The sequence below is a fragment of the Gaoshiqia sp. US2 genome (genome assembly GCF_059705485.1).
The window spans coordinates 519,044-576,714 of the sequence record NZ_AP048550.1; the positions used below are offsets into that span (position 1 = coordinate 519,044).

Here is a 57,671-nt window from a genome sequence, read left to right on the forward strand (position 1 = left end):
CATCACACCCGAAAGCCATTGGCCGTCACTTGAAAACCCGCCGTGATTTTCAACTAAAATATTAATCTTCGCCTGTTCTCCGTACTCACACAACAGGTGCAAGCCATCAGCCGCCAGTTTTTGCTGTTCTTCGTAGCTGCCCTGGCTGCCCGCATTTACCCGAACGGAATGGCAGCCCAGGAAAGCTGCCGCATCAATCCATTTCTTGTGGTTCTCCAGGGTTTGCAAACGTTCCTCGCGGGTAGGAGCGCCAACCATACCCTCCGAATCGCACATAATCAGCAAGGATTTCACCCCCTCATCCTCACAGGCTTTTTTCAGATCACTCAGGTAAGCCTGATTTTTTGCCTTATCAAAGAAGCAGGTATTTACATACTCCACCGCATCGATGCCCAGGCTTCGGGCATAAGCCGGAAATTCTATATTTTTCATTGCGGCCCCTTTTTCAATGCTGCTAAAATCGTTATTCAGCATGTGAATAAATTTTTCCCAGCCCAACTCGCGGGCCTTCCCAAAAATAAGTTCATTCACCGACCACTCCGCCAGAGATATTTTGAATAATTCCTTTTTGGAAGAACTGAAAGCCAGATTTGGAACCGTCAATATCGCGCCTGCGGCAAGAGCCGATTCCCGAATAAATGAACGCCTGTTTAAATTCGTATTCATGTCTGTTTCAATAAATAAATGGTTAAAAAACGGTATCATTTTAAATTGACCGGAACTAAAATTTGCATTTAATTGAAATAATTCATTCTTTTACACCACAATTTAGTGAAAATATAAATACAATATGGCTTCCGTGGTGGGGTCTTCTTCTTACAAGAAGGTAATAGCCATATTGGTATTTTTAAGAATATAACGATGAACACATTCATGTCGAAAAATTGGTGGTGGCACAGAAACTTTTCACAATACCGTGGAGAGAAGTAGCTGTCATGCCTGTCATGAATGAAGAAGCGGCTTATCGGAACACGGTAAGCCGCTTTTTTTATGCAAAAAAATTAAAAAATGACATATGAATCCGATTCAAGCAAAAGTTACTGTAAAAAAAATTCTCGCCGATACGCTCACCCCGGTAAGCGTTTACCTGAAGTTTCGCGAATTGTTTCCGCAATCGATCCTGCTGGAAAGTTCGGACTACCACGGCAACGAAAATGCCTACTCGTTTATCTGCATTAAACCGTTAAGCTGCTTCACGGCCGATGAAGGAGAAATCAGCATCGAAACGAAAGGACACCAAAGCCGCAGAATAGCCATTGCAGACCAGCATACCGTTGCCCGCGAATTAAATGCTTTCTTCCAGTCGTTCCGTTTATCGGGCGATACGGCTGATGCGCCGGCCAACGGGCTCTTTGGTTATCTGAGCTACGATTCGGTCAGGTACTTCGAAAAAATCGACATCACTGCCGAAAAGAAAAAGAGCTATTCCATTCCCGAGGTCAAATATTGTTTTTACAAGTATATCCTGGCCATCGATCATTCCAAAGATATGATCTCGCTGATCGAAAACCTGCCCGAAGGTGAAACGCCGGAAATGGGACAGATTGAATCCTTGCTCAAAAATCTTTCGTTCCCGACCACCAAATTCGATACTGAAGGCGATGAAACTTCGAATATCACCGACGACGAATACCGCCAAATGGTGACCAAAGGGAAAGAACATTGTTACCGGGGCGACGTTTTCCAAATCGTGTTGTCGCGGCAGTTTTCACAAACATATAAAGGCGATGACTTTAACTTATACAGGGCGTTGAGAACCGTTAATCCATCGCCTTATTTATTCTTTTTTGATTACGGCGACTTTCGGATCTTCGGGTCCAGCCCCGAAGCCGAATTGCGGATCAAAAAAGGACGCGCTATCATCAACCCGATTGCCGGTACTTTTCGTAGAACAGGAAACGATGAACAGGACCGTGTGCTGGCCGAAAAGTTATGCGCCGACCCGAAAGAAAATGCCGAACATGTGATGTTGGTTGATTTGGCCCGAAATGACCTGAGCCGGAATGCAGACGATGTAAATGTGGATAGTTTCCGCGAAGTACAGTACTTCTCGCACGTCATCCACCTGGTGTCCGAGGTATCCGGCCGCCTGTCCGGGAATGCCAATATGGTTGCCGTTTTGGGTGATTCGTTTCCTGCCGGTACCCTCTCGGGTGCGCCAAAACACATGGCCATGCAACTGATTGACCGCTACGAAAACCAACGACGCAGCTACTACGGCGGAACCATTGGTTTTATCGGTTTCGACAATAGCCTGAACCACGCCATCATGATCCGTTCGTTCCTGAGTAAGGACCATACGCTCTACTATCAGGCCGGAGCAGGGATTGTAGCCGGTTCGGTAGAAGAAAACGAATTGCAGGAAGTAAACAACAAGCTGGCTGCACTGAAAAAAGCCATTGAAATTGCCAAAGAAATATAATCTCTTACAACATGAAAATAGTCATCATCGATAATTACGATTCATTCACCTACAACCTGGTGCATGCCATCAAAAAAATATCCGGTCTTCCGGTCGACGTGATCCGAAACGACGAACTGGAACTGAGCGACCTGGAAAAGTACGATAAGATTGTGCTTTCTCCCGGTCCCGGCCTTCCCGAAGAAGCCGGTTTACTCATGGATATCATTCGCGAATTTGCAGGCCGGAAAAGCATATTTGGCGTTTGCCTCGGCCACCAGGCGATTGGCGAAGTTTTTGGCGCCAAACTGACCAATATGAACCAGGTGTTACACGGCATTGCAACGCCGGTGTTGCAGGTCAGCGCCGATCCTGTTTTGTTTGAAGGGCTTCCTGATCAATTTGATGCCGGCCGCTATCACTCCTGGATAGTTGACCGGGACGGACTGCCCGACTGCCTTGAAGTGACCGCCCTGGATGGAAACGGACAGATCATGTCGATGAAACACAAACAACTTGATGTACGCGGCGTACAATTTCATCCGGAATCGGTCCTCACCCCGCTGGGCGAAAAGATCATTGAAAACTGGTTAAAACATTCAGGTTCTCCTGAAAAGGAACGATTAATGTAAAAAACTGTACTTGGAACTATATGAAAGATACTTTAAACTACCTGTTCGACGGACACAGCCTGACCCGGGATGAAGCCCGAAACATCCTGACCCGAATTGCTGAAGGTCAGTTTTCAGAAGCGGAGATTGCTTCGTTTCTGACCGTTTTCCGGATGCGCCGGATCAGGCCGGAAGAACTGTCAGGCTTTCGCCAGGCCCTGCTCGACCTGTGCGTAGCCGTCGATTTTTCAGCATACAATACCATCGATATAGTTGGCACCGGCGGAGACGGAAAGAATACCTTCAACATTTCAACAGCCAGTTGTTTTGTGCTGGCGGGAGCCGGCTATAAGGTCGCCAAACACGGGAACTACGGCTTATCGTCGGTAAGCGGAGCATCAAACATGTTCGAATATTACGGTTATCAATTCAGCAACAATCCCGCCAAGTTGCGTCGCGAACTCGAAGAAACCGGCATTTGCTTCCTCCATGCCCCCCTGTTTCATCCGGCTATGAAAAATGTGGGGCCTGTGCGCAAAGCGCTGAAAGTACGCACCTTGTTCAATATGATGGGACCCATCATCAACCCGTCGTTTCCTCAAAATCAGTTAGTCGGTGTTTCCGGTCTCGACATCATGGACCTCTACCACCAGGTTTTCCGGGATAGCAAACAAAACTTTCTGATTGTGCACAGCCTGGATGGTTACGATGAAATTTCGCTGACCGGCGACGCCCGCTATGTTTCAAAAGACACCGAAGATAACCTGTCGCCGGCCGATTTTGGATTCGAAACACTGAGACAAGAAGAACTATCAGGAGGCAAGTCGGTTGAAGATGCGGCTAAAATCTTTAAACGTATTTTAGAAGGAACAGGCACCGCTGCCCAGAAAAACGTGGTGATTGCCAATGCCGCCCTCGGTATCAGATGTATGTTTCCCGACCGGACATTGGCTGATTGTGTGGCGGAAGCCGGCGAATCGCTCAACAGTAAAAAGGCCTTCAATGTTTTCAAAAAACTGATGGCAGCGAAATAGTGTTCAGCCTCAGCAGGCAGAAAAATAATTACGTATTACCTGAAACATGCAGCGAAATAGCGGCTGTTCCTGAAATTTGAAACCTGAAATATTGCTCATGACCATATTAGACGAAATAAATGCCAACAAACGCCGCGAACTGGAAGCGGCAAAATCCAGAATCAGCGTCGGCGAATTAAAGCTGTCTCCTTTTTTTCAACGAAAAACCAACTCGTTGAAAGCCGCGTTGCAAGCTCCCGGCGCCAGCGGGATTATTGCCGAATTCAAAACCAAGTCGCCCTCAAAAGGGGTGATCAACGCCCAGGCCGAAGTAACTGAAGTCACTTCGGGATACGTTCGGGCAGGCGTATCCGGCTTGTCGGTACTCACCGACCAAAATTACTTTGGCGGCTCCCTCGAAAATCTGGCCAAAGCCCGTCTGGCCAACCAACAGACACCCATTTTACGCAAAGACTTTATGCTTGACCCTTACCAGGTATACGAAGCCAAAGCACATGGCGCCGACCTGATTTTGCTGATTGCGGCCAGCCTGAGCAGGGAGGACATGTTGAAGCTGACTGAAATTGCCAAAGAACTTGAGCTGGAAGTACTGGTTGAAGTGCACACCGAAGCAGAAATTGAAAAACTAAACCCGATGGTGGATTTGGTTGGCGTCAATAACCGTAATCTGAAAACCTTTGAGGTGGATGTGGAAACTTCGGTCAGACTGAGCAAATTACTCCCTGAGTCCATGCCGCGAATTTCTGAGAGCGGCCTTTCGTCGGCCGAAGATATTCGCTACTTGCGCAAAGCCGGTTTTGAAGGATTTTTAATGGGTGAAAACTTCATGAAAACCGAAAACCCGGCCAAAGCCTGCGCGGAGTTTATAAAGAATTTGTAACGCCGGTTAACTTAAATTCATCCGGAGAATAAAGCCTGATAAAAATGAAAAACCTGAAAATAAAAGTTTGCGGAATGCGAAACCCGGAGAATATCGACGCTGTTTGTACAGCCATGCCTGACTTCATGGGTTTTATTTTCTACCCGAAATCAAAACGCTTTGTGGGAGAAAATCCGGACGAAACTATTTTTAAACGGGTTCCTTCAAGCATTAAAAAAGCGGGAGTTTTTGTTGACGAAGAAAAGGAACAGCTTCTTTCGATTTGCAAAAAGTACCGGCTGGAAGTTGCCCAACTCCACGGGGCCGAATCGCCGGAATACGGTCGCGAAATCCGCGAACTCGGGTTGATGGTTGTTAAAGCCTTTTCGTTGGATGATGATTTTGATTTCGGCCAATTGGACGAATACCTTTCAACTGTCGACTATTTTCTTTTCGACACCAAAGGAAAGTTGCCCGGAGGTACCGGTGAAAAATTTAACTGGAAAATACTGAATCGTTACCGGGGTCCGGTCCCTTTTTTCCTGAGCGGAGGGATTGGACCGGATGATGCCGGGATCATCCGTGAAATTGATCATCCGCAACTGTTTGCCCTGGATATAAACAGCAGCTTTGAACTGGAACCCGGCCTGAAAGATGCTGTGAGAACAGCCTCCTTTATCCAAAAAATAAGAAACTATTAAACATACTGAATATGAACTATCAAGTCAATCGAAAAGGTTATTACGGAGAATTCGGAGGGGCCTTCATCCCGGAGATGATGCATCCGAATATTGAAGAACTGCAGGAAAAGTATATGGAGATTATCAATTCTTACAACTTTCGGCAAGACTTTATCAACCTGTTAAAACACTATGTCGGGCGCCCGTCGCCGCTGTATTACGCCAAACGCATGTCCGAGCGTTATCAAAGCCACGTTTACCTGAAGCGTGAGGACCTGAACCACACCGGTTCGCATAAAATAAACAATACGATCGGTCAGATTTTACTGGCAAAGGCCTTAAACAAAAAACGCATCATTGCCGAAACCGGGGCCGGGCAACACGGCGTCGCCACAGCGACTGTTTGCGCCCTGATGGGTTTGGAGTGCATTGTTTACATGGGTGCGCTGGATGTACAACGTCAGGCTCCGAACGTGAAAAAAATGCACATGTTGGGCGCTCAGGTCATCCCGGCCGAGTCGGGGAACAAAACCCTGAAAGACGCTACCAACGAAGCCATGCGCGACTGGATCAACAATCCGGTGGATACGCACTACATCATTGGATCGGTGGTGGGTCCGCATCCCTACCCGGATATGGTGGCCCGTTTTCAATCGGTGATCAGCGAAGAAATAAAATGGCAGCTCGACGAGCAAATCGGGCGCGAACTGCCCACCCGCGTGCTGGCCTGCGTGGGAGGAGGAAGCAATGCCGCCGGCGCCTTTTACCATTTTCTGGAAAATGAAAGCGTGGAGCTCATTGGCGTTGAAGCAGCCGGGAAAGGCATCGACACCAACGAGAGCGCCGCTACGCTTACCCTGGGCCGGCCCGGCGTGCTGCATAGTTCGCGCTCGTACGTGATGCAAACCGACGACGGGCAGATTATTGAACCCTACTCCATTTCTGCAGGACTGGATTACCCGGGCATCGGACCCATGCACGCCAATTTGTTTGCCACCAAACGGGCCAAATACCTGTGGGCAACCGACGATGAAGTGCTGGATGCCGCACTGGAACTCACCCAACTGGAAGGAATCATTCCGGCCCTGGAATCGGCCCATGCACTGGCCGCGCTGAAAAAAATCGATCTGAAACCGGAAGACGTGAACGTCATCAACCTCTCAGGTCGGGGAGATAAGGACATGGAAGCGTATTTAAGTTATTTTGGGTATTAATCCCTCATCAACGAGGGCTTTAACTGATTATCATGAAAAACAGAATCAACCAACTATTTCAAAATAAAAAAGAAAATATCCTGTCGGTTTACTTTACGGCAGGTTATCCGAAACTGGACGACACGGTTTCAATCATCGAAGAATTGGTCAGAAACGGCGTCGACCTGATTGAGATTGGCATGCCTTTTTCCGATCCGGTAGCCGACGGGCCAATCATTCAGCACAGCAGCCTGGTTTCGCTGAACAACGGGATGACCATCAAAAAACTGTTTGAACAGTTACAGAACATTCGTGAGAAAGTAACCATTCCCCTCATTTTGATGGGCTACCTGAACCCGGTCATCCAGTTTGGGGTTGATGCCTTCTGTAAAAAATGCGCCGAGGTTGGTATCGACGGGCTCATTCTCCCGGATCTGCCGCCGGATGTTTATCAGGAAGAATATCAGCCGGTTTTTGAGCGCTACGGGCTGCACCATATTTTGCTGATCACACCGCAAACATCTGAAAAACGTCTCCGGGAAATCGATGAAGCGTCAACCGGATTCATCTATATGGTTTCCAATTCGTCGACCACCGGGGTTAAAAGTCGCGTTTCCGACTTTCACCTCGATTATTTCGAGCGCATCCAAAACACAAAACTGAAGAATCCGCGGCTCATCGGCTTCGGAATTTCGAACCACGAAACTTTTGCAAACGCCTGCAAATATGCACAGGGAGCCATTATCGGCAGCGCCTTCGTCAAAGCGCTGGATGAAAATTCATCGTTGAGTGAGAAAGTTTCAAATTTTATTAATCATATTCTAAACGCATCTTAATCATTAAGCCGTTCTTTTGGGCAAGGGTTTCGCTAAACCGAATGTTTTATAACAATTGAAACCAGACGCTTACTGATCATCCTGAGAAGTAGGTTATTAGGGCAAAACAGATGGAAACACGGCTGTTAAACTTTGTTAACTTATATTTTTCAGCACACTAAATGTATGCCCTGTTTGTTAAATTTAGAGAAGTAACAATTAAAAGTTCAGAATCATGATTGAGTACGCAAAAGTAATCTTGCCCAAGGTCAGCTATAGTCGCGATTTATTCCGAAAAGAGCTGATGAAGTGTGTAAACTGGATGGAACCAAACGAACTCGATGAATTGATCAAGTGGTGTAACGAAAACTTCAAAGAGATGTACCCCAAGGTACTTGATGAAGTTTTTTCGCATAATGCTGCATAACAAAGAAGCCCCGGATCCGGGGCTTTTGTATTTTTAAAATATCGGGTTATTTCCCTCCTTTAAACAATTCCTTCTCGTCAACCACTTTTACCAGCATGCTGTCCTTCAATGTCCGGTTAATCATGTTGAATGGCCCGGTGATGATCTCGTCGCCGGCCTGCAATCCGCTGACGATTTCAATATTCATGTTATCCTGAATGCCGGTTTCAACCGGATGTTTCCACGACCGGCCGTCTCTGACGACAAATACAATTTCCTCCTTTTCTTCGGCTTTCGCCGAAGGCGCAGATTCAGGCTGTTCTTTTTCGTTTTTCATCCGGGTGGTAACCGATTGAATCGGGACAGAGATCACATTGTTCCGGGTTTCGGTTTGAATGTCCACCGTAGCCGACATGCCCGGACGAAACGGATAACGGTTCACCCCCGCGCTGTCGGTCAGGTCGCGATAAGACGATTCGAGTAAAAGGACTTTCACATTAAAGGTGGTTACCTGGTCGGAACTTGTACCCAGCGTATTGGCCGAATTGGCAATCTCGGTAACCATTCCTTTGAATTTTCGCTTCAGGTAAGCATCCACTTCAACCAGGGCGGTATCGTTTTTCGATACCTTCACAATATCGTTTTCATTTACTTCGACCTTAACCTCCATTTGGTTCAGGTTGGCCACAACCATCATCTCGGTGCCGGCATACATGTTGGTTCCCACAACCCGCTCTCCTTTCTCCACATTTAAGCGCGAAACAGTTCCCTTCATGGGAGCATATATTTTGGTTTTAACCAACTGTTCTTCGGCTTCGGCCACGGAGGCTTCGGCCGATTTCACCGAAAATTCGGCGCCCCGAACCTCAGCTTCGGCAATTTTGAAAGCCACTTCGGCGCTTTCAAAGTCAGTCTGGGCAATGGCTTGTTGATCGAACAGGCTTTGTGCCCGCTTAAAGGCCAGCTCACTTTCAATGAATCGGGCCCGCGTCTGGGCCAGGTATGCTTTCGACGAGTTCAGGCTGGCCTGCGCCCGGTTCAGCGCCTGAATGTACATATCGGGTTTGATGATGACCAGCAGTTTTCCCTGCTCCACTTCGTCGCCTTCTTCAACATACAACTCAATAATTTCACCCGACACATCCGGACTGATTTTCACCTCGGTTTTAGGTTGTACCTTCCCGTTAGCGGTAATCAGCTCGGTAATTGTCCGGCTTTCAACAACCTGGGTCATTACCTTTACCTCGAAGTCTTTCCCGAACCAACCTTTCTTTTTACCGATAACCAGCATAATCATCAGGACAATCAGTGTCCCGATCAGGAAAGGCAACAATTTGTTTTTCTTTTTCCGGCGTTGTTGCATGGCGGCGTATTTTTATTGTCCAAGTACTTTTTGCTCCACTTTCCGTTTCATCAGGATATTAACCGGTCGTTGTATTTTCAGGTACCAGCCAATCAGCCCGTAAAAAACCAAGGCGAGACTTAATACGAAAAATCCAAGAACTCCCCACCAGATGTATCCTTCGCGCACTTCCTGTTCATCCAGAATATTATTTTCCAACCTGATCTGGCGCGTCCTCAGATCAATTTCATCGCGGTACTGGCTGATCAGTTCTACGGGAAAAGCCGCCCTTGCTTCTTCCACTTCCAGGCTATCAGCCGAACTGATGCTCAACTCATAACTTTTAATCTTCCCCACCACCGCCTCCCGCTCCTGCGACAGGTATTCGAGCTTTCGCCGGCTTTCGTTGAGGTCGCGCCTGTTCAATTCAAGGTATGAAACCGGCAGAAATACGCAAAACAAAAAAATCAACAGTCCTAAAACAGAAAAGAATTTGTACAAATTACTGGCAGGAAGTGTCATAACGATTCATTTTATGAATAGACAATACATGAATGTGTCTGAAAAATTTAATGCAATTTAAGCAAAACGATTGAATCAGAACATAACAAACCGCCAGTAATTCGGTCGCACACCCTTTGTTCTATTTCAAAACCAAGCGGGCTGTCCGGCGGCTTTTTTGTTCCATAAAGATTTGCCGGCTGTTTTTCATTTTTAGCAAGGCCTCGTCGGTATAAAAACGGATGGTTGCCAACAGCAAACCGGTGTTGTACCTGACGTCAAATTTTTTGCCCAGCTCAACTACCAGCGATTCCAGTCCGACTTCCGGTTCGTCAATACACAAAGACAGATCGATCGCCGATTGCTGAATGAGGTTTACCTTAATCCGCCGGTTCTTAAACAGCGCGAAAACCTCCGAAAGCACATCAATCCCAATAAAAGAGAAATCGTCGGGCGACAGGGTAATCAGGGCCTGTTTCTTTTTCAGAATGTACACCGGAACCAGGTCAAGCTGGTGGCCAACCTCATGAATAACCGTACCGGCCTGCTCAGGATAGTCGAACGGACGGACAAACAAAGGAATATTCTTGTTGCGTAACGGTTTTATCGTTTTCGGGTGAATTACTTTTGCTCCGGAATAAGCCAACTCGATGGCTTCTTTATAGGAAAGCTCTTCCAGCTTCTCCGTATCGGGAAAATCAACCGGGTCGGCATTTAAAACACCCGGCACATTCTTCCAGATCGTTACACTTTCGGCATTCAGCAGGTTCCCCAGGATGGCTGCCGTAAAGTCGGAACCTTCGCGTCCCAGCGTGGTGGTCTGGTTGGTGGTGGTCGATCCGATAAAACCCTGGGTGACATACAATTCGCACTCATTAAACCGGAAGAGGTTATTGATCAGCATTTCCGACCATTTCCAGTCGATCATTGCCTCCCGGTAGGTTTCATCGGTACGTAAACTCTCCCGGATATCCACCCACTTATTTTTTTGTCCGTTTTGGTTCAGAAATGCAGAAACAATCGCTGTCGAAATTAGTTCGCCAAAACAAACCACCTGGTCGTATTCGTAATCAAACTGAAGCGAGGGGGTTCGCTCCAGGCGCCCTTTCAGCGCGTCAAACAGCTCGTGTACCTTTCCCAGACTGTTTTCCTCCAGGCCAAGTTCGCGTATAATCTGATCGTGATATTCTTTTATCCGGTTCAGGATCGCTGATGCTTTATGATCTTTTTTGAAATAGCTCCTGACCAGTTCTTCCAACTCGTTGGTGGTATTTCCCATAGCAGAAACGACAATCACTTTTTTGCCCGGGTACATATCGATGATCGCCGCAACATTATTAATCGCCGGCGCCGAACTGACAGACGCGCCTCCAAATTTGAATATTTTCATCCTCTAAACAATTAAAATTCAACCGAAAATAAGTAATTCTCACGGTTCGCCGTGTTTTATTTCAATGCAAATGTAGTTAAATCGTTAGATTTTAATGCTCCTTCGACACCGCCGTCAGACCAACAAATGCCGTCAAAAGTCCTGCAATTTACCGTTAATCACCAGTCCGTCGATTCCCATTTTACGGGCAGAGCTCCAGGCATCGGCAGCCGTATGGACGATTGGTTCGCCGTTGCTGTTAAATGACGTGTTGATCAATGCTTTGATGTTATATTTCTCATCGAGCAGGCTAAGCAAATCCCATAAATAAGGGTTTTGTTCGCGACTGAAAAGGGTTTGAATACGCGAAGTACCGTCGGCATGAACAGCTCCTGCCAGTTCCTGTTTTCTTTCCGGAAGCACATCAAACTGGAGCAACATATATTGGCTTAGCTGATGGATGGATGTTTTGCCGGTAAACCAACAGGCATTTTTTTCGAGCATAACGGGAGCTACGGGCCGGTACCACTCGCGTCCTTTGTGCTGCATACTGATCTTGTGCGCCAGCATTTTATCATTGGCCAGGCACAACAGGCTGCGGTTGCCCAGCGCCCGGGGTCCCGCTTCGGCCGGCCCGTTACAAAGGCCCAGCACCTTTCCCTCAACCAGAAGCCGGGCCGCCTCGTTCGTATCTTCTTTTGTATAGTCAAAACCCGATTCCTCCAAATCCCAATTATTCAGAAAAGGGGCATGCAAGCTGAGCTCTCCGTGTTTTCTCCACTCGGCAAAGGCTGCGGCGCCAAGCGCCAGTCCTGAATCTTCGGTACACGGAGGAATGTACACCCCATCAAAAAAAGGGCGTTCACCAGGCGCGTATTCGCCGTGATGTTCAACGCACAACCACCGGTATAATAGAGATTCCGGGTAACAGTTTGCTGTTGCATTTTTTTCAGGGCAAAAACCGTTTCGCGCACAAAAAGCTCATGCAGGGTGGCCATGCAATCAAGAATAAAAGGGTGCTTTTGGTTGAAGGACCTCAAATCGATGTTCCAGTCTTTTTTTACCTGTTTGAAAAAGGCCGCCTTGTTGTTCCAGATGTTTTCAAAAAAATCGTGCTCCTTCAGCCAGCGTTCGATTTCGAGCCTGTAATCGCCGTGTCCTGCAAGGCCCATCATTTTCCCGGGAACACTGTTTTGCTCGCTCAGTTTGGCGCCAATCACCGAAAAAACAAACGCGTTGGCGTTGAAAATAGAAGTCAGGTAGCGATAATCCCAGTGGGCAGAATGCCTGATCAGTTTCCCGTTTTTAAACAGCCAGGCCGAAAAGTTACTTTTACTGGCGCCCCCGTCAAAATGCACCAGCAGGCTGTTTGGCTTAAACATTCCGAAAAACGGCACGCAACTAAAGATGTGCGCCAACTCGTGATTTAAGACCCAGGCTGCTGTTTTCCGGCCAAACCACCAGCAGTCGCCTTCCTCCAGATCGGTCGCCAGCAGGCGGGTTAGCGGGGCCTCAAAACGGACATTTCCCTGCCTGGTCAGAAAGGTACGGCCAACAACGTTATCTACAAACACCAGGTCGAACTCCTCGTTCAGCAGCTTGCTTTCTCTCAGGATTGAGGGCAACTTTTCATGTAAGCGGTTATCTCTTTTCTGCCGGGTAATCCGTTCAAGCTGAAGAAATTTCCTGACCTGCCCGTTCTGCATGATGCACAGATTGTGGTCGTGCACATAAAAAGGGTGCTCATATTCGTCGCGGTCCTGAATGCCGTAAATTGCCAATGTTGCCTTTTCGGAATCCATTTAAACAAACTGAAGGTAAATGACCAATCCGATAAAAATAGAGATAAACAGGTTAGACCAAAACCGGCTTCGCATAAAAATCAGGTAATTGGAGATCAGAAAAGCAAGCGGGATGGCCATCAACACAAAAACTTCGAGCGATACCGCAGGAACAATGACCAACAAGACAACCGATATGGCAAATACAACAAACAGTATCTGGAAATATTTACGGCTGCTGATCTTCTTTTCGCCCAGGCGGCCAATCAGAAAAAAACTGCCCAGCAGGGTCAATAAGGCTAAAAAACCGGCGAATACCTGCATGTGGATGTTCAGGAACAAATCGTTGTTTGAGGTGAGAATGTTCTGGCTAATCGTTATTTGCATTTCTTCCAGTTGATCCGTCAGAAAGTAATACGAAAGGCCAAACAACCAGGGTAAAAGAAACCCGACAAAGGGTAATGCAAAATTACGCCATTGCGGACTTTTACGGATCAGAACAAAACCAATCCAGATGGCCGGAAAGTAAAAAACAAGATTGAAATAAAACAGCGAACCCAGCCCGATGAAAAAACCGGCATCGAATGCGTTGGAGTGAATGTTTTGGTTTTCGTAGGCGCCAAAGATCCGGTCGATACAAAGCATCAGAAACAAGGCCCCGAAATAAACCGGGTGCAGGTGGTGCATGGTGTACAGCCCGCCAATAATGAGAATGAAAATGTTGGATGGCAAAAAAGTGCGGATACGGATACAGGCATAGGCTGTATTCAGGTGTAAGATAACAAAAGACAATAAAACCGCTAAAGCCGCAGCCAGCATTGTGCCAATTAGTTCAGAGCCGGACAACAGCGACTGCAGCGGCTTGTATAGCAACATATTCGCTTCACCCTCGAAGTACGGGTACAAATCGGGACGGATGTACGAACCTGTCCACAAAGCCAGTGTCACGAGCGGAATCAGTATAAAATGATAAGCCTGATTGCTTTTGAGAAACCTGAGTATCATTTTTTCAATTCAAAGGTATTTTTGTAACTATCAATCGTTCAGCGAACAACAACAAATTCGTTTTACGAAATCTGTCCCAGGCAGTTTACAAATCAAAACCCAGATCTTTCCGGTAATATTTGCCTTCGTATTTGATTTTCGCAGCATTGGCATACGATTGAGCCAAGGCTTCCTGCATCTGATTTCCGTATGAGCTGACCGCCAATACCCGGCCTCCGTCAGTAACGACCTCCCCACCGCTTTGCCTGGTGCCGGCATGAAAGAGGAAACTGTTTTCCGTTTCTTCAAATCCGCTCATCGGGATTCCTTTTTTGTAATCGCCCGGGTAACCGCCCGACACCAGCATTACGGTAACTGCCGAACGTTCGTCTATTTCGATCTGTTGCGAGGCCATCGTACCGTCGGCAGCAGCCATCAGCAGATCAACAAAATCCGATTTCACACGCAACATCACGGCTTCAGTTTCGGGATCGCCCAAACGCACATTGTATTCGATGACATAGGGATCGCCACCACAGTTGATCAATCCAAAAAAGATAAAGCCGTTGTACGAGATCTTGTCTTTTTGAAGCCCGTCAACCGTCGGCTTAATGATCCGGTCTTCCACTTTTTTCATGAATGCCTGATCGGCAAACGGAACCGGACTGATGGCTCCCATGCCCCCGGTATTCAAACCCGTGTCGCCTTCACCGATGCGTTTGTAATCTTTGGCTTCAGGCAATATCCGGTAATTTTTCCCATCGGTTATAACAAATACCGAAAGTTCGACACCTGACAAAAATTCTTCGATAACCACTTTGCTGCTGGCGGAGCCGAATTGCCCGCTCAGCATTTCTTTGAGCGATGCCTGCGCCTCGGGCAAACGATCGATAATCAGAACACCTTTGCCGGCCGCCAAACCATCTGCTTTCAGCACGTAGGGCGCCTGCAAACCCGCCAGAAAATCAAGGCCTTCCTGTAAATTAGCTGTCGAAACTGTCAGGTATCCGGCAGTCGGGATGCCATGACGCTGCATAAAAGCTTTGGCAAAGTCTTTACTGCCTTCGAGTTGCGCCCCTTCTTTTGTCGGCCCAACCACTTTCACTTGTTTCAGGTCTGCATCGGCCCGAAAGAAATCGTGTATTCCTTCCACCAGCGGAACTTCCGGACCAACAAGCACCAGATCGATTTTCTTTTCCAATACGACTTTCTTCAAGCCTTCAAAATTGGAAACGCCAACCGGGATGTTTTCGCCCACCTGGGCTGTACCGGCATTACCGGGTGCAATAAACAACTGATTCACCCTGGGGGATTGTTTGATTTTCCATGCCATCGCATGTTCCCTTCCACCCGAACCTACAACAAGTATATTTAACATGATCGTCTGTATTTTTTTAGCTATTCCCGCTTTATCCGGTCGTTTTTTTTCTTCAACAGTTATTTTTGGTATCAACCTGAGCCAAATCGCCGAACTGGTAACCTTTCATCTTCAATTGCCGGATAACCTCGGGCAAGGCCTTATACAGGTTTGTTTTTGCCTTGTATGAATCGTGAAAAATAATCACCGAGCCCGGTCTGACAAAGTCCATCACGTTCCGGACTATAGTTTCCGGGCCTACATCGTTACGGTAATCGCGGCTGATCAGATCCCACATCACCACCTGGTACTGTTTCCTAAGCTGCCTGAACTGCGAGCGCCTCATCCAGCCATGCGGCGGCCTGAAAAAAGGGGATTCAATGTAACCGGCTGCCTTTTCAACATTACTGAAATAATCCGCATCAGGGGTTTTCAACCCTTGCAAATGATTAAAGGTATGGTTTCCCACCCGGTGCCTTTCTTCCAGGATACGACGGTAAATTTCGGGATATTTCATTACATTTTCACCCACGCAAAAAAAACAGGCATTAATTTGTTCCTTTTTCAGCAAATCGAGCACCCAGGGGGTGACTTCAGGAACAGGCCCGTCATCAAAAGTCAGAAAAACCTGATTCCCGTTTGCAGGCGCCCTCCAGATGGCTCCGGGAAAGTACCGGGTCAGAAACTGAGGTAACCGTATTCTGGGATCGAAGCGCTGCATTATCTCTGCGAACTGTAAACCGTTAAATAGTTATTAAAGCTTTCGGTAATTTCTTTCGACAACCCCTCTTGTTCATATTTGGCCGAAACGACCGCCATTTCGCGCATGAAATAAAGTATTCGCTGAACCTCCTCATCCACCGACGGCAAAAACTTATCGGGCAGCGACAGGTAATAATCCATGTCGTTTTTATAGGATTCGTGCATTTCCTGCATCAATGATAAGCCGTTTTCCGCAGCGCCGGCAGCAAAATAATTTTCGGCCAGCTGATGTGAAAAATAATTATACGACACGATCTGATGCGGAATTAATTCCAGGCTTCTGTTGAGCACCTGGACGGCCGAGTCATTTTTACCTTCACTGATCAGACTCTCGGCCAACCGGTTGAAATTGTTCCGGATATTCATCATCATCCGCTGGTTATTTTCGTCGATATAAACTCCGGGTTTATTCATATTTCCCCATTTAAACTTCGTCATCAGGTTTTCATACATTTTTTGGGTATGAACTGAACCAGGGAAATAGCCTGAACTGGTCGTTTTAACCGGGGTGAACCGGTAAGCGAAACCTTCGAGCTGGAAATAGTCCTGTAAGCCCAGGTATTTATCGCGACCAACGGTAATGGCAAAATAAATCGGGCGTTCCCAATTCGCATTCGCCATCATATCCAGTACCATCAACTCATCCTTAACGATGTAACTCCGGTTACCAAAGTCGATGAAAATCGTATCAACAATCTGGTCATACATATCTTCCGGCACTACCCGATTGCGGATAACCGCTTCTTTGTCGACCCGGATGAACAGTTTTTTGGACGGGATATAGGATGCATTGCCGGCCTGCGAAAGTTTGGTTTGCGGACTGTCATCGCGAACAAAGTCGAGGGCTTTTTTCAATTCCACAGCCCCTTTCAGGCGGGGGTCGTTCAGTAGGTAAACCACGTCGCGCGTGCCCTGCACATACTGATCGTGCATAAACAGAATAGGCAGCGGTTCAGATTCGTATGCCTTGCTGCGCATCTGGTCGATGTACCAGTCGGTTTGCAGGTAGCTGAGGTTACAGACACGAACATCGGTCCGCACGCCTTCCACTTCCTGATTATACCAGAGCGGGAAGGTATCGTTATCGCCGTTGGTGAAGATAATGGCATTGCGATCGCAGCTGTTCAGGTAGTTTGCCCCAAAGTCGCGGGCCGTATACCGGTCGGAGCGGTCGTGGTCGTCCCAGTTTTCGCTGGCCATGATCCCGGGGACCAACGCCAGGCTAACCAATGTAACCGCGGTCGCGCTCACGGTCTCGGGCATCCAGCGTTTTAATCCTTCAGCGAGGGCCAGCACCCCAAGGCCAATCCACACGGCAAAAGCATAAAACGATCCGGCAAAGGCGTAATCCCGTTCGCGAGGCTGGTGCGGATATTGGTTCAGGTAAATCACAATGGCCAAACCGGTCATGAAAAAGAGCAGCATGACGACCCAAAAATCTTTCTGGTTGCGTTTATAGTGAAAAAATGCACCGATCAGTCCCAGCAACAGCGGCAGAAAATAATAGGTGTTCCGCCCTTTATTGTTTTTCAGGTTGTCGGGCAGTTTTTTCTGATCGCCCAAACGGGCCGAATCAATAAAATCAATCCCGCTGATCCAGTTTCCGTTGAGGATGTCGCCATGTCCCTGGATATCGTTTTGCCGTCCGACAAAGTTCCACATAAAGTAGCGGAAATACATATGGACCACCTGGTAACGCATAAAGAAGGTCAGGTTTTCGCCAAAGGTAGGCATTTCGACGACCTCCGGTTTCCCTTCATCCCCGGTTATTCGTACCGGTTTCCCTTTTATACCTGCCCAGCTTTTATAATCGCGGATGTGGTCATCCTGACGGCTCCACATGCGCGGGAAAACAGTGGTAAAACGGGAATCGTAGTTGGGTTTCTGGCGCATATCGGCAACCACATATTTCCCGTCTTTCTGAATATAATACGGTTTCCCTTTTACATAGGGGGTTTTGCTGTCGAGCGGCGTGTTGTAGTACTGTCCGAAAACCAAAGGCCGGTCGCCGTATTGTTCGCGGTTTAAGTAACCTAACAGGGAGAAAACATTATCCGGGCTGTTCTGGTCCATCGGCGTGTTGGCCGACGAACGGATCACGATCATGGCAAACGAAGAGTACCCGATCAGGATGACCGCGAGTGAAACCAGGACAGTGTTCCACAAAACCAGTTTTTTTTGTATGGTAAAATAAATACCGTAAACAAGTAGCCCGATCAATAAAACAGCGTAAATAATCACACCGGTATTAAAGGGTAGGGGCAGGCTGTTTGTAAACAACAACTCGAACCAGGAAGCAACGGTCACGACTCCCGGAATAATTCCGTACATGATCAGTCCCAGGATAAGAAGCGAAACCAGGAAACAGGCAATCACCCCGTTTCGGGTCACTTTATATTTTCTGAAATAATAAACAAACACGATGGCCGGGATCGCCAGCAGGTTAAGCAGGTGCACGCCGATAGAAAGCCCCATGATGTAGGCAATTAAAATGATCCAGCGGTTGGCATGTGGTTCATCGGCAACATTTTCCCATTTCAGGATGGCCCAAAAAACAATGGCTGTCAGTAACGATGACGAGGCGTAAACCTCGCCTTCAACAGCCGAAAACCAAAAGGTGTCGGAGAAGGTATAGGCCAAGGCTCCGATAAGCCCGCTTGCTAAAATAGCGATGGTTTGTCCGGCGCTTAGTTCTGCCCGGGCATCCACCAGCTTTTTGGCTAAATGGGTGATTGACCAGAACAGGAACAGTATGGTAAAGGCGCTGGCCAGGGCCGACAAGGCATTAATCAACATACCCGCCTGCGATGCGTTGCCAAAAAGCGTGAAAAATCTACCTAAAATCATGAAGAAAGGAGCGCCGGGAGGGTGGCCGACTTCCAGTTTATACGAGGTGGTGATAAACTCTCCGCAATCCCAGAAGCTGGCAGTTGGTTCGATGGTGAGCAGGTAAGTTACTGCTGCGACTAAAAATGTCACCCAACCCGTGACAAGATTCAGAAATTTGTAGTTCTTCATCTGGATCGTTTTTTATTTCTATTCGGTTTGGCCCTGCCAGGCAGTACGCCTAAAATATTGTCCGTTAACCGGCCTTGGTATTTTCGCCGCAACAGTTTGCGCGGCCTGTCATTTTTTATGTTTGCGAAGATAGTATATTCTTTCAACAGAGACCAGTCAGAAGTTGAAATTAAGCGTTTTTAACAGCCCATAAAACAACAGGTATTAACACTTTTTTAAATCGCGGTACAAACAGAATAACTATTTTTACCCGAAAAACAAATGACAACTATGGATATTAAGGTGTTAGGCGCAGGTTGTGTTAAGTGCCGCGGATTGGAACACCGTGTAAGAAAAGCCGTGAATGAACTTAAGCTGAATGCCCAAATCAGTAAGGTTGAAGACCTTTCTGAAATCATGCGCTATCAGGTAGCACGTACTCCGGCTCTTGTGATCGATGGTAAAGTGATGATGACAGGCATGCTGCCGACTTATACCGAATTGAAAAGCTTTTTAAACGACCTTGAAACAACCAAATGAGGAACCTGTTTCTTTTCCTGATGTTATGTTTGCCGGCCTGCAATAATCAACAGCCTGTAAAAAGCGACCAGCCCGTTGTCCCTGAAGCCGGACAAATTGGCATTTACTATTTTCGCAGCCCGCTGCGTTGCGAAACCTGTAATGCCGTTGAATCGATTGTTAAACGTGAATTAGAAGGGAAATACGCTGAAAAAGTAAAGTCGGGAGAGCTTGTTTTCCGCCAGTTTAACCTCGATGATCCCGGAGTAGCCGAATTTGCGCTCCGGTTTGGTGTGGTCTTCAAGTCGCTGATTATTCTGAAAGAAGGTGAACAAACCAACCTGACCAATGAAGCTTTTTTGTATGCGCTTAGCAACCCGGGCAAGCTGGAAATGCTTCTTGAACAAACAATCGACCAATACTGATGCAGACCTATTTCACCAACTTATTCGATCAATCAACCTTCCCGCTTTGGTCGGCCTTCCTGCTTGGACTGATTACCGCCTTAGGTCCCTGCACGCTAACAACCAACGTCACCGCCATCGGATTTATCAGCAAAGACATAACCAGCCGGAAAAGGGTGTTCGCGGGAGGCCTGATTTACACGCTGGGCAGGGCGTTCACTTATATGTTCATCGCCTTGTTTTTGTTTTTCGGCGCCAATGCCCTGAATATTTCCGGCCTGCTTTCGCGTTATGGCGAAAAACTGACTGGCCCCTTGCTGATCCTGATCGGCCTGGTCATGTTGGATCTCGTTCCTTTGCTTTTTCCATCATTTACACGATTATCGGCGAAAGTTGAAAGCAAAAAAAAGCATCGTTTACTGAATGATTTTTTACTTGGAGTTGTATTTGCCCTGGCCTTTTGCTCCTACAGCGGGGTGATGTATTTCGGCTTACTCGTTCCGATGACCATCAGCAGCGTATCCGGACTCATTCTTCCAATGCTTTTTGCTTTAGGCACCGGCATACCGGTGATTTTGTTTTCCTGGCTGTTTGCTTTTACCATCGAACGCGCCAATACTTGGTTTATCCGCATAAAGAATGCAGAGCTTTGGTTGCGCCGGATGATCGCCGTGCTGTTTATCGGTATCGGATTGTACCGGCTTGTTTTCCTGTTGCCGGTTTTCTGAAAGATATCCATCGATGCTGCTGCAAACCCGGCGCATATTATTTCCCCAAAAAACATGAAAGGGCGCCCTTTCGGACACCCCCTCTCCATCTTCCCAATCATTCCCCCTCACAAAATATAATCATTTGGTTTTTATGCTTCAACAGGTTCCAGAAACAATTTCAGGTCTTCATCAACCGTGGTGATGCCGGCAATTCCAAAGTTCTCAACCAGCACGGCAGCCACATTTGGCGACAGGAAAGCCGGTAAGGTCGGCCCAAGGTGAATGTTTTTCACCCCCAGGTACAGCAACGCCAGCAAAACAATCACGGCTTTTTGTTCGTACCAGGCAATGTTGTAGGCAATCGGCAACTGGTTTACATCGTCCAGTCCGAAGATTTCTTTCAGTTTTAACGCGACCACAGCCAGCGAGTACGAGTCGTTACATTGTCCGGCGTCAATTACGCGCGGGATGCCGTTGATGTCGCCCAAAGGCAGTTTGTTGTAACGGTACTTGGCGCAACCGGCAGTCAGGATGACGGTATCCTGCGGTAATTTGGCAGCAAACTCTTCGTAGTACTCGCGACTCATCATGCGTCCGTCGCAACCGGCCATGACAAAGAACTTGCGGATGGCGCCGGTTTTCACCGCCTCAACAATTGGTTCGGCCAAGGCAAAAACCTGGTTGTGTGCAAATCCGCCGATGATTTCACCTTCCTCGATCTGGATTGGGGCAGCGCATCGTTTCGCATGTTCAATAATCACTGAAAAGTCTTTCATCCCGCCCGGCTTACGGTCGGCAATATGCAATGAGCCGGTCAAACCGCTGGCCCCGGTGGTGTAAATGCGGTCTTTGTAAGTCGCATTTTCCAATGGGGGAACAATGCAGTTGGTGGTGAACAGGATCGGTCCGTTAAACGATTCGAACTCTTCCTTTTGCTTCCACCAGGCATTTCCGTAGTTTCCGGCCAGGTGTTTATATTTTTTGAATTCCGGGTAATAGTTGGCCGGCAACATTTCGCTGTGCGTGTACACATCCACGCCGGTGCTTTCGGTTTGTTTCAGCAGGTCTTCCAGGTCTTTCAGGTCGTGACCCGAGATCAGGATCGCCGGGTTGTTGCGTACGCCAATGTTTACTTTGGTGACTTCGGGATTGCCGAAAGACGAGGTATTTGCGGTGTCGAGCAGGGCCATCACATCGACCCCGAACTTGCCGGTTTCCAGCGTCAGGCCAACCAACTCATCCACCGAAAGGTCTTTGGTGGTTGCTGCCAGGGTTTCCTGCAGGAAGTCAAAAATTTCCTGTTTTTCGTGTCCCAGGTTATACGCGTGCTCGGCATAAGCTGCCAAACCTTTTAACCCGTAAATAATCAGCTCTTTCAACGAACGGATGTCTTCATTTTTCTCACTCAAAATACCCACTTCAAGCGCTTTGGCTTCAAACTCTTCACCTGTTTTGGCTGTCCAGTGCAGCGACTCATGATCGCCAATCAGCATCCCGGCGGCAGCCACTTTTCCTTTTAACTCGTCCCGCAATTTCAGCGCTTTTTTAATGCGGATGACAAAAGCCGTGTGATCAAAATTAGCATTGGTAATGGTGCTGAAAAGGCCGTCGAAAACCACTTTATTTACCTGTTTGTCGGTTTGACCAACGGTTTTCAATTGGGTATTCAGGATTGAAATGCCTTTTAAAACGAATAGCAGGGTATCCTGCAGGTTAGCCACATCGCTGGGTTTTCCGCATACTCCTTTAATCGTACATCCAATTCCTTTTGAGGCCTCCTGGCACTGATAACAAAACATGTTCTCCATAACTCACTTATAACTTTCTGATTAAACGATTTATATTTTTTTCAAAGAACTCCCGATACGGCTGAAGCCGCAACAAAGCCATCCGGTCCGTCCTGAACAAGATTGCATCTGTTGTTCCTCAGCCGTTGTGGCCGGGGAACAAGTTCTTCGATGATTTTTTTGATTTTTCGGGGTGAAAGGAAGAAAAAAGCCGGGAATCTGACTGTTCCCGGCGATCCAACTAAACCCACTCTTCCATTAACACATCACCTTTGATACCTACTACAATTTCTTTTACCGGTACTTTTCGTCCGGCTTGCTGAGCAGCCATTTGCACCAACTGGGTGAGGCCGCCGCAGCAGGGCACTTCCATAATGACCAGGGTAATGGTGTTTACCCGCGATTCGTCGATTAACCGGCGTATTTTTTCGACATAAATTTCTTTTCCTGAGTCCAGTTTCGGGCAGGCGATGACCAGCTTTTTTCCCTTCAAAAAGGTGCGGTGAAAATCGCCGTGCGCAAAGGCAGCACAGTCGGCGGCAATCAGTAGGTCTGCTCCCTGAAAGTATCCGGCAGCGGGGTTAATCAGGTGCATTTGTACCGGCCACTGCTGCAGTTCAGATTGTCCGGCAGTGGCCGGGGCTGCTTGCGGGGCCATCACAAAGGCCGGCCGCTCGAAGCTCACCGGGGCCGATCCCGGGCAACCTCCCGACGCGCATCCCGATGCCGCTTCGGCCTGCGGTTTACTGTTATGCACCTGGCCGGTGATGTAACGAACATCCAGTTCCAACTCGTCTTCGTGCGCTTTCAGATAACGTACAGCCTCCTGGAGAAAGCCAATTTCGCCATGATCTTTTAAGTGTTTGAGGTGTGCAATCACCAGGTTTTCGCCTTTGGGTATCATTTGTTTGATCACCGCGACTTCGTCATATTCTTCGGCTTCGCGCTTTTCAATCTCAATCGCCCCTTGCGGGCAATGACCAAGGCAGGCTCCCAACCCGTCACACATCAGCTCGCTAATGAGCCGTGCCTTGCCATCAATCACCTGCAACGCTCCCTCGTGACAATTCGGAATACATAATCCACAACCGTCACATAACTCTTCATCGATCTTTACTATTTCGCGTATCATCATTTTTTCTTTTTATTTCTGAAACAAAAGTAACGGCCGGCTGTTTCCTGTTTTGTATCATTTGTTACAAAAACCGCATTTTTATGATTGATTTTGATTTACTAAGCAAATCGCCCGTTTTTATGGGCCTTCCGGCCGACCGGATTGAAAATATCCTGGGAGAAATTCATCTTCAGGTCCACAGCTTCACAAAAAACAGCCTGATTGTCCATGCCGGAGATGAATGCAATAAGCTGATTATTGTATTATCGGGAAGCGTAAAAGGTGAAATGGCCGATTACACGGGTAAAACCATTAAGATTGAAGATATTGAAGCCCCCCGTCCGCTGGCGGCAGCCTTCCTGTTTGGAAAAAACAACCGGTTTCCCGTGACAGTAATTGCCAACAGCCCGGTAGAGCTGTTGTATATTTCGAAGCCCGAGTTTCTGAAACTCCTGCAAAAAGACCAGCGTCTGCTGACTAACTACCTGAATTCCATCTCGTCGCGGGCGCAATTTCTATCGCAGCGAATCAAGTTTTTATCATTTAAAACCATTCGCCAAAAGATTGCGCATTACCTGCTCGATTTGGCCGGCGACCGCCTGGCCATTGTTGAACTGCCGCTCGCACAGGCCGAACTGGCCGAGTTTTTCGGTGTTACACGCCCCGCCCTGGCACGGGCGATGGGCGAGCTGGACCAGGAAGGTTACATTGAAGTACAACGACGTACCGTCCGGATCCTGGATAAACAGAAAATGAATGACTTACTAAAGGGTTAATGTTGAGCTCATAAGCCCGGGGATCTGTTTAGAACCGGCAGAAAAAGACCGGTTCTGTTTTTATCAACGGTTATACCGGAGCCGGTTCAATTATATGGCAGCATTGCGCTTGTATTCATTCCAAAGCTCGTCAATGGTTTGGCCGGTCAGTTCGTTCCAGCTTTCATCGGTGTATGAATGATCACGCATCTGTTGATCGAGTTTCTTGATCAACTTGTTGTCCTTGTGTTTTTCGAGCCATACAAAAAAACGGGCCGTAATGCGGTAAGAGTTGGTGTAATGATGCTTCTCTGTCAAGTCGGGTAAACTCCATCCGGCGCCGGCATTGTCGACTCCATATTTAAACCGGACATAGTCGGCAATGCCTTCCGTTACCCACCACGGACCGGGCGTACGGCCATATGCCTGCACAATATGCATCACTTCGTGTGTCACCACATCAATATCGCCGGGATGAGCGGCAAACCATTTCGGACTGTATACCACCTGATCGGCTGAAGTGGCCGCAACACCATCATAAGCCGGGTCAATCAGAAAAGTTACTTTACGCGTTGATTTTTTATTGAACTGTTTGACCAGTTCCGGATAAACCTCAAAAAATGTTTCCTTCAATCGTTCCCCAACCTCCGGGCTAAAGCCTTCTGCCTTATTGATATAAATCAACGTATAACCTTTACGGCTGATTGAATCTTTGGACAGATAGCCCTCATTTTTTGCCGGTTGAGAACAGGTGAATGACGGTATTGCCAAACACACCGCTACCATGAACAACATACTTTTTGTCTTCATCTCTGCTTACTGTTTTAGTTGTTTGTTATAAATCTACATTTCCAATACGGTTTTGCCCGTTTATTTACTCATAAAATTTATGCTTTAACAAAACTTTATTATTTTTCTGCCTTCTGAACGTGAAATCATACAAATGAGAATATTTGAGTACGATTCAAAATTATACCTGCAGTTTAAACTATTGAGCCAGCCGGAAATTCTACATTTCATCTCAACAAAGAAGGGATGGGGAGAACAGGTAAAATGCCGTTTTACAGGAGATAGCCCGACAAGTTACCAGTTTTTCAGGAAGGAACTTGCCCGGGTTTTTAAACTCGAAACGACACAACTCATCTTCCCCAGACAGGTACACAGTTCAACGGTAGCTGTTATTGACCGGCCGATGCAATCGGCCGATATCCCGGAAACAGATGCGCTGATTACCAATCAACCCGGCCTCTGCCTGTGCGTACAAACGGCCGATTGTGTCCCCATTTTACTGTTCGATCCGGTTAACAAGGTGATTGGGTCGGTTCATGCAGGCTGGCGGGGAACGGTGAATAAAATCCTGGCCAAGACCATTTTCGCCATGCAGCAACGCTTTGACACCCAACCCGAAAACCTGATTGCCGGAATCGGACCATCCATTCACTTGCATGCCTACGAAGTGGGACAGGACGTTATTCTACCGGTGCGCGAAAATTTTAACAACCATCGGCATCTACTTAAACCCTCGTCAACCGAGAATAAGGCTTACTTTGACTTATGGGAAGCGAATAAAACCATTCTGACCGAAATCGGACTGGAGGAGAAACAGATTGAAGTCATGGGCATCTGCTCCTATTCGCACGAATCGCTTTTTTATTCCGCCAGGCGGGATGGTATCCACACCGGGCGAATGGTTTCGGGGATCATGTTAAAATGACCGGGGGGTTGTCCCTAATTCCCGGTCGTCCCGATGGGAAAAGTCATGGGGAAAACATCGGACGGATTCCGCGATTGTGCCATCAGTTGTAATAAATCTTTCACAATCTCAGGATGTTGACCGGATAAATCGTGCTCTTCTCCCAGGTCGTCTGCCAGGTTAAATAACTGGGTTGATGTTTTTTCGGGCGCGGAGGCCTGGTAACGGACCAGTTTCCAGTTGTCCTTACGGACGGCCTGCCTGCCGCCATTTTCATGAAATTCCCAGTAAAGGTAGTTGTGCTTTTGCTGGCCTTCCTGCGAAAATAAGGTTGGAAGGAAAGAAATGCCATCCACCGCTGCCGGTACTTCGTTTCCGGTCAATTCGGCCAGGGTTGGCCACATATCCCAAAAGGCTGAGATATGGTCCGAAACGGAAGCTTCCTTGATTTTCCCGGGCCACCAGGCAATCATCGGCACCCGGATGCCTCCTTCGTAAACATCGCGCTTATACCCTCTTAGCGGTCCGTTACTGTCGAAATAATCCGGATCGGCGCCTCCTTCGAGGTGAGGTCCGTTGTCGGAAGTAAAAATCACCAGGGTATTTTTATCGAGGCCAAGTTCCTTCAGTTTATCAAAAATTTCGCCTACCTGTTTATCCAGCAAGCTGACCATCGCCGCAAAAGCAGCATGGCTTTCGGGTTGTGTGCCATAGCCTCCCAGCCTGAAACGTTCGTCGCCTGGTTCAGCTCCTTGATAATGTTTCTCGGGCGGGAATTTTCCCCGGAATTCATCCACATATTGATCAGGCAGCAACAGCTCGGCATGAGGAATGGTGTTTGGATAAAACAGGAAAAAAGGCTTTTCCTTATTTTCTTCGATAAACTGCAACGCTTTTTCGTGAATCAGTTCCGGTGCGTATTGTCCGAAATTCTCGCCGCTGTTTGCTTCCAGCACCATTTTTTCGTGATTATGCCATAAATGACCCGGGTAATAGTTATGGGCCAGACTCTGGCAATTGTACCCGTAAAAAACATCGAAACCCTGTTTGTTCGGATCACCGTCCGTATCGATATAACCCAAGCCCCATTTCCCGAAAGCGCCGGTCGTATAACCCGACTCATGCAGCATTTCGGCCAGGGTATACGCGTTGGCCGGTAAAGGACTTTGTCCTTCCGGATCCCATCCCAGATTTCCGCGGATGGGTGTGTGCCCGGTGGTTTGTCCGGTCATTAATGACGAACGGGAAGGAGCGCAAACCGTGCATCCGGCGTAGTGCTGCGTAAAAAGCATACCTTCTCCCGCCATCTGGTCAATATGAGGTGTTTGAAAACGTTTTTGTCCGTAACAGCTCAGGTCGCCGTAGCCCAAATCGTCGGCAAGGATGTATATAATATTGGGGGGGCCAGGTTTAACCGGTTCTGGCGTCTGGCAGCCGGCGAGTAAAGAAGCGGAAACCAAGCCAAAAATCAGATCTGATGATTTCATTTGTGATTAATTAGGTTGTTAAATACCCTAAAAGTAAAAAGATTATCGGGTAGCACAAAATGGCTATGGCCATGCGTGCTGAGAACAGTTAAAAAACGAGAGAAGAAAGACAGTGATTTTTTTGCAGTCCTATTTCTGTTTGAACTCGTCGGCAAACGATGTTTTTACACAACGAAAACCAATATACGACTTCGCGGTATCCTGGTATTCATAACTCCGGGTACCATTCCTTAAGAAATAGGCGACATCTTTCCACGATCCGCCACGGATGACCTTCCTTTTCATAACCGGTGGATCGTGGGGCAAGGCATTATACTCGAAAGTCGGATTAAAATCGCTGACCAGATCGTAAGCTGATTCATAAAAGGCGGAGCTGGTCCATTCGGCCACATTCCCGGCCATATCGTACAAACGCTTGTTGTTTGGGGCAAAGCTGGCCACCTTCATGGTTGTACTTGCACCGCGGCTGTCGGCAATATAATTACCCCGGCGTGGTTTAAAGTTGGCAATAAAACACCCCATTTGATTGCGAATATAATAACTGCCCCAGGGGTAAAGGGTGCGTTCTTCACCGCCGCGGGCGGCATATTCCCATTCGGCTTCGGTGGGTAAACGGTAGTCGTGTACATCAACGCCGCCAAGCATCTTTTGATATTCATTGTAATATTTCGTCCGCCAATGGCAAAATGCCACAGCCTGCTTCCAGGTGACGCCAACCAGCGGATAATCGTCAAAACCAACATGCCAGAAATACTTCTGGGTGAGCGGGTCGTTATACGAATAGGTAAAGTCTCTGACCCAGCACAAGGTATCAGGGTAAATCGGTGTCGATTCGTGCATAATAAAGGCTGAGCGGTCGGTAATTGGTCTGACTTCGCCTTTCGGATCAATGACGCTTCCGTGATAGGATTGTGTTTCAAAATCGAAGCTATTACTTCGTTTTGCAGCCTGCTTGTAGTCAATCCAGTGGTAATCATAAATGAGTTTTGTATGATCAATCTCCTTCATAAAAAAGACACGGTAATCACCCGGGATATACAAGTCGGCAAGCGCTTCCTGAAAATCGGGGTTCCGCCATTCAATCGGATCCTCCCAGTTTAGTTTTGGCGTATGATAAGGATTCCCCTTGTTGTCCTCTGTCAACATAAATTCGGGATAAGTTTCGGACAGCATGGTACGGGCAATTGAATCGCGTACCCAATAAACAAACTGGCGGTATTCATTATTGGTAATCTCCGTTTCATCCATCCAAAAGGCTTCGACTGACACGCGTTTGAGCGGCGTGGTTTCATCAAACACCTCATCGTCGGGTCCCATAATAAAGCTTCCTCTTTCAACGAAAGCCATACCAAAGGGTACCGGCTCATAAAAGGGCCTCACCGGTCTTTCCTGCGCATATTGCAACATTTCATTCCTGTTACAGGAAGAAAAAACAACACCAACCAAACATGTTATGAGGAAGCTCTTATTCATGTATTAAAAACCAGAATTCACTACCAGTGAAAACGCCAAACATAACGTTATATTGTTGAAACAGGAAAAAAAGCCTCAAGAAGATCTCTTAAGGCTTTTTTTAAGTAGTTATTTTTAGTATTCCCAAAGATCTTGCTCAAAATTGAAAATCTTTTGTTCCAACCGTTGCGATTCAAGCATGGCGTCGCGCCCGCTGATATACTGCGTGATCGCCCGGTTGTTGAACACGTTTGACTGCTTCATCACATAACTGTTGAACCTGCGTTTTATGAAAAGATCGTCATACGAGATATTCTGAGCAATGTTATTGGTATTAAAAATCATGTTGGAGGTTAACAGCTCGCGGGCTTCGGGATAATAAATCCAGAATACCTGCCGGCGCTGAACATTTTCACGATTGATATCTTCATCGCGGTAATATTCCTGAATCGGACAGATCCCGATGATCCGCACATTCAGGGTGGAAGTTTGTTTATCAAAAAACCACTCTTCTTTAACCATGAATTGTTTTACTTCTTCTCCTCTGATTTCACCGACAATCACCTGTTCCTCCATTTCACCGGTATCGAGGTTCCGGACCCTGCGGGTCCGGGTAGCTGCGCCAAAGGCTTCTTTCACCTGTTCATAGGTCAACGGAACCTTAAACTCGTCATCTGTACGGGCATCGTAGGCTGTCAAGCGTCCGCTTTCAATTCCTCTGAGGAATATATTGACCAGGCTATTCCGCCCTTCGGTTTCAACTGTAGGATAATACAGTACCTGATTCATTTTTTCACGTAGGTCAATGATCCTCCAGACTTTCTGGGACCACATGACATCAGCCTCGCGGAGGTGAGGAAAAGGCATTGGCTTTTTCTTACTGATATCGACACGTTTGTAGGCACCGTCAACAATTTGCGCGTGCGTTTCGGTAAGCGAAGCGCTAATTGCACAAACTAAAATTCCAATTACAACTAAAACCCTTTTCATGACTATCTTATTTTAAAACTAACTGGAGACAAATCCCTGCTTGAGTTATCATCGCCCCGGGCAACTATATTATCAAAGTAGATGATGCTTCCGGGTTGAAGACTGGCAAATTGTTGTTTTTGCTCCGGCGTAAACCGGTTTGATTTTGACGACCAGGTGTTGGTATATCCTCCGGCTCCTGTAAAGGTCACATCAAACTGCGTCACAACAAATTTCAGGTCAAAGTCGAAATCAACCAACGCAGCAAAAATGCCTTGTTCGGCCAGCAGATCTTCTTTTCTCAATACCCCGCCGTTCTTCTCGGCAACCATAGCCAAGGGGTCGGGTACGCGTTTTACACGGAAAACCATCGAGCCCATGTTCCGGTTAACCCCGTTCACGTTGGCATTAACTACCACCTGCGTGTTTTTCCCGTTGATATCTTCTTTTGCCGGGTAAACCAGGTAATCGTTTTGCCGTTTTTCAATCCGTCCGTTTGTCACCGATACAGACAGCTGGTCGGAAGGCACGCCCGGAACAGACACACTAATCGGGTTCGGGATATTCAGGTAGAATACGTTCATTTTTGTCGGCGAAATGGTCACACTGGGGCGGCCAACCTGGTAGGCCTGTTCAAAACGATAAGTGTTTATCCCTCCTTCCGGGGTAGGATAATTAATCACACCATCCCATTTAAAGTTTCCGGCGCTGCTGGCTGGCACTTCAAAAATCCCTTTTCCGCCTTCCATTCTCAGCGCTTTACCATTCACGATAATTTCGGGTTGTTTTGTCGTGTCTTCTGCAGCAAGAAATACTTCGGCATGGTACATGTCGCCTTCGAGTACATAGGAAGACCTGGCAATAACAACCGCGCCCAACTTGTTGAATTTAAAAGAACCGGCATCGATTTGCCCGTACAAATAATTCAACATGTTTGTTTCAGTATTCTGAATATCGATCTGCATTTTCGACAACAGGGTAATCACCGCGATAATCGGTTTATTTTCGAAGTGCTCCGACTCCCACGACTTGTTTTCGGCTCCTTCTTTCAACCTTTTAGGCGGATCAGAGGTGTCGAGTTCGCGAATAATTGACTGACGGATTGGCGAATCTTCGTCGACCAGGGCAAGAAGACTCTCTTTTAAAGAGTTGACTTCTGCTTTTAGTTCGGCGCCGCGTTTCAGACGGATCATCACTTCCGACGGCACATTCAACTCGTCGTCTTTGGCAATGAGAATAGAATCACCTTTCACATTTGTAATGTATGACCGCGAAGGATCAACTTTAGAACCTGGAGTTTCCGAAATATTAATTCCTCCTGCTCTCAGGACCATCTCTTCTTTGATATTGGTGATCCGGTTAAGCAAGGAATCAACATTGGCTTTCACACTCTTTGCTTTTTCCAACCAGGGCTCCACTTTCTCCTGGTTCATTTCATAGGCCTGATCAAAGGACGCGTAAAGCTGATCATTCTTTTGGTCGAGCGTACGAAATGTTTGAATTAAACTGGAGTCAACAATCCGGAAAGCGTCCAAGACTTCTGATGCAACATTCATGGCCATCATTGCTAACAGCACAAGGTACATCATGTTTATCATTTTTTGCCTCGGTGTTTCCGGGCAATTTTTTGTTCCCATATTCCTGGTTAAATATTATTTTTTATAATTCATGGCGCCAAGCATATTGCCATAAATTGAATTCAATGCTTCCAGATGTTTGTTCAGTTCGGCAGCGTTCGACTGATATTTTTTAATCTCCTCCACGGAACTCTGAATGACCTGATTCATTTGAGTCATCTCAGAGAAAAATTTCTGTGATGCATTTAGCTGGTCAGATGTTCCTTTCAATTGAGATTCGTAAGAGGAATTTAACGCTTCCAGGTTCTTATTCAACCGGGAAAGATTTGTTCCGTATTCCATTGAATTTTTGCCCAGCTGATCAAAACCATGCTCGATAGCGCCCGAAACTTTATCATAGGAGCTAACCAGTTTACTGCCTGACTGACTAAGGCGGGTTGTAAACTCTTCGCCTGACAATGCCAGTTTATTGATCATCTCGTCACCTTTTTGTGCCAGGCGGTGTGCGGTAGAGGTATATGAATCGACCAGGACGTTGACTGAATTGTGGATGTTATTGTTTGCCTGATTGTTTACTTCGGCAAAGGTATTCATCGCTTCCGAAGCTGAGTTCAGGTTCTTCACATAAACATCGGTGGCCAGGGTGGCCGATGTGATATCGCTGATTGAAGATGCTGTGTTACTTAAATCGGTTAAACCTTTTGAGATCTTCGAAATTAAATCCGGAGACAAGTCTGCTTTGTCAAAAAGCTGTCCCAGTTTGTTTTCAGAAGATTCTTTCACGTTGTCCGGGTCATAATCTTCCTTCAACTCGGGATACACTTTTGACCACTCCGGCAGTTCCAAAGGCGGTTCGAATGCGCCGATAACGAAAATGAAGGCTTCCGTACAAAGCCCGACAACCAATAGGGGGCCGGAAAAAGCCCAATGCTGGAGTTTGAACAAGGCTCCTAATAAAACAACAGAAGCGCCTAAGTTGTAAACATAGCCTGTAAATACTTTCCAGCGTTTACTCTCTAAAATTTCACCAAAATTCATATGCTTGCGATTAAAAGATTAAAACTCGTTTCCAAATGATGACCGGACACAGCGAAAACCGATATACGACTTCGTGGTATCCTGGTATTCAAAACTTCTTGTTGAGGTTTGCACATAAGCTGCAATATCTTTCCAGGACCCCCCGCGTATCACTTTCCGTTTCATAGCCGCGGGGTCATCCGGCTTGGCATTATATTCAAAATTCGGGTTAAAATCATGGGTATACATGTAGGCCGACTCATCAAAAGCCGTGATGGTCCATTCGGCCACATTCCCGGCCATGTCGTACAATCCGAATTTATTGGGATCATAACTTCCCACTTTCATGCTTGCCATCCCTCCGTCTTCCACATAGTTTCCTCTCAAGGGTTTGAAGTTGGCCATAAACCTTCCTTTCTGATCGCGGGTGTAATATCCTCCCCACGGGTACATCGACAATTGTTTGTCGCCTCTTGCAGCATACTCCCATTCAACTTCGGTTGGCAGGCGGTAATCCTGCAAGGGCTGTTCGCGTTTGCTCAGGAGATATTCGTTGTGCAACCGGGTGCGCCAGTGGCAAAATGCTTTGGCCTGGGTCCAGGTGACGCCAACCACCGGATAATCGTCAAAACCGGGATGCCAGAAATAACGGGTTGCCCAGGGTTCATTGTACGAATAAGTAAAGTCGCGGATCCAGACCAGGGTATCCGGATAAACATTGACCAGGTCGCTGAATATAAACGATAAGCGGTTTTCGATGGGCTTGGACTCTCCCTTGCTGTCGTAAACAACACCGTTATAACTTTGAGTTTCGTAGTCATACATATTGGAACGCTTTGCCGCCTGCTGATAATCGATCCAGTAAAAGGTGTAGAATAGTTTTCTGGTATCGATTTCCTTTTTGCTGAACATGCGGTCGTTCTCGGAATAATACATTTCTTCCAACACATCAACATAGTCCGGGTTATTCCATTCCAGCTTCTCCTTCCAGTTCAGTTTAGGCGGATCAATAGGATTCCCTGCGCGGTCCTCGCTGATCAGGAACTCCGGAAATTGTTCTCCCAGGAGCGTTCTCGCGATGGAATCCCGCACAAAATGGACAAACTGCCGATACTCGTTATTCGTGATCTCGGTATCATCCATCCAAAAGGCATCAACAGACACGGTTTTGGTAGGTGTTTCAGACCAGCTGACATCCTGATCGCTGGGCCCCACATTAAAACTTGCCCTGTGAATAAATGACATTCCGTAAGGAGCGGGTTCGAACCACTTCCCCCGCCCCGGAACACCGGTAAGTTCACCACTTCCTGATTTATTGCAGCTCATCATCGACAAGACCATGCCAATCATAAAGGCCGGAAAGAATAATTTTTTCATAACGATGCTATATATTGCTTACATTTTTATTTCATAAGTACCGTACACTCTTATATCTTTTTTCTCTGCTTTTTTTCAGATCGAACGAATAGTAAAGGAACATTTCATGTGAACCCGAACTATAACGTCCTAAAGCAGATACAACCCAATCATACGAATAACCTACTTTTAACCCGTTTAACAGTTCAACACCCGCCATCAGAATGATCGCGTCATCCAAGCGGTAGCCCAACCCGGTCCAGAACCGATCTTTAAAAATCAGATCTGCGCTCAGATCAATCTGTGTGCTGGCTAAATCCGTTTTCACGAAAACAGATGGTTGCAACACAAACGACGGATCTGACATTTTAAACTCATACCCGGCATTCAAATAATAATGACGGGTGTAAAATGTATACGCCATATCAGAGAACTCTACTTTGGCCTGGTTTAGATGAGTAACGGAAAAACCTGCAAAATAGTCTTTCGATTTTAAAAATAAACCAAAACCAACATCAAATGCTACCTGGCTGACACTCCCGTTTGGTATCAATCCGTCAGAACCTGGGTTTACATGATAACTGCTTTCGGGTATGTACCAATCGCCATTAATTGCTTTGTTAAACACCCCGAAAGATGCGCCAAGGCCCAAATTCCCCAGACTGGTTCGAACAATGTGGGCGTAATTAAAATTGACCAGGATATTTTTTTCAAAGCCCAGCTCGTCGCTGATGATGTTCAGCCCGATTCCATCATTTCCACCAAACAGTCCGGTTGATGACTCTACACTAAATACCAGCGTTTCAGGCGCTCCTTCGATTCCGGTCCACTGATACCTGTTTAGAATCAAACCAGAAACGGCACCACTATTCCCTGCAAATCCCGGATTTATTGTTAATTGTGTTAGCTTGTTGAAACTGAACTGCGGATCTTGCTGTGCATAAGCAGCCAAGTTAACGAATATTAACACAAGTAAAAACCATTTTTTTTTCATACACCCGTAAATACTGAGCTTTTGCAGTACCGTTCTTGCAAATTATAACAACCTGTTTAATTTAAATTATAAAAGTTTACAGTTCATTAGCATTTGCAATTGTTAACAACGCAGCAACTAATCTATTTATTTTACCCCTCAGTTCATTTTTCTGATATTTCTCCACCAACGATCAGGAATTTCGTACCTGGCTGCCAGTTCATAATCCTCCTGGGTACATGGAATTATACATTCCATATCCTTATTTTCGTCTACAATTTTCATCCACCAACGTCCTGTTTTCCGGCTTTGATAAAAAATAAGCGGCAGGTCAACGTCATCCATTTCAATAATAAATTCATCAAAATCGTCCGATTTACGGCCGGGATGTTCAACGACTTTAAAATAATATCCTTCCAGAAAGTGCCAGATCATCTGTGCCATCAGCTGACTGCTTGTTTCCGACCGGTCGAGCTCCGGGATAAAATTAAAAAAACCGGCTATTTTTAGCTGATCGGCCATTCCGGCATAATGTGCGATCTGGCAAGCCTCTTCGGCATAAAGACCGTTGGGCGAGGCAAAATATTGTCCGGGCGCATCGGTGACGCGAACTGCATTCATATCAAAACTCATGATGTCGGCATGGCGCATGTAAGGCTCAATTTCGCCCATGTTGTACCGAAGCTGCCCCAGCCGCTTGGCGTCGGCATGAAGCCCGTCCATATAATCGAGTTCCAGGGCATCGGTGAAATAGTTCTGATAGGCCAGCGTTGTCTGGGAAAACAGGTTCGAATGTTTCTCAAAAACGAAATTGAGATAATTTTCCGAATCGATTATTTTTGAGCCTTTTCTGAAGTCAATTTTCGGATCCACATTGACCAGGTTAAATTTCCGGTCCTCAAAAGCTTTGGTAAGTCCAAATGTCAGGTCCTGGCTTCCGCCGATAACCACGACGGTTATCCCCAGTTGTATCAGGTATTCACAAACATCCTTCAGGGCAAAATAGGTATCGTTTGCCGTATTTCCCTGCCTGATATTTCCCAGGTCAAGAATTTTAAAGCGGGGTGCAATCCGGTTCAGGCTGTAGAGCTGCCTGCGAACCGCATCAGGAGCTGCGGCGCTACCTTTCACTACAGCGTTCCGGTCTTCTTCGACCCCGATTAAGGCAACTTTTGCTTTCGTTAATGAAAGCTTTTCCTGGTTTTTTTCGAGTAAGGCAGCGATTGAAAATTTTTTCTGCACCCAAGGTGACAACTTAACAGCTGATATATCAACAGGTTTCAGGTATAGCTCCAGGTTCATTCAATCAGATTTAGACGGTCTTAAATTAAACAAAAAAGGCAAACAATCATTTGTCTGCCTCCTCGATTATTTTTTCCTGCTCTTTTTGGCCGGAGCGTCTGCTTTGATTATTTTGATGCAATCCTCATAGGTCATCTTTTCGGCCTCGGTTCCTTTGGCAATTTTGAAGTTCTTTTTCTTATAGGAAATGTAAGGTCCCCAGCGGCCGTTTAACAGCTTCAGTTCAGGATCTTCGTCAAAGGTTTTTATCAGGGCTTTCTCATCCTTTTCGCGTTTTGCCTCAATCAGTTCAATGGCCCGCGACAGATCGAGCGAGTACGGATCATCGACTCCTTTTTCGAGAGAAACAAACTTGTTGTCGTGCCGCACGTAAGGCCCAAAACGGCCGATAGCCACAGTTACCTTTTTATTTTCATATTCTCCCAGTTCCCTTGGAAGCTTAAATAGTTCGAGGGCTTCCTCCAGGCTGATGGTTTCGAGTATCTGTCCGGGACGTAAGCTGGCAAATTGCGGTTTTTCTCCGTCTTCGGTTGATTCGCCCAACTGGGCTAAAGGACCAAAGCGGCCAATCTTTACATATACCGGCAGATTGCTCACCGGATCATCTCCCAGAAAGCGTTCCCCGTTGGTGCGTTCCGAGACTTCCAGGGCATTCTCTATCTTTTCGTGAAAAGGTTGGTAGAACTCATCAATCACCTCATTCCAAACCCGTTTTCCGTCGGCAACCTCATCAAATTCAACTTCCACATTGGCTGTAAAACTGTAATCCATGATCTTCTCAAAGTATTTTACCAGAAAATCATTCACAATCATACCAATATCTGTCGGGAATAACTTCGACTTTTCGGCTCCGTACATTTCGGTCTTTACTTTTTCATCCAACTTGCTGTTTTGCAAGGTGAGCTGGACAAACTCCCGTTCAAATCCCGGGCGGTCTTCTCTTACGACATAACCCCTGTTCTGGATGGTTGTAATAATCGGCGCATAGGTCGACGGACGTCCGATTCCCTGTTCTTCGAGTTTTTTCACCAGGCTGGCTTCGGTGTATCTTGGCGGTTTTAGTGTAAAACGTTCCGTCGCCTGTATCAGTTCGGCACGCAATGGCTGATTCACCTTCACGGGAGGAAGCAGGCTTTTTGATTCACCGTTTTCTTCCTCAACATCGGTCGACTCCATGTAAACACGCAGAAAGCCATCAAACCGGATGACCTCGCCAACCGCCTGAAACTGTTCGCGTGAGTTGGATATGTTGATGGAAATCGTGGTTCTTTCGAGTTCGGCATCTGCCATTTGCGAAGCGATCGTCCTTTTCCAGATCAACTCATATAAGCGCTTTTCCTGGTTGCTTCCGCTAATTTCCTCCTGGTCGATATAGGTCGGGCGGATGGCTTCGTGGGCTTCCTGCGCTCCTTTCGATTTTGTTTGGTATTGCCTTGTTTTTAGGTAGGCTTCGCCATGCATGCTTAAAATCTTACTTTTAGCTGTATTCAGCGCAAGACCCGACAGGCTGACGGAGTCGGTACGCATGTAGGTAATCTTTCCGGACTCGTACAAACGCTGGGCAACCGACATGGTTTGCGAAACCGAATAGCCCAGTTTACGGCTGGCTTCCTGTTGAAGGGTAGAGGTCGTAAACGGAGCGGCCGGGCTTCTTCGCGAGGGTTTTTTGACAATATCGGCAATGCTGAACCCGGCGGTCTTACATTTTTCGAGAAATTGCCGGGCTTCATCCCGGGTGTCGAAACGTTTATTCAGCTCAGCCTTTAATTCGACTACTTTACCGTTGGAATCGGGCACCAAAAAAACAGCGGAAACCCGGAACCCGGAAACACTTTCGAAATTGATGATTTCGCGTTCGCGCTCAACAATCAGCCGCACCGCCACCGATTGAACCCGGCCTGCCGAGAGCGACGGTTTTACTTTTTTCCACAAAACCGGCGACACTTCAAATCCCACGATACGGTCCAAAACGCGTCTGGCCTGCTGGGCATTCACCAGGTTAATATCGATCGGACGCGGATTTTTGATGGCATTTAAAATCGCATCTTTGGTGATTTCATGAAACACGATTCGCTTTGTTTTGGCAGGGTCCAACTTTAAAACTTCCTGCAAATGCCAGGCAATGGCCTCTCCTTCGCGGTCCTCATCGGAAGCGATCCAGACCGTTTTGGCCTCTTTGGCGAGCTTCTTTAATTCGGTAACAATTTTCTTCTTGTCAGGCGAAACGATATATTTAGGCTGATAATTATTCTTCAGGTCAATCCCAAAATCCTTCTTTTCGAGGTCTCTGATATGCCCCATGCTTGAAGTTACCAGGAAATCTTTCCCTAAAAATTTCTCTATCGTTTTTGCTTTGGCAGGGGACTCAACAATAACCAGATTCTCTTGCATAAAACCTCCCGTTTTCTAAAATTTTTTGCAAATAAAAGAAAATGTAACACGAACTTCAAATTTTAATCAAACAAAATTTTCTCTCATATTTATTTGAAAATGATTATTTTATTACACTTATGCCAAAGCAGAAGCGCTTTAACTGAAGTTTTCATGATTAACTTCGGGTAGGATGAAAAATCATTTTCGCTCCGGTTTTCCCGGAAGCCACGCAGGTAATGCTAGTGAACACCTACCCGAACCGCTCTGCAATAAATGCGCATCGGTTAGGTTTAAAGAAGAAATGATAATTTTAAGCATTTCGTTATCTTTGTCGCCAAACATGTCAAACATATCCTGATGGAGAAAGAAAAAAATACGTTTAAAAAATATACCCTGGCGCTTTGGGCGTTCTATTTCGCGGCTGCCGCCCTTGTTTTTATCCTCTTTTTTTCCATAACCAAAGGGAAACTGGGAGAGATGCCTTCATTTAAAGAACTGGAAAATCCGCAAAGTTTGCTGGCCTCCGAAGTGATTTCGCGCGACAAGGTCGTTATGGGGCGTTATTTTCGTGAAAACCGCAGCTATGTGAGCTACGACCAATTACCACCACAACTGGTCAACGCTCTGATTGCCACAGAAGATGTCCGTTTTTACAAACATTCCGGGATTGACCTGCGGGGTTTGTTTCGTGTTGCAAAGGGAATCCTGACGGGCAACAGCAGTACCGGAGGCGGAAGTACCATTAGTCAGCAATTAGCCAAGATGCTCTTTCCCCGCCAGGAATTTGAAAGCAAATCAGATCTTGTCCTTCGGAAATTTAAAGAATGGGTCATTGCTGTTAAGCTTGAAAAAAGCTACACCAAGGAAGAAATCATCACCATGTACCTGAACAAGTATGATTTTTTGAACCTGGCTGTCGGCATCAAGTCGGCCGCGCGTATTTATTTCAATACCGAACCGGATTCCTTACAGATTCACCAGGCGGCCATGTTGGTGGGTATGGCCAAAAACTCGGCCTTGTTTAACCCGATACGCCGCCCTGAACTGACCATGGACCGCCGGAATGTGGTGTTGGCACAAATGCGGAAATACAACTACCTGACCAAACAGGAATATGATTCCATCTCGGCCCTGCCCCTTGATGTCGATTATCAAAAAGAAGATTTTAAAAGCGGGCTGGCTCCCTATTTCAGGGAATACCTCCGTGTGATCATGGATGCCAAAAAACCCGACAAATCGCGATACGCATCCTGGCAACAGGTAAAGTTTAAAGAGGATTCGGTGGAATGGGAAACGAATCCGCTGTACGGTTGGTGTAAAAAGAACTTTAAGCCCGACGGAACAAACTATGATTTGTATGAAGACGGACTAAAGATCTACACAACCATCGATTCTCGCATGCAGCAATATGCCGAACAATCGGTGCAAAACCACCTGAAGCTCGAATTGCAGCCGGCATTCGAACGACATCTGAAAAGGTTGCGTAACCGCCCGTTCTCGAACGATATGGGCCCCAATGAAGTGAATGCCCTGCTGGACCTGTCGATGCGGCAGAGCGAACGTTACCGGGTGCTGCGGGCAAAAGGCATGAACTCCGGACAAATCAAAAAGAACTTTAGCGAACCGGTTGAAATGACGGTGTTTACCTGGCAGGGAAACCAAGACACCATCATGTCGCCGATGGATTCCATCAAACACTACCTGAGTTATTTTCGTTCGTCGTTTATGGCGATGGAACTGGAAACCGGGCAGGTACGGGCCTATGTAGGTGGTCCGAATTATCAGCATTTTATGTACGACATGGTTAAAGGAGGAAAAAGGCAGGTTGGTTCAACGGTAAAACCTTTCCTTTACACGCTCGCCATGCAAAACGGCTTATCGCCCTGCACCAAGGTGCCCAATGTAAAACAGCAATTTATTTTGTACGACGGCACGGTTTGGGAGGCCCGCAACTCCAGCCCCACCGACATGGATGGCAAAATGGTCACCCTGAAATGGGGCCTGGCCAATTCGGTCAATCAAATTTCAGCCTGGGTCATGAAACAGTTTAACCCGCAGGCAGTGGTTGATGTGATGGAAAAAATGGGTGTTTACAGCAAGATTGATCCAGTTCCGTCGATGTTCCTGGGAACGTCCGATATCACCCTCTACGAAATGGTCGGGGCCTACGGGACCTTTGCCAATAAAGGGGTTTACACACAACCGATTTTTGTTACCCACATTGAAGATAAACACGGAAACGTGATCGCTACTTTCCGTCCCGAACGTCACGACGCGATTGACGAGCAAACAGCTTACCTGATGATTAACCTGCTGCGCGGCGTCATCGATACCGGAACGGGCCGCCGTTTGCGCTGGCATAAGGAATACGGTGAAATTGAAGGTCCGATTGCCGGTAAAACCGGAACAACGCAGAACCACTCTGATGGTTGGTTTATGGGTATCACCCCGCAGTTGGTTGCTGGTTCGTGGACAGGAGCCGATCTGCGAAGCATCCGCTTTGATGACATCTCAACCGGGCAGGGCGCCAATATGGCCTTACCCATCTGGGGACATTTCATGAAAAAAGTTTATGCCGATAAGACCTTGGAATACAAACCGGACCATGAATTTGAAAAACCGATGAACTTCCTGATTAACCTGGATTGTGATGATGATACGGATGTCAGGAAAAAACCAACGGAATACGATGATTTTTTCTAATTGATCTGTATGACAGAAAAAACCGGGAGTCACCGCTGTGCTTCCCGGTTTTTTTTATTGGTTTCGCCTTTCAGCGGGCCTCAATCATTCAGGAACCTGCTGCTTATTCCCGAATAGTTTTCAATCCTCCGGTCGCGAAAAAACGGCCAAATGCGGCGGACATCTTCCGAACGGAGCAGATCTGCCTTGACAAGCAGGTTTTCATCTTTATTTTCGGATGCACGGGACAGCACTTCTCCCTGGGGGCCGCAAACAAAACTGCTCCCCCAAAACTGAATGCCTTCTGAGTTACCCGATGGATCGGCTTCGTGCCCTACCCGGTTCACGCTGATCACCGGGAGGCCATTTGCCACGGCATGGGAACGCTGAATGGTTACCCAGGCATCTTGCTGGCGCATTTTTTCAGCCTCATCATCACGCGGGTCCCAGCCAATTGCCGTCGGATAGATCAACAGGTCGGCACCGGCCATCGCCATTAAGCGGGCAGCCTCGGGGTACCATTGGTCCCAACAAACCAAAACGCCCAACCGCCCGATTGAAGTCGATACGGGCGTAAAACCCAGATCGCCGGGTGTGAAATAAAATTTTTCGTAAAATCCGGGATCATCCGGTATGTGCATTTTCCGGTATTTCCCGGCCAGGCTGCCATCTTTTTCAAACACCACAGCCGTGTTGTGGTATAAGCCGGCCGCCCGTTTTTCGAATAACGAAGTTACCAGCACCACCTTGTATTTTCGGGCCAGTTCGCCATAAAAGCCGGTTGACGGACCGGGAATCGTTTCTGCCAGGTTAAACAGGTTCACGTCCTCGGTCTGGCAAAAGTAAAGGCTGTTGTGCAGTTCCTGAAGCACGACCAGTTCGGCTCCCTTCTCCGCACATTCTGCAATATTCCGGGCCAGTTTCTGCATGTTCTCTTCCGTATTTGCCGTATTGCTTTGCTGCACCAGGCCAATGGTTATCTCTTTTGTTTTCATTTCGTTTGTTTTTGAAATTTATAAGACCCCTTTGGGAAACTGCATGCTGATGCAATGCACCGAACCATGTTGTTTGATTAGAGGAACGCTGTAAACCGGGATGATCTCGCGTCCGGGAAACAGCGATTTTGCGCGGGCCACGGCTTCGTCGTCCTGCCTGACCCCGTACACCGGGAACAGCACAGCCTGATTGATAATCAGAAAATTGGCATAGGTTGCCGGCAAACGTAACCCGTCCTCATCAAAAACAGGATCGGGAAATGGCAAGGCGACCAACTTAAACGGCCGGTCGTCCTGATCGGTAAATTGCTGAAGCTGAGCTTCCATTTTCCGTAAGGCCTCAAAATGAATATCGTCCGGATTGTCGCACTTCACGTAAGCAATGGTATCCTTGGCACAAAAACGGGCCAGCGTATCAATATGGCTGTCGGTATCATCTCCCTCCAGGAAACCATGATCGAGCCACAACACTTTCCGGGCCCCCAAACTTTGTTTCAGGAAGAACTCAATTTCACTTTTACTTAAATGCTCGTTCCGGTTTTTCGATAACAGGCATTCGGTGGTCGTCAGCAGGCATCCTTCATCATTACTTTCAACCGCGCCTCCTTCGAAGGTGAAATATGAATAATCCCGTAATTTAAGACCTGGGATGAACGCATTCAGTTGATATAAGTTTGGCGTAATCTGGTTGTCATCGCAGGCCGCAAACTTCATTCCCCAACCATTAAACCGAAAGTTTAACAGCGCCGGTTCGCCGTTTTCAAGTATGGTAAGCGCGGCGTGATCTCTTGCCCAGGTATCGTTCAGGGGCATCTCCCGGATGATTAGGTTCTCGTTTTCTTCCCGGAGAAAAGCCGGCAGTTGGTTCCGGTTGCGGCACACCAGCAATAACTTTTCACGGGCCATGATCTCCCTGGCAATTTGCTCATAAACCGGGATCACCTCATCCAGAACCGTTTGCCAGTCGGTCTGATCGTCGGGCCAGGTAAGCTGTACCCCGCTTTGTTGTACCCATTCAGCCGGGAAATATATTTTATTATTAATCATGGTCCAAAAATAAGGAAAATCAATGTGATTCAGTCAAACCTGAAATTTCAAAGCGACACATTATTTGGTTTCGTTCGTAAAGGATTTTAACTCGTTATTGTCCTTAACTAAAGATTGTGGTAACTTGTAATACTAAACCCCAAGCCTTCGCCCGTTAATATTATTATTGTCAGTATTTCATATTATTTAATTAAAATGATTATCATGAAAAAAGTAAAGAATCTTTCGTTAATCGTCCTTACGGCAGCTTTTTTGTTCCAAAGCTGCATTGGAAGTTTTAATCTCACCCGGACCGTTTATGACTGGAACCGAAACATTGGCGACAAATTTGTCAACGAACTGGTTTTTCTGGCCTGTATTATTGTTCCGGTTTACGGTGTGGCAACGATTGTTGACGCCGTAGTCCTGAACAGCATCGAATTTTGGTCGGGCAGTAACCCGATGGCGCTGAAAGACGGAGAAAAACACCTGCAGTTGATTGAAATGGATGGAAAAACCTACCAGCTGACATCCGAAAAATATAAGATGACGGTGGAAGAACTGGGAGTAAACGGGTCAAAAACGGTGATGGTATTCCGAGAAGAAGACAACAGCTGGTATCTGAAAAAAGGCAAAAAACTTCAGAAACTGGTAGAGGTGAAAATTCAGGACGAACAAATCATGTCTTACCAGTTGTTCATGCCCGACGGGACGAGTACGTTGATCGAGCCGGGATTCGACCGGCTGGCCGTTCAGGATCAGCTGAATCCGCAACCGGCGCTGGCATTGCAGTAACGAAATAGCAGAAATTGAATCATAACAAAGGCGGCCAAATTCAACGGAATAGCGGCCGCCTTTTCTTTTATCAATCGCAAGCTTTGTTAATTTCCCATTTTAATCTGGCTGGTAATTTTATCATTCCGATCCTGGTCGGGCAATTCCAGCGAATACAACATGGCTTCCACCTGCCTCAGGTAATTTCGTTTGTCGTAACGAGGCGCGTAAACAAAACCATCCAGCATAACCACCCGGTTATTGGCAGCGTCGAGTACCGTGAGGTTCACAAAAGGCCCGCCCATAAAATCATTTTCAAGCCTCCACAAACCGCGCATCTCCACGGCATAATTCTTTTTGAACTCAAACACGTTAAAAAGAGGCGGAAGCTGGTGTTCGGTAATCATATAGCTCCCCTTGGCGGGACCTTCAATGTGTGCTTTCAAAACAGAGTCACGTTTGTTTAACAGGTACTTCCTGGTGAACGTGCTGTCTGACACATAAGGGAAGGTGTAAACAGAAATCCCCTGTGTAATCTCCGGGCTGTCGTAACGAATCCAGGTAAAGTCCGTTCCTTCTCCGGCGACAACAAAGCCCGGAGGAACATTTAACTGGATATCGAACTTTTTGAGCAGGGTATTTTTCACGGCCTTTTCATTGTACTTTTGGTAGTTCATTAACAAACGGTCGCGCTCGGCTTTAAGCAGGTAGGCCACAATCCGGTCTGAATGGCTGTTAAATACGCGTGTAAATTCGTCGGAAGAGGCTGCCTGAATGTTCACGACCGCCTGGGGCCATGCCCAAATATCTTTCTTAAACTCCACCTTGGCCGAGTCGAGGGTGGGCGAGATCCGGACATTAATCAGGTTCCGGCTGGTCTTGAAAATCTCTTTAAACGCTGCAGGCGGAATCGCGATCAGGTCGAAAATCGGTTCGTCCTGAGGTAATGATAACTGAGCCTGGGCCAGCACTTTTCTCATGGCTTCCCCAACCTCGCCTTCCCATGTCTCTGTTGGAATAACGATAACTAATTCCCCGGCTTTCCCGGTAATTTTTTTGCGCATGTTCGTATCGTCCCTGCACGAAAACAGGAAAGCTGACAAGATCATCAAAAAAATGGTGATGGATAAAATTTGCTTCATGGTTGTTTTTTTTCCGGGTCCGTTGTTATACAACAAAAACCCTACCAGAATAAATTAACGATCCGGATTAGGGTAACAAAACAAAAAATCCCGCGAAAGCGGGATTCATATGCTAAAATTAATCTCTTTATTCGGTGATTTTTCCCCTTTTCGAATCTACCTGGTCATCATCGTCATCTTCTTCTTTTGTTGCTTTTTTAAATTCCTTCATCCCTTTTCCCAATCCTTTCATTAACTCGGGAATCTTACGGCCTCCAAACAACAATACGACGATGATTAATATGATGATAATCTCTTGTGGTCCAAGGAATCCTGCGATAATTGACATGTACATAGCTTCAAGTTTAATGGTTTCTGCAAAAATAGAAAAAATTTAATCGCTTCTAATTAAAGAGCTTAATAATATCGTTGGCATTCGCAAATAATACCAGCGCCAGCAAAATAATCATTCCGGTGATCTGGGCATATTCCAGGAATTTCTCGCCGGGCTTTCTTCCCGTAACAATCTCAAAAAGCAGGAAGGTCACGTGTCCGCCGTCCAGGGCCGGAATGGGTAACAGGTTCATCACGGCCAGGATAATAGACAGGAAAGCGGTCATATTCCAGAAATCATGCCAGTCCCAGGCGCCCGGGAAAATATTGCCTATGGCAATAAAACCGCCCAATGATTCATAGGCTTTTGTTTTCGGCGAAAAGATCAGCTTAAATTGTTTCAGGTAATCTTTTATTGTCGAAACTCCCCGGTTAATCCCGGCAGGTATTGATTCGGCAAAGCTGTAACGAATGGTTTTATATTGAAGAAATTCGGTTGCGCTTTCAAGGAAGGCCGGGTAAAAACCGATCGTCCCATCGTCGCCCACGGTAACCGGAATGGTGATTGCCTGTCCGTCCCTCAAAATATTTAATGTGACTTCTTTTTCCTTTTGTGATTTGACGTAACTGGTAAATTCGTCGTAAAAAGTAAACTGATGCCCGTCGACATCGACAAAAATATCGCCCTTTTCGAGGCCTGCCTGATCGGCAGACGAGTTATTCAAAATTTTACCCACCTTACATTCAAAAGGAAACCGGGGGTCAATCACACTTTTGCTTTTTATAAGCAAGGCCAATGACTCGGTGGTGATATCAATATTCACCTGTTTTCCATCCCGTAAAACCTGGATGGTTTTGGCATCATCCAAAACCACTGTCGGAATAATTTTATAGAAATTTTCGATATACTGATGATCTACCGACAGGATCTTATCGCCGTTTTGAAGCCCGATCTGCTCGCCGGTTTCCGACACCATGATCCCGTATTTTACGTTTTCGGTAGGCAGATACTGGGTTCCCCAGGCATAAAGTACCCCAATGTAAATGACGAAAGCAAAGATAAAATTCATTAAAACCCCGCCAACCATGATCAGCAAACGCTGATACGCTTTCTTCGAACGAAATTCCCAGGGTTGCGGAGGCAGTTTCATGGCTTCCTTATCCATCGACTCGTCAATCATCCCCGAGATCTTCACGTAACCACCCAAGGGCAGCCATCCGACACCGTATTCGGTGTCTCCCCGTTTTGTTTTAAACAACGAAAACCAGGGGTCAAAAAACAGGTAAAACTTTTCTACCCGGGTTTTAAATAAACGGGCGAAAGCGTAGTGTCCGAATTCGTGAAGAATGACCAGAATAGAAAGGCTTAAGATCAGCTGAGCTGCTTTTATCAGTATTTGTTCCATTATGTAACTTGTCTCTTTTTTAATTTCGCTGTTTCACCAACGAAGCTGTTAACAATCTTGTCTCCTTGTCGGTTTGAATGTAATCATCTAAAACCGGGTTTTTTATAAAATTTACTTTCTGCATGCTTTTTTCAATCACATCGGGCATGTCAACAAAACGAATTTTTTCGCGAAGAAATGCCTGCACCACCACTTCGTTGGCCGCATTCAGGATACAAGGCATGTTGCCGGCCTGGTTCAACGCTTCGAAAGCCAGTGCAAGATTACGAAAAATTTTTGTATCGGGCTGCTCAAAAGTGAGTTTGGGGTAATCCATGAAATTGAAGCGTTTAAACCCGGAAGCCAGCCGCTGGGGAAAATTCATAGCGTACTGAATCGGTAATTTCATATCGGGCAGGCCCATTTGCGCCTTCATGGATCCGTCGCGGAACTGGACAATCGAGTGGATAATGCTTTGCGGATGGACCACAACATCGATTTGTTCGGGTTTGAGGTCGAACAGCCATTTGGCTTCGATTACCTCAAAGCCCTTGTTCATCATGCTGGCCGAGTCGATGGTAATTTTAGCGCCCATATCCCAGTTCGGGTGTTTCAGCGCATCGGCAGTGGTTACCTGTTGCAACTGTTGCAAATTAAAGCCTCTGAACGGTCCGCCCGAGGCGGTAAGGTATATTTTTTCAATTTCATTCATGTGCTCTCCGGCCAGGCATTGGAAAATGGCCGAGTGCTCCGAATCGACGGGGTAAATACTCACCTTGTTCTGAATGGCTTCGCGGGTGATAATTTCGCCGGCAACCACCAGCGTTTCCTTGTTGGCCAGGGCAATGTGTTTCCCGGCGCGGATGGCCTTTAAGGTGGGCAATAAGCCCGAGTAACCCACCATCGCAGTAAGCACCATGTCGATGGTATCGAGCTCGACCACCTGCTCCAGGGCCTCTTTTCCCGCAAATACTTTTACCGGCTCGTCTTTTAAGGCGTCCCGGAGTATCTCAAAACGGCATTCATTGGCTGCCACAACCATATTGGGTTTATACTTTTTGGCCTGCTCAACCAATAAGTCGATATTGTTATTCGCGGTCAAAACTTCAACCTCAAAGTGATCAGGATTCTGCTCAATGACCTCCAGGGCCTGTGTTCCGATGGAACCGGTAGATCCAAGAATTGCGATTCGTTTTTTCATCAGGTAGGCTTAAAAGTCAATGTATTGTTCCGGGTCGAGCGGTATCCCTTTGTACCACAATTCGAAGTGCAGGTGCGGACCGGTGGTTAACTCGCCGGTATTCCCCATGAATGCAACCACCTCGCCGGCTTTCACATGATCGCCAACGGCTTTCAGTAATTCGGAATTGTGTTTATACACCGAAATCAGATTATGATCGTGTTGAATATAAATAACATAACCGGTGTCGACGGTCCATCCCGAGAAGATGACCGTTCCGTCAAGAACGGATGAGATTCGCGAATTGGGCAGTCCCACGATATCAACGGCAAAATGATCGATATTGCTGTCGAAACCGCCTGAAAGCATTCCTTTTAGCGGAGTGAAGAAATGTAAATTAGACAAGCCGGATTGGCGGGAATTTCCTTTTTGGAGCGATAAGTCCAGTTGCTCTTCCAGCAAATTCTGCCTGAACATGGAATCGTGGTTGTAAGGTTGAAAATTCAGTTCGGCCGTCCGGGCAACCGAATCCTGTTCGTAATCGATATCCGGCGGAATTTCTCCTTCGATCAATGATTTAATGCTGGCAAAATAGCTGTCACGCAATGACAACTGCTGCTCAAGCGAATCGACCATTACGGCATTTCGCACAATCAGGTCGCGCACATCGCCCGAAGGATAACCCGGGATTAGCTCGCGGATGGGTGTGTAGGCAATAAGCATCACGGTAAGGATCACCAGAAAAAAACCGCCCAAACCGACAATAACAAGCACATTCATGCGGTTTAACTTGGTGCTTAACACCGTCTGAAAAGTTGAATCATTATAAATAATGAGCCGGTAACGGTTTTTAAGCTTCTGGAAAATCTTATCTTTCTTTTTCTCTTTTTTCATCTTCGGTTTTGGAAGCATCAAAAATATAAAGAATAAAAGAACAGCCTAATTCAGGCTGCTGAAATTAATACTTTTTAACGCAACGGGGAAATTTCATTTTTTTTACTCCTGATTTGTTTTTTGACAAAAATACGCTATATTTGCAACCGCATTTGAGGCAGGAATGTCGAAGATGCACGTTCAAAAAGACCAAAAATATTCAAAATATATTGCGGGGTGGAGCAGTTGGTAGCTCGTTGGGCTCATAACCCAAAGGTCGCACGTTCGAGTCGTGTCCCCGCTACCAATGAGAAGGAGAGTTGAAGAATCAGCTCTCCTTTTTTAGTTTTAGCTGACCATGTTTTACGTGTATGTACTTTATTCAGAAAAGTTTGACAAGATTTACATCGGGATGACGTGCGATCTTGAAAAGCGTGTTTTTGCCCATAACCACTTGCCAAAGGGCTGGACAAAAAATTTCCGTCCGTGGAAACTAATCCATTCCGAAGAATTTCCGGTGAAGACCGATGCTTTGAAAAGAGAAAAAGCACTGAAATCACATCGGGGAAGGGATTTTATCCGGGAAAAAATCATCTGAGCAGTTGGTAGCCGTTGGGCTTCTATCCGGCAAGAGCCGGACGCACGTTCGAGTCGTGTCCCCGCTACCAATGAGAAGGAGAGTTGAAGAATCAGCTCTCCTTTTTTAGTTTTAGCTGACCATGTTTTACGTGTATGTACTTTATTCAGAAAAGTTTGACAAGATTTACATCGGGATGACGTGCGATCTTGAAAAGCGTGTTTTTGCCCATAACCACTTGCCAAAGGGCTGGACAAAAAATTTCCGTCCGTGGAAACTAATCCATTCCGAAGAATTTCCGGTGAAGACCGATGCTTTGAAAAGAGAAAAAGCACTGAAATCACATCGGGGAAGGGATTTTATCCGGGAAAAAATCATCTGAGCAGTTGGTAGCCGTTGGGCTTCTATCCGGCAAGAGCCGGACGCACGTTCGAGTCGTGTCCCCGCTACCAATGAGAAGGAGAGTTGAAGAATCAGCTCTCCTTTTTTAGTTTTAGCTGACCATGTTTTACGTGTATGTACTTTATTCAGAAAAGTTTGACAAGATTTACATCGGGATGACGTGCGATCTTGAAAAGCGTGTTTTTGCCCATAACCACTTGCCAAAGGGCTGGACAAAAAATTTCCGTCCGTGGAAACTAATCCATTCCGAAGAATTTCCGGTGAAGACCGATGCTTTGAAAAGAGAAAAAGCACTGAAATCACATCGGGGAAGGGATTTTATCCGGGAAAAAATCATCTGAGCAGTTGGTAGCCGTTGGGCTTCTATCCGGCAAGAGCCGGACGCACGTTCGAGTCGTGTCCCCGCTACCAATGAGAAGGAGAGTTGAAGAATCAGCTCTCCTTTTTTAGTTTTAGCTGACCATGTTTTACGTGTATGTACTTTATTCAGAAAAGTTTGACAAGATTTACATCGGGATGATGTGCGATCTTGAAAAGCGTGTTTTTGCCCATAACCACTTGCCAAAGGGCTGGACAAAAAATTTCCGTCCGTGGAAACTAATCCATTCCGAAGAATTTCCGGTGAAGACCGATGCTTTGAAAAGAGAAAAAGCACTGAAATCACATCGGGGAAGGGATTTTATCCGGGAAAAAATCATCTGAGCAGTTGGTAGCCGTTGGGCTTCTATCCGGCAAGAGCCGGACGCACGTTCGAGTCGTGTCCCCGCTACCAATGAGAAGGAGAGTTGAAGAATCAGCTCTCCTTTTTTAGTTTTAGCTGACCATGTTTTACGTGTATGTACTTTATTCAGAAAAGTTTGACAAGATTTACATCGGGATGACGTGCGATCTTGAAAAGCGTGTTTTTGCCCATAACCACTTGCCAAAGGGCTGGACAAAAAATTTCCGTCCGTGGAAACTAATCCATTCCGAAGAATTTCCGGTGAAGACCGATGCTTTGAAAAGAGAAAAAGCACTGAAATCACATCGGGGAAGGGATTTTATCCGGGAAAAAATCATCTGAGCAGTTGGTAGCCGTTGGGCTTCTATCCGGCAAGAGCCGGACGCACGTTCGAGTCGTGTCCCCGCTACCAATGAGAAGGAGAGTTGAAGAATCAGCTCTCCTTTTTTAGTTTTAGCTGACCATGTTTTACGTGTATGTGCTTTATTCAGAAAAGTTTGACAAGATTTAGGATCATTTTTACCTGAACATGATTGCCACACCAAACGAAAGCCGGTTCAGGTATTCTTTGTGTTCCCATTCATCAAACTGATTGGATTCGTAATCCTTTCTTGTAACCGATTTTGTTTTTTGATGCCTGTAAGCTGCCGTAATCAGCAGGTCGCTGTTTTCGTTTAACGGCACCTTAACACCAATTTCAGGATGAAGCATTATGCCCCCGTAATTACGGAGACTGGCATCATTAACATGGTAGGGCGACCAGTTCAGGTAGAGATCGTCGTAATGCTTCGCTTTGAAATTGCCAAATGCATAACCTCCCTTCATGGTCACAACCGGGGAGATTTTAGTGTCCCAAAAGGTGTAGCGCAATTCGGCAAAAAGCGGGAAAAGATGGTGATCAAAAATTTCAAATCCCACTCCTGCTCCGGCTGCCCAATGTTCGTTGAACAGATATCCGTTTGTTAAGGTAAACGAAGGTGCAACAGTCATTCTGGTGCGGGCATAAGGATAATTGTATACGGGTGGGTAAATGGAGGATGATAAAGGATAATAACCCGGATTGTAATTAATAATTCTCTCAGTGGCCTGGTTGTTGCCTAACAGCAGGCTAACCTGCATGATGCTGTAATATCCTTTATCCTTTCTTTTGTCGAAACGGGTATGGATTTCATTTTTATCGACGTTGACCGGATTCTCCTTGTTGAATTGAGTGAAACCACTTACGGTGAGGAATAACGACAGGCTGACTATTGTAATTTTTTTCATAAAGTATTGATTTATGGGATGAGTTGAATATTTTCCAAATCGGTGATATCATACAAAGACATACCTTGTGTGCTGGCTACAGCTAAAAGATTTCCCTCTTTATAACAACACTTTCCCGATATTCCGGGATATGTTTTCACAAGCTTGAACTCGCTTTCAGTTGCAGAATACACGGAAAGTTCATTCCCTAGCGTAACCAAATTATCTCCGGCCCTGAAAATTTCTACGGCATCCGTTGCAATCGGGTAATCGATATCTATTTTTGAAAATTCAGGTATTCCATTGCCTGTTATAAAAACACCCCATACCGATGTGCCTGTGAGAACGAAAAAAGCATCCAACTGTGGCATGTAACAAATGTCTAAAGGCTTAAAGCCCGGGAAATATAACGGATAGGTAATCGGGTAGACTTCATTATATATGATGCAATGGCAATAACCACTCGAACGGTTGTCCAATGTTCCCAAAATATAAATGATATCATCCTCGAAAAACATACGTACCGGGAAGGCGTTGCTGTAATAGTATGGAGGAGCGTAATTTCCCCTGGGAGTTGTCCACAAATCTTCCTCTCTTACGCTGAAAGTTCCCGACCGGTATACAAAAAAGTCGGTTATCGGCAAGCTCGAAATCTTTGATATACCTGCACTCCAAAAAGCACAGGTAATTTGCTCCCGCGGTTTTTTTTTCGTAAACATGTACGCCATTCAGCATATCGCCCATAAAATAATAGTTGTCATTTGACAGGATTTTAAACGGGGATGCAAGCGGCGATTCCATTTTAACCTGTATATTCCCTATTTCGCTCATATCGAGATATACCGGATACTCTTTTGACTGTGTAATGAGTTTTGAATACCTGTGAGTATCTTCATAATTATCTTCACACCCGGTTAGAACCAGTACCAGAAACAGACAGAAAAGTTGCTTCATAAGTATCTATATTTATAAAAGCAGGGTTTAGTGTTTTCAAGATGAGAATAAACGAACAAAAGTTGCGTGGCATGCGATAAATTCATTAAACTTAGGCTTCTTGAAGTAGGCTCATCAATAAAATTCGTCCAGCGATATTTCTTTTAAGGGCTTTCCGCCATCGATAAATAGTCTTCCCGTTTTCGTCAATGCTTTGGCAATTCTGATGAGGGATTGCTTTTCAATTTCAGGGTGGCGACCGTCCAAGGCTCCGACTCTTACCGCAAATGCAATATCAAAGGGTTTCTCATCAGCGTCAAGTTCAAAATCTTCTATGGCAGCTTGCCGGTATGAAAGTTTGCCTGTACTTATTTCGGCCGGTGAACCTGCAATGGCTTGTTGAATCGCTTTGGGCGAACGGTCGATAGCCAGAATGTGTCCGTTGCCGATTCGTCTCGAAATTTCTCTGGCTGCCGCCCCGGGACCACAACCAATTTCCAAAACCCGAATACCCTCTTTTAATGGAAGGGCGTTTACCACATCAGCAAGTCGTTTTGACAGTTTATTGTTCATGCTCTCGTTTTGTTATTTTTAGTTCAGGCAACACAATTTTTACTTCCTGCCCGGTATCTTCCTGCAGCCAGTAAACAATGAAGTTCACTTTTGCACTTTTCAATTTATACCCACTCTTTCCTTGTGCTTCTATCGACTCAAGGATTTTTTTTGAAAATTTTAGTACCAAAGCATCTTTTGAATTTGCACATCCCTCCTCGTGTATGATGAGAGATTCTCCGCTTGTGATCTGGTTTACACGGCGTTGAATAAATTGGAAATAGCCAAGATTCACATCCTCATGGGTCAAATGTATGACTAACTCATCAGATGGCAGGTACTTGTTACGATCCTCAACCCGTTCTAAATTCTTTGCTGAAAGGTTATCAAGAAGATTTGAATTTAGGTGAACGGTCAAATTTTGTTTGGCCCTTGTCATAGCGACATAAAGTTGTCTTTTTGCTTCATCGGTTGTTGAATTGAAATTCTCAAGCATTAAAAATACATTGTCGAATTCTTTTCCTTTGGCCTTGTGGATGGTCGAAACAAGAATGGGTTCCTCGTATTCATTAAAAAAATCCTCCAATTTGGATTCGCGGATAAAAACTTCGAAATCCGATTTGTATTTCTTCATCGGGTTTATGGCTTCAAAATCTTTGATGATGTTGCTGCAAATTTCATACTTCGTGCTGGAATGATACTTGTATTGCAATTCGCATTTGGCTTTTTCCCAAAGCTCATCACTGATGATGACCGTATCATCGGCCAGACTCAACCGGCTTAAAAGAAATCTGATTTCTAACAGATTATACAAACTGAAACCGTCATTCGTTTGAATCAGTTTTGCCTGCATCCCGTTTTTCAAAAGCAATCCTGTAATTTGTAGTGCTTCCTCATTCGTCTTTGTAAGAACGCCGGTTGTTCCGGAAAGTCCACTCAAAAGGATATCATCCACAAGCGGTGCAAGGAGATTGTTGCTTTGATAACGCACAACTTTTATTTTGCCGTCATTGGCTTGCTTCGGAATTATTGCGGTGTCTTTCAACCGGTAGCGAATCCGTTTTACAAACTGGTTGGTGAAATCAACCAGATTGCTTTTACTTCGGTAATTCTCGACCAATTCGTGTTTGGTTGCTTTGTTTATCCGGATAAACTGCTCAAGATATTTTGAGCTGGCCCCCCTGAATTCGAAAATATTCTGGTCGTCATCGCCAACTGCTATCAATCTCATTTCCTCATTCTGCTCCATCAACGCTTTTATCAGTTCGAACTCATCTTCGTCCATGTCCTGGGCTTCGTCAATCACCAATACTGTTTTTGTAATCCGGCTTAATTCAACTTCCTTGTTCCTGATTTTCTCAATTGTCTTTTTTAAAATCGTATCTGACTTTTCCAAACTTCCAACCTTGCCCAATAAATCGAAACAGTAGGAGTGAAAAGTCTTGATCTCAATGTAATTAGCAGCGTTTCCAATGAGTTCGAGTAAACGTTTCTTGAATTCTGTGGCCGCTGCCCTTGAAAAAGTAAGCATCAGCAATTGTTCGTGCTTTACATCTTCCATTAAAAGCAACGACGCCAGTTTATGAACCAACACCCTGGTTTTCCCGCTACCGGGACCAGCTGCAACAACAATGTATTTCGATTCGTTGTCTTTGATAATCCTCAATTGCGCTGGCGACAGTTCTCCAAACAGTTGTCTGAATTTAGTCGGAGTCATTTTTAATTTAAGGTCGTCGGCCTTGCTCCCGGGAAAGTATTTTCTGAGGAAAGAGCTATAGCTTAACTGAAAATAATCTTCAACAAACTGAAGCGCATTGCGGTAGTCACTTATCATTTTTTTGGCATACTCGCCAACAATATGTATTTGCTGTACTTTGTTTTCGTAGAATTGATGGAGTTTTTCGTAATTCTCCTTCGTGTACCGTTTTTTATTGTCTTGTTCCAATCGTTCAATGGTCAGGCTGTTATACACCACCAGGAATCCCCCTTCAATTTTAATTGCCTCAATTCTTGAAAGATAAAAAAGGGTATCCTCGATATCATCAAGACCAACGTTTAGCTTAAAAAGGTTTTGGCTGTTTTCATAAGCTGTTTTCAACTCGTGGACCGAAAATTCAACCAATACCTCTTCTTTTCCTGCATCATCTTGTGAAAGGTTCAAGTTGCTTTTTTCGTAAAGAAATTCAACGATGAACCTTGCCAACTCGTGCCGCCTCTCCAATTTTTCTTTCAACTTTTCTTTCGGGTGAAGACAGAACACAACAAAATGATTTTTTGAATACTCCAGTTTTTGTTGCTTAATCCAATTCTTGATTGCCCAAAAGTTAATGATGGTTTTAATCTTGTTGATATTTACCTCTTCGCAACCTTTTGCTTCGGCTTCTTCGTTCAGTTCTTTAATGTGGAATGTCTTTTCCTGTTCTTCAAACAGGGAAAGCAAAAAGTTTTCAATTCTGCTGAATGTGTTAACCATACTGAGAGAACGGTTTTTATTTTCTCCTTTCTTGATGAACGCTGTCAAGTCTTTTGCATCGGCCAAGATTTTTTCCTCGCGAAGTAGGTTCACAATGTTGATGACCTCTTCTTTTACAATTCCCAGGTGGTCGCTGATGTAATCAATCCGGGACTCGGCGGTTTCTTCAGATGTTTGTTTCCGGCTTTTGCTTGAAAAGAGCTTTTTGATAATTCTGATACCCATTCCCTTCTGCTTTTCCTCAAACCTTTCTGATGCATTGATCTTGTCTATGGCTTCCTGTGCATTTCGGGACAGGATGCTATTGGCAAAAATTCTCGGCATGTTCTGCCCGCGCTTCAGATAACCGGCATTTTCCAAGGCTGCAATGGCGGTGGTTACCCGTGTCTCGATCTCAACAACATGATCGTCCCAACCGGCTTTTCGTGCAATCTCCAAAGCTGAATTTGAAACTCTCGAACGAAACTTAGTGATGTCTTTGATCGCTTTCCAAACCTGTTGGATTTCTTTAATCGAAAGTTTGGTTTGATTCAGCAGGATAAAATGTTTGCTCAGGTCCTCCTCATGAAACAACACAAAACAATCAGCAACAATCTTTTCATCGCGCCCGGCCCGCCCGGCTTCCTGGATATAGTTTTCAAGGGAATCTGAAATTTCATAATGAATCACCATCCCGACGTCTTTTTTGTCAACCCCCATCCCGAAAGCAGAAGTTGCGACCATAACCTGGACTTCACCATGGATAAATGCATCCTGATTTTCAGACTTCTCTTGTTTGTCCATTTTCCCGTGATAGGGTTTGGCGCTGAACCCATCGATGGTTAACCGTTTTGCCAGTGCGTATGCTTTATGGGTTCTGGAAACATAGATGATGGTCGGGCAATTCTTCTTCTTAATCAAATCTCTCACTGTTTGATACTTTTCCTTCTCATCTCCTTTTTCAAAAACCTTGTAATGCAGATTTGTCCGCGATGTTTTTGATGTAAACAACTCCAGTTCAATCGAAAGCTTTTCCCTGAAATAGTCCCGGATATCTTCAATGACCTTCTGTTTGGCAGTGGCAGTGAAACATGAAACCGGAATTCCATCTTCAAGATTCTTCTTTTCCTGAAGAGATTTGATAAAATCGCCGATATACAAATAATCAACTCTGAAATCCTGTCCCCACGACGAAAAACAGTGTGCTTCATCCACGACAAAGCGAACAATCTTCCGCCCCAACAGGAGTCGTTCAATCGTTTTTGAACGCAATGATTCGGGTGATATGTACAGGATGAATGCCGAACCATCTTCAACTCTTTCAAATGATTTTGCTCTTTCAATCGGATCGAGCAAACCGTTTATGGTAACGGCATGTGTGATTCCAATTCTTTCAAGATTATCGACCTGGTCTTTCATGAGCGACTGCAAGGGAGAAATGACAATGGTCAAACCGGTAGCGCTTTCGCCGCTCATCAGCGCCGGTAATTGAAACGTAATTGACTTGCCGCCGCCAGTCGGAAATACCGCTAATATCGATTTATTGTCAACGGCTGCTTTTACCGCATGTTCCTGCAGCGGCTCGCCACCGTATGTTCTGAATGAATCAAAGCCAAAGAATCTTTTCAAACCTTCGTGTATGTTCAACGCGCTGTTGCAATACGCACAACCGCTTATACAGGGTTTGTTTCGTAAACGAAACATGATTTGTTCAACTTCGGGATAGTTTTTCAGCACCCAGGCCGGTGTGATTGAATAGATCTTCTTATGACGAATGAATGAATTCACCAGCGATAAACAATAGGCAAGCTCAATCGGTCGTTCTGAAATTATTTTTGAC

General features: G+C 46.0%; 54 protein-coding genes and 1 tRNA gene (2 of these 55 running past the window's edge). 21 read left to right on the plus strand and 34 right to left on the minus strand.

What is annotated here, in order from left to right; genetic code table 11:
* Positions 1-666: the 5' portion of a sugar phosphate isomerase/epimerase family protein gene (locus AC6H3C_RS02035; protein ID WP_497518908.1), read on the minus strand. The gene continues 333 nt to the left of window position 1, outside the view; 666 of the gene's 999 nt are visible here — the first part of the coding sequence; it begins with the start codon at positions 664-666; the stop codon falls past the left edge of the window.
* Positions 667-1,015: 349 nt separating this feature from the next.
* Between AC6H3C_RS02035 and AC6H3C_RS02040 the strand changes: the two genes are divergently transcribed.
* The 8 genes from AC6H3C_RS02040 (at position 1,016) to AC6H3C_RS02075 (ending at position 8,020) form a co-directional block, all read left to right on the plus strand.
* A complete protein-coding gene (locus AC6H3C_RS02040) occupies positions 1,016-2,422 on the plus strand; it encodes an anthranilate synthase component I family protein (RefSeq protein WP_497518910.1) in 1,407 nt (468 codons plus the stop codon).
* Between the two features lie 11 nt (positions 2,423-2,433).
* Positions 2,434-3,033 carry an anthranilate synthase component II gene (locus AC6H3C_RS02045; RefSeq protein ID WP_497518911.1) on the plus strand — a complete coding sequence of 200 codons (600 nt, stop codon included), beginning with the start codon at positions 2,434-2,436 and terminating at the stop codon, positions 3,031-3,033.
* Between the two features lie 20 nt (positions 3,034-3,053).
* Entirely contained in the window at positions 3,054-4,046 is a 993-nt protein-coding gene (gene trpD, locus AC6H3C_RS02050; RefSeq protein ID WP_497518912.1) for an anthranilate phosphoribosyltransferase, read from the plus strand.
* Between the two features lie 97 nt (positions 4,047-4,143).
* The gene (gene trpC / locus AC6H3C_RS02055) at positions 4,144-4,926 is read left to right on the plus strand and encodes an indole-3-glycerol phosphate synthase TrpC (RefSeq protein WP_497518913.1); all 783 of its coding nucleotides are present in this window, start codon (positions 4,144-4,146) and stop codon (positions 4,924-4,926) included.
* 44 nt (positions 4,927-4,970) lie between these two features.
* Positions 4,971-5,606: a phosphoribosylanthranilate isomerase gene (locus AC6H3C_RS02060; RefSeq protein ID WP_497518914.1), complete on the plus strand. Its 636-nt coding sequence runs from the start codon at positions 4,971-4,973 to the stop codon at positions 5,604-5,606.
* 11 nt (positions 5,607-5,617) lie between these two features.
* The gene (trpB, locus tag AC6H3C_RS02065; protein ID WP_497518915.1) at positions 5,618-6,799 is read left to right on the plus strand and encodes a tryptophan synthase subunit beta; all 1,182 of its coding nucleotides are present in this window, start codon (positions 5,618-5,620) and stop codon (positions 6,797-6,799) included.
* A gap of 32 nt (positions 6,800-6,831) precedes the next feature.
* Positions 6,832-7,614, plus strand: coding sequence for a tryptophan synthase subunit alpha (gene trpA / locus AC6H3C_RS02070; RefSeq protein WP_497518917.1), 783 nt, complete (start codon positions 6,832-6,834; stop codon positions 7,612-7,614).
* Positions 7,615-7,828: 214 nt separating this feature from the next.
* Positions 7,829-8,020, plus strand: a complete 192-nt coding sequence (locus tag AC6H3C_RS02075) for a hypothetical protein (RefSeq protein WP_497518918.1) — start codon at positions 7,829-7,831, stop codon at positions 8,018-8,020.
* Between the two features lie 46 nt (positions 8,021-8,066).
* Here AC6H3C_RS02075 and AC6H3C_RS02080 read toward each other — a convergent pair whose 3' ends face one another.
* From AC6H3C_RS02080 to AC6H3C_RS02120, 9 genes are all read right to left on the minus strand, one after another.
* Positions 8,067-9,362: an efflux RND transporter periplasmic adaptor subunit gene (locus AC6H3C_RS02080; protein ID WP_497518919.1), complete on the minus strand. Its 1,296-nt coding sequence runs from the start codon at positions 9,360-9,362 to the stop codon at positions 8,067-8,069.
* Positions 9,363-9,374: 12 nt separating this feature from the next.
* On the minus strand, positions 9,375-9,863 hold the full coding sequence (locus AC6H3C_RS02085) for a hypothetical protein (protein ID WP_497518921.1): 489 nt from the start codon (positions 9,861-9,863) through the stop codon (positions 9,375-9,377).
* A 121-nt stretch (positions 9,864-9,984) separates the two neighbouring features.
* Positions 9,985-11,232, minus strand: a complete 1,248-nt coding sequence (locus tag AC6H3C_RS02090) for an aspartate kinase (protein ID WP_497518922.1) — start codon at positions 11,230-11,232, stop codon at positions 9,985-9,987.
* 132 nt (positions 11,233-11,364) lie between these two features.
* Positions 11,365-11,967, minus strand: coding sequence for a carbamoyltransferase C-terminal domain-containing protein (locus AC6H3C_RS02095; RefSeq protein ID WP_497518923.1), 603 nt, complete (start codon positions 11,965-11,967; stop codon positions 11,365-11,367).
* The gene (locus tag AC6H3C_RS02100) at positions 11,949-13,013 is read right to left on the minus strand and encodes a carbamoyltransferase N-terminal domain-containing protein (protein ID WP_497518924.1); all 1,065 of its coding nucleotides are present in this window, start codon (positions 13,011-13,013) and stop codon (positions 11,949-11,951) included. The genes AC6H3C_RS02095 and AC6H3C_RS02100 overlap by 19 nt, the downstream gene beginning before the upstream one ends.
* Positions 13,014-13,997, minus strand: a complete 984-nt coding sequence (locus AC6H3C_RS02105) for a DUF6427 family protein (RefSeq protein ID WP_497518925.1) — start codon at positions 13,995-13,997, stop codon at positions 13,014-13,016.
* 85 nt (positions 13,998-14,082) lie between these two features.
* A complete protein-coding gene (gene purD / locus AC6H3C_RS02110) occupies positions 14,083-15,354 on the minus strand; it encodes a phosphoribosylamine--glycine ligase (protein ID WP_497518926.1) in 1,272 nt (423 codons plus the stop codon).
* A gap of 52 nt (positions 15,355-15,406) precedes the next feature.
* The gene (locus AC6H3C_RS02115) at positions 15,407-16,054 is read right to left on the minus strand and encodes a polysaccharide deacetylase family protein (RefSeq protein ID WP_497518927.1); all 648 of its coding nucleotides are present in this window, start codon (positions 16,052-16,054) and stop codon (positions 15,407-15,409) included.
* Positions 16,054-19,113 carry a protein O-mannosyl-transferase family gene (locus tag AC6H3C_RS02120; RefSeq protein ID WP_497518929.1) on the minus strand — a complete coding sequence of 1,020 codons (3,060 nt, stop codon included), beginning with the start codon at positions 19,111-19,113 and terminating at the stop codon, positions 16,054-16,056. The genes AC6H3C_RS02115 and AC6H3C_RS02120 overlap by 1 nt, the downstream gene beginning before the upstream one ends.
* 270 nt (positions 19,114-19,383) lie before the next feature.
* On the opposite strand from AC6H3C_RS02120, the gene AC6H3C_RS02125 reads away from it, so the two are divergent.
* Genes AC6H3C_RS02125 through AC6H3C_RS02135 form a run of 3 tightly spaced genes read left to right on the plus strand, consistent with a single transcriptional unit; the run spans position 19,384 to position 20,743 of the window.
* Complete coding sequence (locus tag AC6H3C_RS02125) at positions 19,384-19,632, plus strand: thioredoxin family protein (protein ID WP_497518931.1); 249 nt, start codon at positions 19,384-19,386, stop codon at positions 19,630-19,632.
* The gene (locus AC6H3C_RS02130) at positions 19,629-20,036 is read left to right on the plus strand and encodes a nitrophenyl compound nitroreductase subunit ArsF family protein (protein WP_497518933.1); all 408 of its coding nucleotides are present in this window, start codon (positions 19,629-19,631) and stop codon (positions 20,034-20,036) included. Before AC6H3C_RS02125 ends, AC6H3C_RS02130 begins: the two co-directional genes overlap by 4 nt.
* Entirely contained in the window at positions 20,036-20,743 is a 708-nt protein-coding gene (locus AC6H3C_RS02135) for an aromatic aminobenezylarsenical efflux permease ArsG family transporter (protein ID WP_497518935.1), read from the plus strand. The genes AC6H3C_RS02130 and AC6H3C_RS02135 overlap by 1 nt, the downstream gene beginning before the upstream one ends.
* Positions 20,744-20,874: 131 nt before the next feature.
* Here the strand turns inward: AC6H3C_RS02135 and hcp are convergent, their stop codons facing one another.
* Together hcp and AC6H3C_RS02145 are read right to left on the minus strand one after the other, a co-directional pair.
* Positions 20,875-22,533 (minus strand): hydroxylamine reductase, encoded by a 1,659-nt coding sequence (hcp, locus tag AC6H3C_RS02140; protein WP_497518936.1) that lies wholly within the window; start codon positions 22,531-22,533, stop codon positions 20,875-20,877.
* Positions 22,534-22,753: 220 nt separating this feature from the next.
* Positions 22,754-23,647 carry an ATP-binding protein gene (locus tag AC6H3C_RS02145; protein ID WP_497518938.1) on the minus strand — a complete coding sequence of 298 codons (894 nt, stop codon included), beginning with the start codon at positions 23,645-23,647 and terminating at the stop codon, positions 22,754-22,756.
* An 80-nt stretch (positions 23,648-23,727) separates the two neighbouring features.
* Between AC6H3C_RS02145 and AC6H3C_RS02150 the strand changes: the two genes are divergently transcribed.
* The gene (locus tag AC6H3C_RS02150) at positions 23,728-24,402 is read left to right on the plus strand and encodes a Crp/Fnr family transcriptional regulator (RefSeq protein ID WP_497518939.1); all 675 of its coding nucleotides are present in this window, start codon (positions 23,728-23,730) and stop codon (positions 24,400-24,402) included.
* A gap of 90 nt (positions 24,403-24,492) precedes the next feature.
* Here the strand turns inward: AC6H3C_RS02150 and AC6H3C_RS02155 are convergent, their stop codons facing one another.
* The gene (locus AC6H3C_RS02155) at positions 24,493-25,191 is read right to left on the minus strand and encodes a basic secretory protein-like protein (RefSeq protein WP_497518941.1); all 699 of its coding nucleotides are present in this window, start codon (positions 25,189-25,191) and stop codon (positions 24,493-24,495) included.
* 133 nt (positions 25,192-25,324) lie between these two features.
* Here AC6H3C_RS02155 and pgeF point away from each other — a divergent pair, with 133 nt between their 5' ends.
* On the plus strand, positions 25,325-26,095 hold the full coding sequence (gene pgeF / locus AC6H3C_RS02160; RefSeq protein ID WP_497518942.1) for a peptidoglycan editing factor PgeF: 771 nt from the start codon (positions 25,325-25,327) through the stop codon (positions 26,093-26,095).
* A 14-nt stretch (positions 26,096-26,109) separates the two neighbouring features.
* On the opposite strand, the gene AC6H3C_RS02165 is transcribed toward pgeF, so the two are convergent.
* The 9 genes from AC6H3C_RS02165 to topA form a co-directional block, all read right to left on the minus strand.
* The gene (locus AC6H3C_RS02165) at positions 26,110-27,561 is read right to left on the minus strand and encodes an arylsulfatase (RefSeq protein WP_497518944.1); all 1,452 of its coding nucleotides are present in this window, start codon (positions 27,559-27,561) and stop codon (positions 26,110-26,112) included.
* A 129-nt stretch (positions 27,562-27,690) separates the two neighbouring features.
* Positions 27,691-29,034 (minus strand): T9SS ring complex lipoprotein PorK/GldK, encoded by a 1,344-nt coding sequence (gene porK / locus AC6H3C_RS02170; RefSeq protein WP_497518946.1) that lies wholly within the window; start codon positions 29,032-29,034, stop codon positions 27,691-27,693.
* A gap of 114 nt (positions 29,035-29,148) precedes the next feature.
* Positions 29,149-30,003: a type IX secretion system ring subunit PorN/GldN gene (porN, locus tag AC6H3C_RS02175; protein ID WP_497518947.1), complete on the minus strand. Its 855-nt coding sequence runs from the start codon at positions 30,001-30,003 to the stop codon at positions 29,149-29,151.
* Between the two features lie 2 nt (positions 30,004-30,005).
* Entirely contained in the window at positions 30,006-31,619 is a 1,614-nt protein-coding gene (porM, locus tag AC6H3C_RS02180; protein WP_497518948.1) for a type IX secretion system motor protein PorM/GldM, read from the minus strand.
* Positions 31,620-31,634: 15 nt separating this feature from the next.
* A complete protein-coding gene (gene porL / locus AC6H3C_RS02185) occupies positions 31,635-32,597 on the minus strand; it encodes a type IX secretion system motor protein PorL/GldL (RefSeq protein ID WP_497518950.1) in 963 nt (320 codons plus the stop codon).
* 18 nt (positions 32,598-32,615) lie between these two features.
* The gene (porK, locus tag AC6H3C_RS02190; RefSeq protein WP_497518951.1) at positions 32,616-33,953 is read right to left on the minus strand and encodes a T9SS ring complex lipoprotein PorK/GldK; all 1,338 of its coding nucleotides are present in this window, start codon (positions 33,951-33,953) and stop codon (positions 32,616-32,618) included.
* A 31-nt stretch (positions 33,954-33,984) separates the two neighbouring features.
* Positions 33,985-34,926: a PorP/SprF family type IX secretion system membrane protein gene (locus tag AC6H3C_RS02195; RefSeq protein ID WP_497518952.1), complete on the minus strand. Its 942-nt coding sequence runs from the start codon at positions 34,924-34,926 to the stop codon at positions 33,985-33,987.
* Between the two features lie 138 nt (positions 34,927-35,064).
* Positions 35,065-36,207, minus strand: a complete 1,143-nt coding sequence (locus tag AC6H3C_RS02200) for a formimidoylglutamase (RefSeq protein ID WP_497518953.1) — start codon at positions 36,205-36,207, stop codon at positions 35,065-35,067.
* A 66-nt stretch (positions 36,208-36,273) separates the two neighbouring features.
* Positions 36,274-38,598: a type I DNA topoisomerase gene (gene topA / locus AC6H3C_RS02205; protein WP_497518954.1), complete on the minus strand. Its 2,325-nt coding sequence runs from the start codon at positions 38,596-38,598 to the stop codon at positions 36,274-36,276.
* Between the two features lie 339 nt (positions 38,599-38,937).
* Here topA and AC6H3C_RS02210 point away from each other — a divergent pair, with 339 nt between their 5' ends.
* On the plus strand, positions 38,938-41,283 hold the full coding sequence (locus tag AC6H3C_RS02210) for a transglycosylase domain-containing protein (protein WP_497518955.1): 2,346 nt from the start codon (positions 38,938-38,940) through the stop codon (positions 41,281-41,283).
* A gap of 80 nt (positions 41,284-41,363) precedes the next feature.
* On the opposite strand, the gene AC6H3C_RS02215 is transcribed toward AC6H3C_RS02210, so the two are convergent.
* Both AC6H3C_RS02215 and AC6H3C_RS02220 read right to left on the minus strand, forming a co-directional pair.
* Positions 41,364-42,257, minus strand: a complete 894-nt coding sequence (locus tag AC6H3C_RS02215) for a carbon-nitrogen hydrolase (protein WP_497518956.1) — start codon at positions 42,255-42,257, stop codon at positions 41,364-41,366.
* 18 nt (positions 42,258-42,275) lie between these two features.
* Entirely contained in the window at positions 42,276-43,304 is a 1,029-nt protein-coding gene (locus AC6H3C_RS02220; RefSeq protein WP_497518957.1) for an agmatine deiminase family protein, read from the minus strand.
* 204 nt (positions 43,305-43,508) lie between these two features.
* On the opposite strand from AC6H3C_RS02220, the gene AC6H3C_RS02225 reads away from it, so the two are divergent.
* Positions 43,509-44,078: a DUF3332 domain-containing protein gene (locus tag AC6H3C_RS02225; RefSeq protein WP_497518958.1), complete on the plus strand. Its 570-nt coding sequence runs from the start codon at positions 43,509-43,511 to the stop codon at positions 44,076-44,078.
* A gap of 86 nt (positions 44,079-44,164) precedes the next feature.
* Here AC6H3C_RS02225 and AC6H3C_RS02230 read toward each other — a convergent pair whose 3' ends face one another.
* The 5 genes from AC6H3C_RS02230 to AC6H3C_RS02250 all read right to left on the minus strand — a co-directional run bounded on the left by AC6H3C_RS02230 (position 44,165) and on the right by AC6H3C_RS02250 (position 48,970).
* Positions 44,165-45,199: a DUF4837 family protein gene (locus tag AC6H3C_RS02230; RefSeq protein WP_497518959.1), complete on the minus strand. Its 1,035-nt coding sequence runs from the start codon at positions 45,197-45,199 to the stop codon at positions 44,165-44,167.
* Positions 45,200-45,326: 127 nt separating this feature from the next.
* Positions 45,327-45,527, minus strand: a complete 201-nt coding sequence (gene tatA / locus AC6H3C_RS02235; protein WP_497518960.1) for a twin-arginine translocase TatA/TatE family subunit — start codon at positions 45,525-45,527, stop codon at positions 45,327-45,329.
* A 55-nt stretch (positions 45,528-45,582) separates the two neighbouring features.
* Entirely contained in the window at positions 45,583-46,917 is a 1,335-nt protein-coding gene (rseP, locus tag AC6H3C_RS02240) for an RIP metalloprotease RseP (protein ID WP_497518962.1), read from the minus strand.
* 19 nt (positions 46,918-46,936) lie between these two features.
* Positions 46,937-48,097 (minus strand): 1-deoxy-D-xylulose-5-phosphate reductoisomerase, encoded by a 1,161-nt coding sequence (locus AC6H3C_RS02245; RefSeq protein WP_497518963.1) that lies wholly within the window; start codon positions 48,095-48,097, stop codon positions 46,937-46,939.
* A gap of 9 nt (positions 48,098-48,106) precedes the next feature.
* Positions 48,107-48,970, minus strand: a complete 864-nt coding sequence (locus AC6H3C_RS02250) for a M23 family metallopeptidase (RefSeq protein WP_497518964.1) — start codon at positions 48,968-48,970, stop codon at positions 48,107-48,109.
* Positions 48,971-49,180: 210 nt separating this feature from the next.
* On the opposite strand from AC6H3C_RS02250, the gene AC6H3C_RS02255 reads away from it, so the two are divergent.
* The 6 genes from AC6H3C_RS02255 to AC6H3C_RS02280 all read left to right on the plus strand — a co-directional run bounded on the left by AC6H3C_RS02255 (position 49,181) and on the right by AC6H3C_RS02280 (position 50,991).
* Positions 49,181-49,256, plus strand: a tRNA-Met gene (locus AC6H3C_RS02255).
* 51 nt (positions 49,257-49,307) lie between these two features.
* Positions 49,308-49,547: a GIY-YIG nuclease family protein gene (locus AC6H3C_RS02260; protein WP_497518966.1), complete on the plus strand. Its 240-nt coding sequence runs from the start codon at positions 49,308-49,310 to the stop codon at positions 49,545-49,547.
* A 121-nt stretch (positions 49,548-49,668) separates the two neighbouring features.
* The gene (locus AC6H3C_RS02265) at positions 49,669-49,908 is read left to right on the plus strand and encodes a GIY-YIG nuclease family protein (protein ID WP_497518966.1); all 240 of its coding nucleotides are present in this window, start codon (positions 49,669-49,671) and stop codon (positions 49,906-49,908) included.
* Between the two features lie 121 nt (positions 49,909-50,029).
* Positions 50,030-50,269, plus strand: coding sequence for a GIY-YIG nuclease family protein (locus AC6H3C_RS02270; RefSeq protein ID WP_497518966.1), 240 nt, complete (start codon positions 50,030-50,032; stop codon positions 50,267-50,269).
* A 121-nt stretch (positions 50,270-50,390) separates the two neighbouring features.
* The gene (locus tag AC6H3C_RS02275) at positions 50,391-50,630 is read left to right on the plus strand and encodes a GIY-YIG nuclease family protein (RefSeq protein ID WP_497518967.1); all 240 of its coding nucleotides are present in this window, start codon (positions 50,391-50,393) and stop codon (positions 50,628-50,630) included.
* Between the two features lie 121 nt (positions 50,631-50,751).
* Positions 50,752-50,991: a GIY-YIG nuclease family protein gene (locus tag AC6H3C_RS02280; protein WP_497518966.1), complete on the plus strand. Its 240-nt coding sequence runs from the start codon at positions 50,752-50,754 to the stop codon at positions 50,989-50,991.
* Between the two features lie 177 nt (positions 50,992-51,168).
* On the opposite strand, the gene AC6H3C_RS02285 is transcribed toward AC6H3C_RS02280, so the two are convergent.
* The 5 genes from AC6H3C_RS02285 to AC6H3C_RS02305 form a co-directional block, all read right to left on the minus strand.
* Positions 51,169-51,915, minus strand: coding sequence for a hypothetical protein (locus tag AC6H3C_RS02285; RefSeq protein ID WP_497518968.1), 747 nt, complete (start codon positions 51,913-51,915; stop codon positions 51,169-51,171).
* A gap of 11 nt (positions 51,916-51,926) precedes the next feature.
* Entirely contained in the window at positions 51,927-52,265 is a 339-nt protein-coding gene (locus tag AC6H3C_RS02290) for a hypothetical protein (RefSeq protein WP_497518969.1), read from the minus strand.
* 130 nt (positions 52,266-52,395) lie between these two features.
* A complete protein-coding gene (locus AC6H3C_RS02295) occupies positions 52,396-52,848 on the minus strand; it encodes a hypothetical protein (RefSeq protein WP_497518971.1) in 453 nt (150 codons plus the stop codon).
* Positions 52,849-52,962: 114 nt separating this feature from the next.
* A complete protein-coding gene (locus AC6H3C_RS02300; RefSeq protein WP_497518972.1) occupies positions 52,963-53,400 on the minus strand; it encodes a class I SAM-dependent methyltransferase in 438 nt (145 codons plus the stop codon).
* Positions 53,390-57,671, minus strand: partial view of a RecQ family ATP-dependent DNA helicase gene (locus tag AC6H3C_RS02305; protein ID WP_497518973.1) — the 3' portion only. 545 nt of this gene lie beyond the right edge of the window; the window shows 4,282 of its 4,827 coding nt (coding positions 546-4,827); the start codon falls outside the window, past its right edge; the stop codon is at positions 53,390-53,392. The genes AC6H3C_RS02300 and AC6H3C_RS02305 overlap by 11 nt, the downstream gene beginning before the upstream one ends.

Coding starts and splice junctions, on each gene's coding strand:
- AC6H3C_RS02125 (WP_497518931.1), top strand. CDS start 19,384: ATGGATATTAAGGTGTTAGGCGCAGGTTGTGTTAAGTGCCGCGGATTG.
- AC6H3C_RS02115 (WP_497518927.1), bottom strand. CDS start 16,054: ATGCAGCGCTTCGATCCCAGAATACGGTTACCTCAGTTTCTGACCCGG.
- trpA (WP_497518917.1), top strand. CDS start 6,832: ATGAAAAACAGAATCAACCAACTATTTCAAAATAAAAAAGAAAATATC.
- porL (WP_497518950.1), bottom strand. CDS start 32,597: ATGAATTTTGGTGAAATTTTAGAGAGTAAACGCTGGAAAGTATTTACA.
- AC6H3C_RS02265 (WP_497518966.1), top strand. CDS start 49,669: ATGTTTTACGTGTATGTACTTTATTCAGAAAAGTTTGACAAGATTTAC.
- porN (WP_497518947.1), bottom strand. CDS start 30,003: ATGAAAAGGGTTTTAGTTGTAATTGGAATTTTAGTTTGTGCAATTAGC.
- AC6H3C_RS02270 (WP_497518966.1), top strand. CDS start 50,030: ATGTTTTACGTGTATGTACTTTATTCAGAAAAGTTTGACAAGATTTAC.
- AC6H3C_RS02220 (WP_497518957.1), bottom strand. CDS start 43,304: ATGATTAATAATAAAATATATTTCCCGGCTGAATGGGTACAACAAAGC.
- AC6H3C_RS02105 (WP_497518925.1), bottom strand. CDS start 13,997: ATGATACTCAGGTTTCTCAAAAGCAATCAGGCTTATCATTTTATACTG.
- AC6H3C_RS02040 (WP_497518910.1), top strand. CDS start 1,016: ATGAATCCGATTCAAGCAAAAGTTACTGTAAAAAAAATTCTCGCCGAT.
- AC6H3C_RS02300 (WP_497518972.1), bottom strand. CDS start 53,400: ATGAACAATAAACTGTCAAAACGACTTGCTGATGTGGTAAACGCCCTT.
- trpB (WP_497518915.1), top strand. CDS start 5,618: ATGAACTATCAAGTCAATCGAAAAGGTTATTACGGAGAATTCGGAGGG.
- AC6H3C_RS02155 (WP_497518941.1), bottom strand. CDS start 25,191: ATGAAGACAAAAAGTATGTTGTTCATGGTAGCGGTGTGTTTGGCAATA.
- AC6H3C_RS02165 (WP_497518944.1), bottom strand. CDS start 27,561: ATGAAATCATCAGATCTGATTTTTGGCTTGGTTTCCGCTTCTTTACTC.
- pgeF (WP_497518942.1), top strand. CDS start 25,325: ATGAGAATATTTGAGTACGATTCAAAATTATACCTGCAGTTTAAACTA.
- porK (WP_497518951.1), bottom strand. CDS start 33,953: ATGAAAAAATTATTCTTTCCGGCCTTTATGATTGGCATGGTCTTGTCG.
- AC6H3C_RS02085 (WP_497518921.1), bottom strand. CDS start 9,863: ATGACACTTCCTGCCAGTAATTTGTACAAATTCTTTTCTGTTTTAGGA.
- hcp (WP_497518936.1), bottom strand. CDS start 22,533: ATGGAGAACATGTTTTGTTATCAGTGCCAGGAGGCCTCAAAAGGAATT.
- AC6H3C_RS02100 (WP_497518924.1), bottom strand. CDS start 13,013: ATGGATTCCGAAAAGGCAACATTGGCAATTTACGGCATTCAGGACCGC.
- porK (WP_497518946.1), bottom strand. CDS start 29,034: ATGAATAAGAGCTTCCTCATAACATGTTTGGTTGGTGTTGTTTTTTCT.
- tatA (WP_497518960.1), bottom strand. CDS start 45,527: ATGTCAATTATCGCAGGATTCCTTGGACCACAAGAGATTATCATCATA.
- AC6H3C_RS02275 (WP_497518967.1), top strand. CDS start 50,391: ATGTTTTACGTGTATGTACTTTATTCAGAAAAGTTTGACAAGATTTAC.
- AC6H3C_RS02150 (WP_497518939.1), top strand. CDS start 23,728: ATGATTGATTTTGATTTACTAAGCAAATCGCCCGTTTTTATGGGCCTT.
- AC6H3C_RS02260 (WP_497518966.1), top strand. CDS start 49,308: ATGTTTTACGTGTATGTACTTTATTCAGAAAAGTTTGACAAGATTTAC.
- AC6H3C_RS02230 (WP_497518959.1), bottom strand. CDS start 45,199: ATGAAGCAAATTTTATCCATCACCATTTTTTTGATGATCTTGTCAGCT.
- AC6H3C_RS02245 (WP_497518963.1), bottom strand. CDS start 48,097: ATGAAAAAACGAATCGCAATTCTTGGATCTACCGGTTCCATCGGAACA.
- AC6H3C_RS02145 (WP_497518938.1), bottom strand. CDS start 23,647: ATGATGATACGCGAAATAGTAAAGATCGATGAAGAGTTATGTGACGGT.
- AC6H3C_RS02200 (WP_497518953.1), bottom strand. CDS start 36,207: ATGAACCTGGAGCTATACCTGAAACCTGTTGATATATCAGCTGTTAAG.
- trpC (WP_497518913.1), top strand. CDS start 4,144: ATGACCATATTAGACGAAATAAATGCCAACAAACGCCGCGAACTGGAA.
- AC6H3C_RS02290 (WP_497518969.1), bottom strand. CDS start 52,265: ATGCCACAGTTGGATGCTTTTTTCGTTCTCACAGGCACATCGGTATGG.
- trpD (WP_497518912.1), top strand. CDS start 3,054: ATGAAAGATACTTTAAACTACCTGTTCGACGGACACAGCCTGACCCGG.
- AC6H3C_RS02295 (WP_497518971.1), bottom strand. CDS start 52,848: ATGAAGCAACTTTTCTGTCTGTTTCTGGTACTGGTTCTAACCGGGTGT.
- rseP (WP_497518962.1), bottom strand. CDS start 46,917: ATGGAACAAATACTGATAAAAGCAGCTCAGCTGATCTTAAGCCTTTCT.
- AC6H3C_RS02280 (WP_497518966.1), top strand. CDS start 50,752: ATGTTTTACGTGTATGTACTTTATTCAGAAAAGTTTGACAAGATTTAC.
- AC6H3C_RS02045 (WP_497518911.1), top strand. CDS start 2,434: ATGAAAATAGTCATCATCGATAATTACGATTCATTCACCTACAACCTG.
- AC6H3C_RS02080 (WP_497518919.1), bottom strand. CDS start 9,362: ATGCAACAACGCCGGAAAAAGAAAAACAAATTGTTGCCTTTCCTGATC.
- AC6H3C_RS02060 (WP_497518914.1), top strand. CDS start 4,971: ATGAAAAACCTGAAAATAAAAGTTTGCGGAATGCGAAACCCGGAGAAT.
- AC6H3C_RS02120 (WP_497518929.1), bottom strand. CDS start 19,113: ATGAAGAACTACAAATTTCTGAATCTTGTCACGGGTTGGGTGACATTT.
- topA (WP_497518954.1), bottom strand. CDS start 38,598: ATGCAAGAGAATCTGGTTATTGTTGAGTCCCCTGCCAAAGCAAAAACG.
- AC6H3C_RS02135 (WP_497518935.1), top strand. CDS start 20,036: ATGCAGACCTATTTCACCAACTTATTCGATCAATCAACCTTCCCGCTT.
- AC6H3C_RS02195 (WP_497518952.1), bottom strand. CDS start 34,926: ATGAAAAAAAAATGGTTTTTACTTGTGTTAATATTCGTTAACTTGGCT.
- AC6H3C_RS02215 (WP_497518956.1), bottom strand. CDS start 42,257: ATGAAAACAAAAGAGATAACCATTGGCCTGGTGCAGCAAAGCAATACG.
- porM (WP_497518948.1), bottom strand. CDS start 31,619: ATGGGAACAAAAAATTGCCCGGAAACACCGAGGCAAAAAATGATAAAC.
- purD (WP_497518926.1), bottom strand. CDS start 15,354: ATGTTAAATATACTTGTTGTAGGTTCGGGTGGAAGGGAACATGCGATG.
- AC6H3C_RS02090 (WP_497518922.1), bottom strand. CDS start 11,232: ATGAAAATATTCAAATTTGGAGGCGCGTCTGTCAGTTCGGCGCCGGCG.
- AC6H3C_RS02075 (WP_497518918.1), top strand. CDS start 7,829: ATGATTGAGTACGCAAAAGTAATCTTGCCCAAGGTCAGCTATAGTCGC.
- AC6H3C_RS02250 (WP_497518964.1), bottom strand. CDS start 48,970: ATGAAAAAAGAGAAAAAGAAAGATAAGATTTTCCAGAAGCTTAAAAAC.
- AC6H3C_RS02285 (WP_497518968.1), bottom strand. CDS start 51,915: ATGAAAAAAATTACAATAGTCAGCCTGTCGTTATTCCTCACCGTAAGT.
- AC6H3C_RS02130 (WP_497518933.1), top strand. CDS start 19,629: ATGAGGAACCTGTTTCTTTTCCTGATGTTATGTTTGCCGGCCTGCAAT.
- AC6H3C_RS02210 (WP_497518955.1), top strand. CDS start 38,938: ATGGAGAAAGAAAAAAATACGTTTAAAAAATATACCCTGGCGCTTTGG.
- AC6H3C_RS02225 (WP_497518958.1), top strand. CDS start 43,509: ATGAAAAAAGTAAAGAATCTTTCGTTAATCGTCCTTACGGCAGCTTTT.